Genomic DNA, 41,697 nt, shown 5'->3' with positions numbered 1-41,697 from the left:
CGTACAGCAGGGCCAGCGCCATGATGCGCACCCAGCCTTGCCCGTACGGCGCCACGAACAGCGGCAGGGCCATCAGGGCCACCGCCGCCAGCAGGAAGACGATGATCTTCTGGTTGTTGTTTGTCATAGGTTTCTCCAGATCAAGCTCTATCTGCAACGCGCTCGCCCATCAGGCCCGAGGGGCGCAGGGTCAGCACGAGGATGAGCACGAGGAAGGCGAAGATCTCGACGTAGTGGGAGCCGAAGACGCCCCCGGTGAGCTCGCCCAGGTAGCCCGCCCCCAGGGCTTCGATCAGGCCCAGCAGCACGCCACCGACCATGGCGCCCGTCAGGTTGCCGATGCCACCAAACACAGCCGCCGTGAAGGCCTTCAGGCCCGGCAGGAAGCCCATGGAGTGCTGGATGGTGCCGTAGTTGGCCGCCCACATGATGCCGGCGATGGCCGCCAGGGCCGCCCCGATGACGAAGGTCATGGAGATGATGTGGTCCGGGCGCACGCCCATCAAGCCGGCCACGCGCGGGTTCTCGGCGGTGGCGCGCATGGCGCGGCCGAGCTTGGTTTTATTGACCAGCCACAGCAAGGCAGCCAGCACCACCACGGTGGTCACCAGGATCAGCACCTGGGTCAGGGTGATGACGGGGCCGTCTTCCCAGAGGAAGAAGACTTCCGGGGGCAGCAGTTGGGGAAAGGGCTTGGGATTGGGCTTCCAGATGATCATGGCCAGGGTCTGCAGCAGCAGGCTCATGCCCATGGCGGTGATCAGCGGGGCTAGGCGCGGCGCGTTGCGCAGCGGCCGGTAGGCCACCTTCTCGATGGTGAAGTTCAGCAGCGAGCACACGATGATGGCCGCGACCGCCGAGATCAGCAGCAGCACCCAGCCCGGCCAGCCCGTGCCGGCCAAGGCTGTCACCACCGTCCACGACACCATGGCGCCCACCATCAGCACTTCGCCGTGCGCAAAGTTGATCAGGCTGATGATCCCGTACACCATCGTGTACCCCAACGCCACCAAGGCATACATGCTCCCCAGCACCAGGCCGTTGATGATCTGTTGTACGAATATGTCCATTGAGAACCCTTCAGTCGACGTGTTCGTCGCGATTGAAAACAGCAGGGCTTATGCACATGCCGTGCCATGCCGCTGACTGCACCGGGTTTGCACTAGGCATCGTGCCCGTCGCTGCGCTGCTTTCTACGGGCTTACCCTTGCTTTCGACCGCAAAACAGCCGGAATTTCGCTCAACGTGCCGCTCGCGCCGTGGAGGCTTTGGTGGGTCGACGTCGGCTTGGGCGGAAACTCGCCCACCCCCCAAACCGCTTGGTGCGGAAATCCGCACTCGGGTGCGGCCATGCGCTGGCGGGGCTTTGGGCTGGCCCCGAAATATCTGTGCCGCTTGCGCCCAAGCCTGCTGCGATGTTGGGCAAACTACGCGCCCTGATGGTGCATGCTTTGATTCTTCGCGCTCGTCACCGCCTCTTGCCGTGGGCGGGTGTGCTCACGCGTCCGGGTTGGGTGGTCACCTTTACCGTGGCGCTGGTGATCCTCGGCATGGTCGTGGCACATCGCACCAGCAGCCGAGCCGGCTTGCAGCAATTGGCGGCAGTGGCGGGGGAGCGTTTAGAGCTCTATGCGTCCAACTTGGAAGCCGAGTTGGCCAGGCATGCCTACTTGCCGAGCTTGATGGCGTTGGACGATGATGTTCAAGCCCTGCTGAAACAGCCGCATGACGAGGCCTTGCGCCAGCGCACCAGCTTGCGCTTGGCCAAGGTGAATGTCCGAGCCGGTGCCATCTTGATGTTGGTGACCGACAAGTCTGGACAGGTCATTGCGTCCAGCCAGCCCTCTCGTCATGACGGCCTGCCGCCCGAGCGCCTAGCGTCCGCCCTGCAAGACGGAGCGACCAGCTTCTTCGCGACGCACTCCGTGGGCTTAGGCGCGGCGCCCGGCATGAGTGGGTCGACAGACCATGTCTTTGTGCAGCCCGTCCAGCGCGACGGACAGGTCCAAGGCCTGATGCTGGTGAAGATCAGCCTGGCGCCGCTGGAGGCGACCTGGATGGATTTGGGTGTGCGCTCCCATGGCGAAAAGCTGTTGGTGGTGGATGAGTTAGATGTCGTGATCATGAGTTCGGTGCCCGAATGGAAGTTTCGGGCCTTGGGCGAGGTGAGCGACGCGCGTCGCACCATGCTGATGAATACCGGCCGTTACCCCGCAGAGGCCCCGCTGAGCACCTTGACGCTGAAAGACGAAGAGCGCGTGGCGCCCGATGCGGTTTTGATGCGCGTGCCCGGTGTGGCAGGCAGTCGCAGCGGCCTGCGCCTGGCCCAAGAGCGTGCGGTGGTGCCGCTCGGCGTGAGGCTGATGACCCTGTCAGACCCTGCAGATGTATGGCGCAATGCCAGAACGGCGGCCTGGGGTGGTGGGGCCGTGGGGGCTGCGCTCGGGCTTTTAGCGCTGTATCTCTCCTTCAGGCGCCGGGCCGTGCTGCAGTTGTTTGAGGCGCGCAATCAACTGCAACTGGCTCACGATGAGCTGGAGCGCCAGGTCTACGAGCGCACGCGCGAGTTGCGCCGCACCAACGTCGAGCTGAAGCACCAGATTGCCCAGCGCCTGCAGACCGAGGATGAGTTGATCCAAGCCGGCAAGTTGGCGGTGCTGGGCCAGATGTCAGCAGGCATCTCGCATGAGATCAACCAACCGTTGACGGCTCTGCGGGCTTTGTCTCGCAACACGCAGTTGCTCTTGGGACAAGGGCGCACCAACACGGTGGCCGAGAACCTCAAGCTGATTGATGACATGGTCGAGCGCATGGCGAGCATCACGCGCCAACTCAAAACCTTTGCGCGCAAGGCCGAGAGCGGCCATGCAGCCATCTCATTGCTGGGCGCGGTACGCAATACAACGCTGTTGCTAGAACATCGCTTGCGCAGTGAGGGCGTGAGCTTGAACGTGGCCGTGCCGGAGAGCTTGCGCGTGCACTGCGACGCCAATCGCTTGGAGCAAGTGTTGGTGAACCTGTTCACCAACGCGCTGGACGCCATGAGCGATGCGCCTCGCAAGGTGTTGGATGTATGCACCGTTGCCTTGCCGCAAGCCCGTGGCGCCGATCGCGCATCGCCCCAGAGGGTGTTGGTGCAAGTCAGGGACAGCGGGCCTGGCATGCCTCAAGCCTTGCGTGCACGCTTGTTCGAGCCCTTTTTCACCACCAAGCCGGCAGGCCAAGGCCTGGGCTTGGGCTTGGTGATTTCCTCGAAAATCATCCATGAATTTGGTGGGACGCTGAAGGCCCACGCGCGCGATGACGTGGCTGATGACGGCCAGCCGGGCATGGTGTTTGAATTTGATTTGGAAGTCGCAGCAGATGTTTGAAGGCTATCGCGTCTTGTTCGTGGAAGATGACCCGCCCGTGCGGGCCAGCCTGACCCAAACCCTTGAGTTGGAAGGCTTGACCGTCGAGGCCTTTGCCTCGGCGGAAGCGGCCCTGCCGCACATTCAAGCCGGCATGCAGGCCATTGTGATCACCGATGTCCGCTTGCCGGGTATGGATGGCTTGGCTTTGCTCGACCATGTGCAGCAGGTGGATGCGGGCGTCCCGGTGGTCTTGGTCACCGCGCATGGTGATGTCGCGATGGCGGTGCGTGCCATGCGCGCAGGCGCCTACGATTTCATCGAGAAGCCTTTCGCACCCGAGCGCTTCGTTGACACCGCCAAGCGCGCCTTGGAGAAGCGTGTGCTGCGCGTGGCGGTGGATGAACTGCGCGCCCAACTGAACCAGCGCAGCGGCATTGAGGCCGTGCTGCTCGGGCATTCGCCCGCGATGCAGCAGGTGCGGCGCCAGATTTTGAATTTGGCCGATACCTCGGCGGACGTGATGATCCTGGGTGAAACCGGCACAGGCAAAGAGCTGGTGGCGCGCTGCCTGCATGACCACAGCCACCGCCGCGATCGGCACTTTGTGGCCATCAATTGCGGAGGGCTGCCTGAGTCTCTGTTTGAGAGTGAGCTGTTTGGCCACGAGCCCGGCGCTTTCACCTCAGCGGGCAAGCGCCGCATTGGCAAGATTGAGTTTGCCAATGGCGGCACGTTGCTGCTCGATGAGATCGAGACCATGCCCGTCGCACTGCAGATCAAGCTGCTGCGCATCTTGCAAGAACGCAAGGTTGAGCGGCTGGGCTCCAACGAGGAGGTGTCCGTCAACGTCCGTGTCATTGCGGCCACCAAGGCGGACTTGCGCGAGCTCTCAGAGCAAGGCAAGTTCAGAGGTGACCTCTACTACCGCTTGAATGTGGCCGTGCTTCACCTGCCGCCGCTGCGAGAGCGACGTGAAGATGTGCCGCTCTTGTTCGAGCATTTTGTCGCTCAGGCCAGTGCGCGGTACGGGCGCGAAGCGCCCGAGCTGAGCGCACAGCGCCTGCGCGAGCTGATGGCCCATGACTGGCCGGGCAATGTGCGCGAGGTGCGCAATGCGGCGGATCGCTTTGTGCTGGAGCTCGGTGGCACCGAAGGCTCAACGGCGCATGCTGAGGCTGCGCCCACGCTGGCGCAACAAATGGACTTGGTCGAAAAGACCTTGATCGAGCAAGCCCTGCGCCGCAGTGGCGGCAAGGTGCCGGCGGCGATGGAATTACTGGGAACCCCCAAGAAAACGCTCTACGACAAGCTGCACCGGCACGGCATTGAGCTGGAGCGCTTTCGCTGATCAGCGGTAGTGTGCCGGGTCGGGCGAGTCGGTGGGCTTGGCGATCACGCGCTTGAAGGCTTCACTCATGGGCTGCTGTAGGTTCAAGCCTTTGGGCGGCACGGGCGACTGGAACCAGCGCTGATAGATCGTGAAGATCTCGCCTCTGCGGTAGAGGTCTGTCAATACACCATCGACCAGGGCTTTGAAGGGGGCGTCGTCGCGCGGCAGCCCAATCGCATAGGGCTCGACACTGTAGGCCTCATCAGAGATCACGTACTCTGCCGATTGCGGGCTGCCGGCCAGCAGGCTGCGCAGCAACACATCGTCCATGGCAAAGGCCACCGCCCGGCCGGTTTGGACATGGCGGAAGGCGTCTGTGTCATCCAAGCCCACCAAGATCTTCATGTCCAGTTTGCGGCTCTGGTTGACATGGTGCAGGTACTGAATGCTGGTGGTGGCAATGGTGGACACCACGGGCTTGCCGCGCAGGTCGTCCAGCGTGCGGACGCCTTCTTCGCGACGCGAGAGCAAGCGGCTTTCAGCCAGAAAAGTGGTGATCGAAAACGATTGGTTGCGTTGCCGCTCCGCGGTGTTGGTGGTGACGCCGCATTCCAAGTCGACCGTGCCATTGGCCACCAGTGGCATACGGGTGGCCGAAGTCACCGCGATCAACTTGACTTCAAGGTCAGGCATGTCCAGGCGCTTGCGCACCTGATCCACCACGCGCCAGCACAGGTCCATGGAATAACCCACAGGCTTGAGCTTGGCATCGAGATAGGAAAACGGCACGGAGCTGAGGCGATGCCCCAGCACGATCACCCCGGTGTCGCGCACCTTGCGCAGGGTGGGGGAGTCTGCTGCACCGCCGGGCTGCGTTTGGCCCGACACCGCCGTTGGCAGGCCCAGGCCCCCCACCAGCGCCAAGCCCGCGAGCCACCGCCGCCAAGCGGCAGCGGTCTGGCGGAGGGCACGGGGAAGGTGGTGGGGGTACTTCAGCATGGTCGGGCCGAATTGTGTCAAAAAGCCACCGGCCACTCCCCTGGGCATGTGCGGATGGCTCTTCGGGAATTCGGCGACACTGTTTGCCTATTGCTCAGAGACTGCCATGAACTACCCCGACTACGACGCTCAATCTCCCATCACCCCACTGGACGCCGCAGAGCTGGACGCTCTGGACAACACACTGATGAACTTGCCTCAAGATGGCGTGATGACCTTGGATGGTCTGGACGGCTATCTGACCGCGTTGTTGGTGGGGCCGGCGGAGGTCTTGGGCACGCTGCCCACTGCGCACTGGTTGCCGGTGATTTGGGGCGGCGATGGTGACGCCGCGACAGCAGCGCCATTTGCCAGCAATCGACAGCGCAAGAACACCGTGGTGGCTGTGCTGCGCCACCTTCGCCATTTGTCAGCACAGTTGGCGACCGACGTGGACCAGTGGGAGCCGATCTTCAGCGTGGCCGAGCAGGGTGAGCGCGAGTGGGCCGATGCCAGCGATTGGTGTGCGGGCTTCTTGCAGGCGGTAGACCTGCGCCCCGAGGCCTGGGGCGGGGTGTGGGACTCGTCCGATTTGGGGCCACAACTCGCCCCCTTGCTGCAGTTGGGGGGCGGATTGGGCGATGAGTTGGATGCCGAGGGCTGCGACGAGGACGACTTGAGTGACCCCGAGACCGTGGACACCTTCAGCCGCATGGTGCCCGAGGCTGTGTTGGCTTTGCGCGCCCATTTCCACGCAGCGCCCTGAGTGGCGCGCTGGCGGCTCTTGGGCCGTCGTGATGGCGGCCGAGGCTTGCCGTTCGCTCAGGCCTTGACGCTGACTCGGTGTCCGTCGAACACCACCTTCTGGCCGGCTCGGATCTTGCAGGTCTTGCGGGTCTCAACCTGTCCATCCACCAGTACTTGGCCTTCCGAGATGACCGCGCGTGCACGGCCGCCACTCTCGGCCAAGCCGGTGGCTTTCAGGAGGGCATCTAAGGCGATGAATTCGCCGCGAAGGGTCAGGTCCATTTGATTCATGCCTGCATTGTCGCAGGCCACCCTTCGGGGCGGCAGCTCCGCTGGAGTCTGCCGCCCCGTGTCGACAGTTACTGGGTCAAGTTCAGGGTGTACTTGCCCGAGGTGCTGCCCACGCCACCGCCGTAGTAACGCACACGCACCGTCCACGTTACCGCCGTGGTGCCAGTGTTGGCGCGGGTGATGGTGTCCACCGCTCCGGTGCCCGCCGTCGCACTGGCCAGTTGCGTGCCGCTGCTGTTGTAGAGGTAGAGGTCATAGTCTGACGAGGCATTGGGCGTCAACTTGGCCGTCAGTGTTTTGCCCGCGCCGACCGTCAGCTTGAAATAGTCGGTGTCCGTCGAGGTTGCGATGGTGCCGTTGACCGTCACGGGCGTGGTGCTGATCAACTGCGCCGTGGCCAGCGTGTTGTTCGACTCCACCTCATTGATGGTGTTCACCGGTGGCGGCGTGACGCCCAAGGCGGCGTTGACTGCAGCCAGTGCGTCCACGATACCGGTGCCGCACTGCGTGCACGTGGCTGGGAACGCACGCGCGCTGGACTTGATGAGGCTCTCCACTTGATCCGGTGTCAACGATGGCTTGACGGACAACATCAGCGCGGCCACGCCTGCGACGTGGGGTGCAGCCATCGACGTGCCTTGGTAGTAGGCGGTCGAGTCCGCACCAGGCGTCGAGGTACCGGTATTCAAGGTTGACAAGACGCCGTTGGTGGTCCCCGTGCTCATATTGCCGCCGGGAGCGGCCACATCCACCAAGGCGCCGTAGTTGGAGTAGCTGGCGCGCCCCCCGTTGCGGCCGACCGCCGCCACGGTGATCACACCGCTGCAACTGGCTGGGGAGAAGCCAGAGACATTGGCGTTGGAGTTGCCTGCCGCCACCACAATGACGGTGTTGCGGCTGCGGGCACTGTTGATGGCATTTTGAGTGGTGTTGTCGCACGCTCCGCCACCGCCCAAGGACATATTGATGACGCGGGCAGGATTGGCATTGGCAGGTACGCCACTGACAGTGCCGCCCGAAGCCCAGATGATGGCGTCTGCGATGTCAGAGGTGTAGCCTCCGCATTTGCCCAAGACCCGTGCGGGGGAGACTTTGGCCCCAAAGGCCACGCCCGCTACACCGCTGCCGTTGTTGGTGACAGCGGCGATGGTGCCCGCCACATGGGTGCCGTGCCAACTGGAGTTGGAGGCAGGTTGTCCGACGCCACATTCACCGGCCGAGACCCAATCGCCGGGGTCGCTGGGGTCGCTGTCGCGGCCGTTGCCGTCGTTGGCCACGGCCAAGTCCGAAATGAAATCATGGCCAGGACGCAAATTGGCGGCCAGATCCGCATGGGCGCGGATGCCGGTATCGATGACGGACACCACCACACCGGCGCCCGTGCTCTTGTCCCACGCCTGCGGCAGGTTCAAGCCACCTGCGGCCTCAAAGTAGTGCCACTGGCTGTTGTAGGAGGGGTCGTTCGGTGTGAGCAGGGGCTGCATCAGACGATCAGGCTCTGCATACTCCACGGCAGGGTCCGCCGCTTGGATGCTGGCGGCCAACTGCTTGGCTGTAGCCACATCGACGACTCTGTCGAGCTTCAGCACATGCGCCCCCAACGCGTTGGTACGCAGCCACTTCATCTGCACACCCTGGCGCTGAACGGCTTCGTGAGCCAGTGCCATGGCCTGAGTTGTCGTTTGCTTGGCTGCGGGCGCTGAGTCCTTGTATTTGATGATCAGCCGCTGCGTGTTGCTGACGACAGGCGGGCTGACCAACATGTCTTCAGCTTGTCCAGCAAAACTGCTGGTTGCGCAGGCGAAGGCCGCTGCAACAGCGACAGGCATCAGTGCGAAGGACAGGGGGAACTTTTTCTGCATGCTCACTCCGTGGGTTAGTTTGGAGAACTGATGAGAGTGCCTTGATAAGGCTTGGCGATCATCGTGATGGACTCCACGGAGTGCAAGGCTCAATCTGCGTTAAGGCGCCTCCACTTTGAAAGCAGATGTATGTGCGGGTGTCAAATTTTGAATACCCAACAGGGTTAACCACTAAATGGGCTAGCGCCGCTGCTGGGCGTGCCACTGCTCTACGGCGGCCTGCATGGCCGTGACATGGCCCTCGGGTTTCATGCTGACATGCGCGGCCATGATCTTTCCGTCAGGGGCTATGGCGTAGGAAATGCGGTCGGCCATGCCGAGCATGAGGCTGGCGTCATAGGCTTTCATGATCTTGCCGCCAGCGTCTGCTCCAACCGCGAACTTGTTCCTGCAGGCCTCTATAGAAAAGCGCTTCAGGGTTTCGATGTCGTCATTCGACATGCCGATGACGGTGGCCCCTAAGGCTTGAAACCTGGGAGTCGCCTCGGCAAAGAGATGCGCCTCCACCGTGCAGCCGCTGGTGAAAGCCTTGGGGTAAAAGAACAAAACCACAGGCCCCTTCTTCAGCGCTTCTTGCATCACGAAAGAGGTGGTCTTGCCGCCCAAGGCCGACTCCGCTTGGAACATCGGCGCTTGCGCACCCACGGGCAGTGCGGCCCAGGTGCTTGGGCTCAGCAGTGCAAACGCCAGGCAAGCAATGGATCTGATTCGCATCGAGAGCTCCAGGTGATCAGGGCTTAAGGTGTGTTGAGCCTGAGGGTCATTTTCATGAACTCAAGCATGGCATAGAACTGAAAGTCCGCGTTCTCTTTGCGCTGGAATCCATGCCCCTCGTTTTCCGCCAGCAAGTACCAGACGGGGGTTCCGTTGGCACGCGCCTTGGCCACAATCTGTTCCGCCTCTGTCCACGGCACGCGAGGATCATTGCGGCCTTGGATCACAAACAAAGGCTTGCGAATCTTGTGCGCGTTGGTCAGAGGCGAGATGGCCTCGAGATGAGCCCGCATCGCCGGCTCGCGCTCATCGCCATACTCCACGCGACGCAGGTCACGCCGATAGCTTTCGGTGTTCTGCAAGAACGTCACGAAGTGCGAGATGCCGACCACGTCGATGGCGCCGGCGATGCGATCTGCATAGTGGGTGCTAACGGCCAGGCTCATGTACCCGCCGTAACTGCCGCCCATGACCAATACGCGTGAAGGGTCCAGGTTGGGTTGGGTCGCAATCCAATCCAGCAGCGCGCCGATGTCCTTGACGGAGTCCTCGCGCTTAAAGCCGTTGTCCAAGGTCAAAAAGGTTTTGCCGTAGCCGCTGGAGCCTCGCACATTGGGCTGGATGATGGCCACACCCATCTCTTCTACCAAATAGCTCATCCGCCCCAAGAAGCCAAAAGTGGCCTGTCCTTCGGGGCCGCCGTGAATGTTGATCAGCACCGGGCGCTTGCCGGTGAATTTGGCGGGGGGTTGTGTCAACAGTCCGGAGATGGTGAGGCCGTCGAAGCTGGGCCAACGCACGATGCGCTGACGTGCAAACTGGCTGGCGTCGATGCCGGGTGCGGCCTCGGCTTTGGTCCAGGGCGTGACGCTCTTGCTTTGGGGGTTGAGCACATAAAGCTGACTAGGGCCGCCTGCGCCGTTGACGGAAAACACCAAGTCCTGACTGGCCGGCCTGAAGTGCACACCGCCCACACTGCCATTGGGCAACTCCGGCAGGCTCACTTCTTTCATGGTGGTGGTGTCGAAGAGGCGCAGCGTCCCGAGCCCGTCTTCATTGGCGCGCACGGCCAGCCAACGCCCGTCACGGGAGGTGTCTCCACCATTGACATCCCAAGGGATGTGCCCGGTCAGGCGGCTCAGTGTTTGGGTGTCTAGGCGGAGTTGCTGAAGTTCGCGGAACTCGCCTGCGCGGTCTGTGACCACAAAGAGGGATTTGTCATCGGCCGAGAAACCGGCGGCCAAGTGCACGGCCTTAGCCTGTCCGGCAGCAGGCAGCACTTGACGCTTCTGCCCTGTGCTGATGTCCATCAGCCAGACTTCGGATTCATTCGCTGAACGGTAGTGCGACAGCGCCAACTGACGGTTGTCATGAGACGCACTGCTGACACCCCAGCCGCCGCCAGGCAACTCAGCCAGTAGTTGGCGTTGTTCGGGCAGAAGGGGGTTCAGCAGCCAGACTTGGGTGTTCACGGTGGCACGGCTGCCGCCAGTGGCTGTTTTGTCCAGCGGCACGGAGGTATGGATCAAACGACTGGCTTGGCCGGCTTGCGGGTGCAGCCAGATCTCAAAGTTGTGGCGTTGAGTCGGGTCGCTGAGTTGCACCGTCTGCCCGGTGCCTTCGTCAAAGCGGAAGAGTTGCGTCACCTCGCTGCCGCCCGCCGCCCGCTCGAAGACGATGTACTCACCGGCCCGCGGCTCATAGCTGGCACTGCTGATCGGTTCAGAGGTGCTGATCAATGGCTTGAGTGCACCCATGGGGGCGTCGAGCTTGAAGACCTGGGGCAGGCTTGCCCCCGCCGGCCGGTGAGAGACCAGCATTTCGTTGCGCGCTGGGTGCCAATCCAAGAAGCCATGGCCTCGGAAGTCGGTGTAGCGCGCGACGCGCTCAACGGTGGCCAAAGGGACGGGCGGAATGCCCTCAGCACGCAATTGCGCATTGGGAGCCAACACAGCTTCCTTGGAAGCCGGTGCCCAGTGGGAGCAGCCGGCAACGAGAAGCGCAGAGAAAACAGCGACGCAGCGCCAGACGGGCATAGACGACATATTGGGCTCGAAAAGAGGGGGTTCGCGACTGTAGCGCTAAGCGCCGGCCGGCATCTAGGGGCAGTGGGCCTATGAACCCTACCCGCGTGGCTTGTAGGGCTCACCCTGAGGGCAGGGCGTCCAAGTGTGTTGGCGGGCGTTGCTCACCTTGCCCGGGCACCAGCCCGGGCTGCGGATTGCGCCTACTCCAGCGCCCTCGGACACGCCTGCGCGGGCAGGGTTTAGAGGTGACCAGAACCTAGCCCCTTGGGCACCTGCTTCCGTCGCTTCCCTTCGGCCTGAGGCGCCTGAGCGCCCATTCAGCCCGGTCAATCCTCACCGTGCGGGCGACCCAGTTTCGATGAGTGTCGCCGCTGCACCTTTGGGGGCTCACAAGGCGTCCCACGGCCAAGGAGACATCGAGGCTCTAATTGGCGCTAGCATGTAGGGTTTTGTACGAGGATCATCCCCGCCATGGCCGCTGCCAGTTTGCTTGCATTGATCGACGACATCGCCACGATCTTGGACGATGTTGCGGTGTTGACCAAAGTCGCTGCCAAGAAGACGGCGGGCGTGCTCGGGGACGATCTGGCGCTGAACGCACAGCAGGTGGCCGGTGTCCAGGCGGACCGCGAATTGCCCGTGGTGTGGGCGGTGGCCAAGGGCTCGCTCTTGAATAAAGCCATTTTGGTGCCGGCTGCCTTGGCCATCAGTGCCTTTATGCCTTGGTTGATCACGCCGCTGTTGATGATTGGCGGAGCCTTTCTCTGCTACGAGGGCTTTGAGAAACTGGCGCACCGCTTTTTGCACAAGCCCGAAGAGGACGAAGCGCATCACGCGGAATTGACGCAAGCCTTGAGCAACCCTGAGGTTGACCTTGTGGCCTTTGAGAAGGACAAGATCAAGGGCGCTGTGCGCACCGACTTCATCTTGTCGGCCGAGATCATTGCCATTACTTTGGGCACGGTGGCCACTCAGCCCTTACAGACCCAGTTCACGGTGTTGGCTCTGGTCGCGCTGGTCATGACGGTCGGGGTGTATGGCATCGTGGCGGGCATCGTGAAGCTGGACGATGCCGGGCTCTACCTGAGCCGACAAGCCAGCTCAGCCGCGCAGGCCTTTGGCCGCTTCCTGCTCGTCTTGGCACCGTGGCTGATGAAAGCTTTGGCCGTGGCGGGCACCGCTGCCATGTTCCTGGTGGGCGGCGGCATTTTGATTCACGGCATCGGGCCTTTGCACCATTTGATTGAGCCCTTGGGTGGCGTGGCGGGCCTGCTGGCCGAAGGCTTGGTGGGCATTGTGGCGGGAGCCTTGGTCTTGGGCGGCGTGACCTTGGTCCAGAAGCTGAAGGCCTGATCAGGCCAGCCGCAGCCGCGCCGCGTGAAGTCGCGCGTAGGCCGGCTCACACGCCTTCGCCACGGCCAGACCTTGGCCTGAAAGCTGAGGCTGGCGCGGCCGCCAGGGCTCGAAGCCGGTAGAGCGCCACACCGCGTCATACCAATGCGGCGCCCAGATGCCATCGCTGGGCCTGGGCCCGGCCGGCCAAGACAACATGCTCGGCATAAAGGCGATGCCGAGGTGTTCGCAAAGCGCTTGAAGATAAGCGCTTGGCTGCTGCAGAAAATCATCGACATCAATGACCAAGGGCGCGTGGCCTGTTTGGGCTTCGATGGCCTCGAAGAGGGTCACCTGCTGCAACAGACCGATGTCCTCGGGTGCGACTTCTGCCCGCGACTTCAGGTACGACTCCACCACCTGGTCCGGGGCCCGGATCAGCAACACATTGGTCAAGCCATGAATCCAGTCCACCGCCATGCTAGGCAAGAGGTGGTGGGTCATGTGCTTTTGATACCAGATCGGCTTGGCGTCTGGCGCTGGGCCTTGCAGTGTGGTGACCACCTTGCGCCAGTCGGTTTCACCGTGGGCCAATATCTCTGCGCGGCCAGGGTGATCCAGCCCCGTTTGCGCCAGGTAGGCCGCATACAGCGGCTCATCGCTCACGGCGCAATCGGGCCTGTTTTCCCAGGCCCGCATCATGGCAGTGGAGATGTTACGCGGCCCACTCCACATGGCTAGGCGAAGTGTCATGCGCGCGCTCCTTGTGCGCTGCGCCGGGCGGCTTGTGCTTGCGCTGTTTGGGCGACGTCGCGTTGCACCAGGTCTTTGTAGAGCGATTGCAAGCGTTGCACCATGGGGCCGGGCAGGCTGTCTGTGAGCACTCGGCCATCGACGGTCTTGACAGGCACCACGCCCGCAAAGGTGCCGGTACAAAACGCCTCATCGGCCCCATAGACCTGGGTGAGGCTGAAGTTCTTCTCGAAGACCGGGATGCCGGCTTCCCTGCAAACGCGGATCACATTGGAGCGGGTGATGCCGCCGAGGCAGTAGTCGCCCGTGCTGGTCCAGACTTCGCCTTGGCGAACAATGAAGAAGTGGGTGGAGTTGCAGGTGGCCACGAAGCCGTGTGGGTCCAGCATCAAGGCTTCATCGGCGCCCGCCGTGGTGGCCTGAATACAGGCCGTGATGCAGTTGAGTTTGCTGTGGCTGTTGAGCTTGGGGTCTTGCACATCCGGAAAGCCCCGGCGCACATGCACGGTGAAAAGGTTCAGGCCAGCCGCCAGCGTCTCCGGCTTAGCCAGCTTGAACTCCGGCAGGATCACCACCGTGGCCTGCCCGATGCAGGCGCGAGGGTCTTGGTAGGGCGTGCGCTTCATGCCGCGCGTCACCATCAAACGGATGTGCACACCGTCGTCCATGGCGTTGGCGGCCAAGGTGTCGTAGATCGCGTCGGTGAGGGCTTCCCGGCTCATGCCGATATCCAGCGCGATGGCTTTGGCGCCCTCGTAAAGCCGGTCCAGATGAGCCCCCAAGAATAAGGGGTGTCCACGGACGACTCGCAGGCCCTCCCATACGCCATCGCCCAGCACAAAACCGCTGTCAAAGACGGAAATTTTGGCGTCATCCCGGTGGTGCAGTGCACCGTTGATCCAGATGCGGATCTCAGCGTTACGCGGGTCGTCGTGGAAGTCGTGAATGCTTTGGGCCATGGTTGCCATGCGGGTTGATCTGGACGCGCAGGAGTGTAGTCGGCGCTGGATGAGATGGCATCATGACGTGCTTGGCGTCACGCTGTACGTGGCACGGAACTTGAGCCTATCGGCTTTGTTTCAAACTCTCAAGGGCGCGTTATCGCGCGTCATCTTCAAAGGAATTGCAGAATGAAGAATCGTTCCAAAAGGCTGGCCATCAGTTGTGCTGTGCTGTTCGGGTTGGTCAATGGCGTCTCGACTGCCCAGACCTTGGAGGGCAAAGCACCCGCGAATGGCAAGATGATGACCATTCAAGAGTTGCGCTCCTGCATCAAGCAGCAGGAGGGCCTAAAGGCTCAGCGCGAAGACATCCAGAAACGCCGTGCTGACATGGATGCCGAGCGAGCAGCCATTGCTAAAGATGCAGAAGACATCAAGCCGCTCCGCGAAGAAGTTCAAGCCAAGAACGCACAGGTGAAGGCGTTCAATGAGAAGCACAAAGCTTTCGGCGATAGGGTGAATGCCTTCAATCAAAAGGTTGCTGAAGCCAAAGACAGTGGGCGGACAGGTGTAATGCTCGAAAAGATGATGCGCGACATCAGCAAGGAGGAGCGCGAACTGCAGGCGCAAGATGCGGCCCTCAAGGCAGAAAGCAAGGGCGTCATGGACGGTGTCCAGGAAAGCATTAACAGGTTCAACGCCAGGGCAGACGCGAACCAAAAGCGCGCGTTGGCATGGAACGAAGGCAACAAGAAGCTCGAGTCTGAGGAGGCTGCCTATGAGGACAAGCGCATGGATTGGAGCGCCAATTGCGGCGGCCGTCGCTACCGCGAAGACGATGAAAAAGCCATTCGTGCCGAGATGAAGTGAGTCGCTGACCCATGCGTTGCCTCGTCTTGGGCGGCAGCCGCTTTGTCGGGCGGCACATCGTCGAGGCGCTGCTCGCCCGCGGTGATCAAGTCACAGTGTTTCACCGCGGCCAATCTGTGCTGCCGCCCTGGGCGGGCAGGGTCGAGCGGCGCCTCGGGGATCGGCGAGTCGATCTTCAGGCCCTGGCTCATGGCACCTGGGATGTGGTGGTGGACACCTGCGGCTACATTCCCTCAGAAGTCCGAGCTTCAGCCCGATGCCTCAAGGGGCGCGTCGGCCATTACCTCTACATCTCCAGTGTGTCGGCTTATGCCGATGCCACGCAGCCGAATGACGAGACTGCTGCGCTGGGGCAGCTTGAGGATGAGCACACCGAGGTCGTCGATGGCCGCACCTATGGCCCCTTGAAGGCCCTGTGCGAGCAAGCGCTGTTGCGCGAGTGGGGGCCTGAGCATTGCACCCTCATTCGCCCTGGTTTGGTGGTGGGGCCGCATGACCCCACGCAACGCTTCACGTGGTGGCCGGCGCGGGTGAGCAGGGCACAGCCGCTAGAGCCAATCCCTGTGCCAGGCACTCCAGATGATCCCGTGCAGTTCATTGATGCGCGCGATCTGGCCACCTTTGCGGTCCACCTCATGGCCCGGGCTCAAGCGGGCGTCTTCAACGCGGTCACCCCGGCTGGCGACATCACCTTTGGTGCTTTGCTCGAGGCCTGTGCCGAGGCTGCTGGCGTGAGGCCAACCTGGGTCTGGGCGAGCCCAGAGCAGCTCGCCCACGCGGAGGTCCGGCCTTGGGTGGACATGCCCGTGTGGTTGCCGCCCGAGGGGGAGTACGCCGCTTTCATGCGGGTCAGCGGTGCGCGGGCAGCAGCGGCAGGTTTGCGCATCCGCCCCATGGTGCAGACGGTCGCTGACACGCTGGCGTGGTGGCAGGGGCTGCCGCCAGATCAGCAAGCCTTCACCCTGGCGGGCTTGAGGCCCGAGCGAGAGGCGCAACTGTTGGCAGGCTTGCTCAAGCCCACAGCGGCGGCTTGAACACCATCAAGCCGAAGACCAGCACCATGGCCGTGAACGCGGGGTAGCCCAAGACTTCCCACCGCTTGGCATCTCGCCAATAGCCCTCTGGCAATGGTGCTTGATCATGGGCACAACAGGCGGCAGCGGTTTTGGCCATGCGAACCTGCAGCCACACCACAGGCAGCCAGCATGCTCCCGCCAAGACATAGAGTGCCAGTGCGCTGGCCAGCCACGGTGTGCTCAGGGGCCAGCCTGCGAGCTGCGCTAGCCAGAGACCCGTCAACGGTTGGATGAGCACCGCGGGCGTGGTGAACCACCAGTCTGCTTTGACCACCAAGCGCGCCACCACGGCCTGTGCCGCCACAGAGCCGCTGCGGTTGGCAAAGAACAGATCCGTGCCGCACCACAGCGCAGAGAGGCTGGCCAGGGCCCATTGACGACGTGTCATGATGCGAGCCATCTGTCGTGTGCCTCTGGGAGCGTGCCCCAAAAGGCCGAGGCGCTGCGCGGTGGGTAGCCCAGAAGCTTGGCCAGCGGCCGGCTGTCGGCGGTGTTGTCTTGGCTCATCAAGGAGAGGGTGTCATGGCCCCACGGGGTGAAGGGCAGGCAGTCCCCCAGCGTGGCTCCCCAATAGGCCAGGGCATCTGGCAAGGCCCAATGCCGCGCTGGGCGCAGGCCTCTCTGCTGCCTCAAGGATTGAATGAAGTCAGAGAGGGTCATGGCTTGATCCCCGACCACGGCCAAGCGCCCCGTCACGTCGCAAGTCGGGTTGGCCAGCTTCAGCACGGCCTCGGCCAGGTCGTCCACACACACCGGTTGAATGCGGCACGTGAAGGCTGATTTGGGTAACACCAAGCATGGCCAACGCGCCATCTGCAAGAAGAGTTGGGTGCTGGCGCCCTGCGGCCCCAACACCACGCTCGGTTGCAGCACCACACCATCGAGCAGGCCGCGGTCGTTCAGACGCAGCAAAGCAGCTTCGGCGGCCAACTTGCTGCGGGCATAAAGGCGTGGGTTGGTCTCTAGCCCCAATGCAGAGATGTGCAGCACCCTGCGCACACCGGCGTCAGCAGCCGCTTGAAACAGCGCCACGGGCGCTTGCGTGTGCACCACTTGCATCGGCGTGCGGCGGCTGTCCCGCAGCACGCCCACCGCATTGACCACGGCATCGATCCCTTCCAGCCACGGGCGCCAGCGGCTGGGGCAGGTGGCTTGAGTGAAGCGCAGAGGCTGCACCCCGGGGCTGAGGGGCTCATGCAGGCTTCGCACCGTGTGCCCGGCCCGCACAAAGGCTTGGTGGATGCGGCGGCCGATGAAGCCCGTGGCACCGCACAGCAGGATGTTCATGACGCCTGCTCCGATGAGGTATTGGGGGTGGCGCTGCAGGCTCCCGCCGCACACTGCCGGGCCTGCACCTGGGCGGCCGCCCGCCGGAGGGCTCGCCCAAAGAGCAGCCCCGAAAGCACTTGGGGCATGTGTTGGCGGTTGCGTGCGACCCAAGGGTAGAGTGCATCGGCCATGGGGGCCAACAGCGGCCACGACAGCACCTTCGAGACTTGAGGCAGGCCGGCGGCTTGATAGGCCAGACGGAACACGTCGACGCCACGGACCCACTCGCCATCGGCTTGGCGGGCGTGGATCTCGGTCATCATGGCCTCGCGGCTGACGCCGTCGATGTGGCTGGGCACCTCGGGGGCTGACACATCCACAAAGGCCAGGTGCCCTGCTGTGTTGCGCAGCATCAGGTTGTGCATCTCGGCGGCACACAAGGGGCAAGAAGCGTCATAGAACAGGGTCAGGGGATAGATCGCTGGGTTCATGGACATCTCCGTTTGAAATTTCAGTAAAAACAGAAATAAACTGCCAAAAAAAGGGGACTAATTGTCCCCTCGCACAAACTTCTGGACATTGGCCCCCATGCGCAAGACCTTCTCCAAAGTGCCAGGTGAGAGCCGCAACATCTCGTCCGACCAAGCGCCCAGCGTTTCCATGAAGCGCAGGGTCTCACGGACGCGGTCTTGAGTGTCCGCACGTTCGGCCTCAAAGCCCGGCTGGGACACCAGGTCCTTCAGCACCCGCACCGTGGGGTCGAACTCGCGCTCTTTGCGTTCGCGAACGATGGTGCGGAACAACTCCCAGACATCCAGCGAGGTCTCAAAGTAATCGCGCCGGTCGCCCAGGACTTGAGTCGCGCGGATTAAGTTCCAGCTTTGCAGCTCCTTCAGGCTGGTGCTGACATTGGAGCGGGCGATGGACAGGGTGTCGGCAATCTCTTCCGCATGCAAGGGTTTGCCGTGAAAGTAGAGCAGGGCGTGGACTTGGGCCACGCTGCGGTTCACGCCCCAAGCGGTGCCCATCTCACCCCAATGGACGATGAAGCGGCGGGCGGTCTCAGAAAGTTCCATGCCGCCATGATGCTGGTGTCCGATATTTCTGTCAAGACAGAAATTGATGCGACATCTTGGGCCACTCGGGGCGATCAGCAGTTCGCCCAAGTGCGTGGGGGCTTGCCAGCCCCTATGCTGCGGGGCCATGAATCTCGCACACCATCTCGCTCGCTGGGCCGCAGCCCAGCCCGAGCGTCCCGCGCTGTTTGAAGGGCCCGAGCCCACCGCGACCTACGTCGAGTGGGCGGCCCGCGCCAAGGCGTTGGCCCAGCACTTGCGCGCCGCAGGTTTGAATCCCGGGGACCGAGTCCTCCTGTTCATGCGCAACCACCCGCGCTATTTAGAAATTTTGTTCGGCGTGTGGTGGATGGGCGGCGTGGTGGTGCCGGTCAACGCCAAGCTCCACCCGAAAGAGCTGCAGTGGATCGCCCACAACGCGGGGGCACGCTGGGCCTTTGTCAGCCGAGACGCGCTGCCTGAAGGGGAGGCTGCAGGGGCAGGCTTGGAGCGCGTGGTTGACGTTGACAGCCCAGCGATGCTGGCCATGCTGGAAGCCGTGCCGGAGCCCAGCCTGCCTGTGGCCCAGCGCGCGCCCAACGACACCGCTTGGCTGTTCTACACCAGCGGCACGACGGGCCGGCCCAAGGGCGTGATGATCACCCACCGCAACCTGCAAACCATGGCGCTGGGCTACTTTGTGGATGTGGACACTGTGCAGGCGCAGGACGCCATCGTCTATGCCGCGCCCATGTCCCATGGCGCCGGGCTCTATGCTTTGCCGCATCTCTTGGCAGGGGCCCGGCATGTGGTGCCGTTGTCCGGCGGTTTTGATGCGGCGGAACTGTTCAGCCTGGGCCGCCACATCGGCCCGCTCTCGCTGTTTGCCGCGCCGACCATCGTCAAGCGCTTGGTGGACCATGCCGAGGCCCAGGGCTGGGGGCCTGAGGTCGCTGCACAGAGCTTCAAGACCATTGTCTACGGTGGCGCACCCATGTATGCCGCCGACATTCAACGTGCTTTGAGGGTGATGGGGCCGCGCTTTGTGCAGATCTACGGCCAGGGCGAGAGCCCCATGGTGGGCACGGCCCTGAGCCGGGCTGATTTGGGCGACACCTCGCAGCCGGAATATGTCGCCCGCCTGGCCTCGGTGGGGCGGGCGCAGTCCACCGTCCGGGTGCGGGTGGCCGATGAGCACGGCCAAGAAGTGGCGGTGGGCGAGGTCGGTGAAGTGCTGCTGGCGGGCGACAGCGTGATGGCGAGCTACTGGCAAGCCCCCGAAGCCACTGCCGCCGCCCTGCGTGAGGGCTGGCTGTGGACGGGCGACATGGGCTGCTTGGATGCAGCGGGCTACCTGACCCTGAAGGACCGCAGCAAAGACTTGATCATCAGCGGTGGTTCCAACATTTACCCGCGCGAGATCGAGGAGGTGCTGCTGCAGCACGCCGCTGTGGCCGAGGTTGCGGTGGTGGGCGCGCCCGACGCGGAGTGGGGCGAGTCGGTGGTCGCCTACGTGGTGCCACGCGGGTCCTCTGCACCAACGGCGGCCGCGCTGGACGCCCATGTGGTGGCCCATTTGGCGCGCTTCAAGCGCCCGAAGCGCTATGTGTGGGTGCAGAGCTTGCCCAAGAACAACTACGGCAAAGTGCTGAAGACCGCGCTGCGGGAGAGGTTGCAGGCCGACCCTGTGGGCGCGGATTTGGGACAATCGCCGCCATGAAATCCCCAGAACTGCTGCTGCCCGCCGGCTCACTCGCCAAGATGCGGGCCGCCTATGACTTTGGCGCCGACGCCGTGTACGCGGGCCAACCCCGCTATTCGCTGCGCGCCCGGAACAACGAGTTCCGCCTGGAGCAAATCGGCCAAGGCATTCAAGAGGCCCATGCGCGGGGCAAGAAGTTCTTTGTCACCAGCAACCTCATCGCCCACAACGACAAGGTTCGCACCTACCTGCGCGACATTGAGCCGGTGATTGCGCTGAAGCCCGACGCGCTCATCATGGCCGACCCCGGCCTCATCATGCAGGTGCGCGAGAAGTGGCCTGAAGTGGACATCCACCTCTCGGTGCAGGCCAACACCACCAATTGGGCCACGGTGAAGTTTTGGCAAAAGCTGGGGGTGCGCCGCATCATCCTCTCGCGCGAGTTGAGCCTGGACGAGATCGAAGGCATTCGCAACGAATGCCCCGACATGGAGTTGGAAGTTTTTGTGCACGGCGCGCTGTGCATCGCCTACTCGGGCCGTTGTTTGCTCAGCGGCTACTTCAACCGCCGCGACCCCAACCAAGGCACCTGCACCAACGCCTGCCGCTGGGAATATGGCACGCAAGCCGCCACCGAAAACTCAGCCAGTGGCGAGGCCATTCCTGTGGCCAAGCTGGACAGCGACTTCAACTTTGGCGAGGCCGCAGCCGAGGCCGAGAGCAATTTCTCCACCTGCGGCAGCGGCCAGCGCCACCCAGCGGCCGACCGCATCTATTTGCTGGAAGAAAAAGGCCGCCCCGGCGAGCTGATGCCCATCATGGAAGATGAGCACGGCACCTACATCATGAACAGCAAAGACCTGCGCGCGGTGGAGCATGTCGAGCGCTTGGCCAAGATTGGCGTCGACTCGCTCAAGATCGAAGGCCGCACCAAGAGCCTCTACTACGTGGCCCGCACGGCGCAGGTCTATCGGCGCGCCATTGATGATGCGGTGGCCGGCCGCCCCTTCAACCCCGAGTTGTTGATGGAGTTGGAAGGCTTGGCCAACCGCGGCTACACCGGTGGCTTGCTGGAGCGCCGCCCGGCCAACGACTACCAAAACTACGTCAGCGGCCACTCTGAGCTGCACCGCAGCCACTTTGTGGGCGAGGTACGCAGCGTGCGGGAAGACGGCTGGGTCGAGGTCGAAACAAAGAACAAGTTCTCGGTGGGCGACCGCATTGAAGTCATCCACCCCAGCGGCAACCGTGTGGTGGAGTTGAACGAGATGCGTAACCTCGACAATGAGCCGGTGCAGGTGGCGCAGGGCAGCCCCGTGCGGGTGTGGGTGCCGCTGGGCTTGCCCTCTGAGGGCGCGCTGCTCGCCCGCCTCTTGTAAGTTCAGCAGGGGCAGTGCAGCTGCAAGTGAATGGGCCGCCGCCCGGCCTTCTGCGGCTCACCCCAGCCGCTCACACCAACCGCATACGCCCCGCATAGCCCGTCATCTCCAGATAACCCCAACCCAGGCCCTCGCCGCTGGGCTGGGTCAGGCGGGCGGCGCCTTCCCAGTAGCGCATGCCGGTGCTCAGGCGGGCGTCGATCTCCTGGGCATCCAGCAGGGCGCTCAACTTGAATGTTCCGGCCGGGCAGCGGATCAACCATTCCACCGGGTAGCTGGCGCTGCTGCTGGGGCTGCGCCAATGGCGCAGCGGCTGCATGCTCAGTTCGTTGGGCGCAAAGTTGCGCAGCACACCCTGGGCATTGCGCCAACTGCCGCCGCTCCACAGCACGGAGCCATCGGCCCGCCGCAGGCGAAACACTGTCAGGGCACTGCCGTCCAAGAGGTTGAGGCCCGCCCAGTCCCAACCCACGGCTTCGTCTTGAGGCGCACTGGCTGAGCCCAGCAACTGGTCGCTCCACTCCTGGTCTAGCCAAGACATGCCTTGTAGGGGCTGCGCTTGCCCGCCCCAACGCAGCGTGGCTTGGGTGCGCATTTGTACCTGGCTGGTGTAGTGGCTGAACTGGTATTTACCTGGGCCTTTGCGGGAGAGCCCCCTCTCGCCCTGCAGCAAAACGGGCTGTGTGCACTGCAGCGTGAGGTCTAAGCCGAAGGCTTGACCCGGGCTTTGGCCCTGGAAGCGGGCCCTGTAGCGGCTCAGGCCCGCTGCATCCCCGTCCCCGCCAGCCTCGCGGCGCAGCCACCAGTCCCGCATCTGCACATGGCAGTCTCCCTCTTGGGCCTGCGCCACGCCGGGGTAGGCGCGGGCGAGACGCTGGTCATGCACCAGCCGGCCTTGGCGCAGGTCACTCAGGGCCACATGGCCAATCAAGACTTGGCGCGCGGCCAGGGCGCTCGGGTGGTCTGCGGGGGCCGGGCCCAACACCCTAAAGAAGGTGAGTTGGTAGCCAAAGGCTGGTCGAGCGTCCGGCCGGCCCGCGTCCGACGGGGTGTGCAGGATGCCGGTCAAGTACCACCATTCCAGGCGCGTCTGGGGGTGGGCGCCAAAGTCGCGGGGGAACTGCAAGCCTGGGGCCTTGGAGGCCCACGCCCAGCCGGGGCCGCCGAGCACAGCGGCCGAGGCCAAAACGCTGCGACGCGGGATCACCAGTCCTCCTTCACCGATTGCACGGCCGCTTTGCTGGCGGCTTGGCGGGCGGCCAACAGGGCCGATAGCACGCCGGCGGCAAACACCGTCAGCAGCAAGACCCCCAGACGCGGCCAAGGCAGGCTCATGTCCATGCTCCAGTGAAAGCTCTGGGGGTTCACCACCCAGATCAGCACGGCGCTCAAACCCAGGCCCAGCCCCAGCCCGGCCAGGCAACCCACGCTGCACAGCAAGGCCGACTCCGCTGCCAGCAGGCGCAAGACCCCCGCACGGGTCAAGCCCAAATGCAGCAGCAAGCCAAACTCCCGCCTGCGCGCCAGCACCTGGGCCGACTGGCTGGCGGCGATGCCAAACACGCCAATAGCCAAGGTCACCGCCTGCAGCCAGACGGTCACGGCAAAGCTGCGGTCAAAAATCTTCATCGACACCTCTCGCAGCTCTTGGCTGTCCGCCAGCTCCAGGTCGTCTGGCTGCGCCGCCAGCGCGCGCAAGGCCTGTTGCGCTTGGGCGCTGCTCTGGCCGGGGGCCAGCCAAACTTTCACCTCATTGATGCGCTGGTCTTGGGTCCAGGCTTGATAGTCGGAGAGCGGCATCAAGACGGCACCGCTTTGGCGGGCGTAGTCGCGCCAAACGCCGCGGACAAAGCCCTGGAGCGGCGGCAGCTCAGAGCGCAGGCGCATCGCCACTGAGTCGCCGGTTTGGAGCTGCAGGCTGTCTCGCAAGGCCTCGCTGATGTAGATGGGCGTCTGGCCGGATGGCGTCTCGGCGGTGGCCAGGGCTTGCGCCAGCGGCAATTGCGCTTCGTCCACCTTCTTGGCCAGCAAGGCAAAACGCTGGCCGCCCATTTGCACCTCGTCACTGCGCTGGGGTTCGAACGCCCGCACGACGCTGCTGGATTGCAGCGCCGCGAGGAAGGCCGGTGGCAGGGGCGCCGACAGGCTGGCGCTGCCTTGCTGGACCTGCAGGCTGGAGCGCAGATACAGGTCGGCGGGCAACATCTGGTTCAGCCACTGGGTGAGTGAATCCCTGAAGCTGCCCACCATTACCAGCATGGCCACCGACAAACTCAGGCTCACCAGCACCCCGGCCAGCGCCCGGCTGGCCTCGCCGGCTTGGTCGCGGGCGCGTTGCTCCACCAGCAAGACCAGGGCTTGCTGCTTTGCACCGGGCCAGCCACGCAGCAGGGCCAGGCCGGCCCGCAAGGCGGTGGGCACCGTGGCGATGCCTCCCAGCAGCATGCACAGCATGGCGGCATAGGCCGCCAGGGGGACACCCGCCAGCGGCCAGGTCTTGGGCGGTGGGGGCAGCAGCGCCAAGCCCAAGCCCAAGAGCAGCAGCAGCGGCCCCAGCCAAGGGGGGGTGGACGGGCCGCTGCCACTGCCCAGGCCTTTGAGCACCTGGGCCGCTGGCAGGCGCCTCACCGTCAGCGCGGGCAGGGCGGCACTGAGCAGGCTCAAGGCCAAGCCCAGCCCCCCAAACAGCCCGGCGGCGGCCCAAGGCAGTTGCGTCACGCTCATGCCAGCAGACAGATGGCCCAAGCCCAAATTGGCGCCCAAGGCCTGCAAAGCCCATTGCGCCACCCCCCAGCCCAAGGCCAAACCCAGCACACTGCCCAAGCCGCCCAAGAGTGCGGCCTCTAGCAGCACCAAGCGCGCCCGCTCGGCGCCCGTCATGCCCAGCACGCCCAGCAAGGCCCACTGCGGCAAGCGCTGGGCCACGGACAAAGACATCACCGCGAACACCAAAAAGCTGCCCGTGAACAGGGCCATCAGCGAGAGCAAGCTGAGGTTGACCCGATAGGCCCGAGTCATCTCGCTGAGGCGGGAGCCCTCATCCAGGGGTGGTGCCGCGCTGACGCCAGCAGGCCAACGCTGCGCGGCTGCCCACTGCGCGGCGTCCACACCCGCCGCCAGCCGCACATCGATCCTGTCGAGCCGGCCCAGTTTGCCCAGCACCAGTTGGGCCGCTGCGATGTCCAAGACCGCTAAGGGGGAGCCAGCGGCCCGATGGCTGGGGCCGATCTTGAAGGTGTGGCTTTGCGCTTGGCCAGTGTCGGCCTGAGCGACTCGCAGGCTCAAGGTGTGAGCCTGGCCGCCGAGCCTTTGTTGGGCGGCAGGGTTGAGCGAGATGATCTGCGGGTCCAGCCCTGCCAGGGGGCTGGCGGGCAGGGTGTCTGCGGCACGATCTTGCGGCAGCAAGTCGGGGTGGAGCGAGGCCCCTTGTAGCAGGTCCCAGCCCACCAGGCGCAGGCCAAAGGCCTGGCCTTGCACATCGTGCGCCAAGGCTTGGCCGTCCAGGCGGGGCGAGGCCCACTGCACTTGGGGGTCTGCCGCCAAGTTGGCCAAGAGGGCTTCGGGCAGGCCCAGGGCCGCCTCAGAGCGCAGCACCACATCGGGCTGGCCTTGCAGGCTGGTCGCGGCGCTGGAGAACTCCGCCAAGGCGGTGCTGTTGAGCACATGGACGGCAAAGCCCAGGGCCACGCCCAGGACAATGGCCAACAAGGCCAGCCCTTGGCGCCCGGCCTGGTCACGCAGCGCCGGCCAGCTCAGCTCGGCAAAGAGGCGCAGTGAGCGGCTCAGGCCCACGGGCGGATTCCCTGTTCGTCCAGCCGCAGTGCTCGGTCCGCGCGTGCTGCGGCCTGCTCAGAGTGGGTGACCAGCAAGCAGGCGGCCCCTTCGGCGCGCACCTGAGCCAGCAGCAGGTCCATCACCTCTCGCGCATGGCGGGCGTCCAGGTTGCCGGTGGGCTCATCGGCCAGGATCAAAGCAGGTTGGTGCACCAAGGCCCGCGCGATGGCGACCCTCTGCAACTGACCGCCAGAGAGCTGGCGGGGCAGGCGTGCGCCCAAGCTGCCCAAGCCCACCGCGTCCAGCATGGCTTGCACCCGCGCGGGGTCGGGCCGGTGCAGCAGCAGCAAGGGCAGGGCCACGTTTTGCGCCACGCTTAGGTGGGGCAGCACATGAAAGGCCTGGAACACAAAACCCAGTTTGGCCCGGCGCAGCTCGGCGCGACCCGCTTCATCGAGCTCTGCGAGGCATTGTCCGTCGATGTCTATCGTGCCGGCGTCAGGCTCGTCCAATCCAGCCAGGCAATTGAGCAGCGTCGATTTGCCCGTGCCCGACTCACCCAGCAACGCCACCAACTCACCGCGCTCCAGCGTTAAGTCGACGGCCCGAAACACGGCGCTGTCGCCATAGGCTTTGGCCAGACCTTGGGCGCGCAAGAGAGGACTCATGGGGGAATTCTCTCTGACCAAGCCATGCACAGACGCGTGCCCATCAAGCAGCATCGCCGTTGTTCATGAAGTCTTGCTGTTCGAGCAAGGCCAAGAGCTCGCGGGAAATGCCTTGCATGGCGATGGGCGAGTACTTCAGCTCTGAGGTGTAGAACTGCGCCAAGGAGGTGATGCCATGCTCAGCCCAGCGCTGGCGTGCATCGGCGCTCAGGCTTTGGTAGCGCTGCAGGCCGCGCTCGTCCCGCTGGGCATACAGCGCGTCGATCTGCTCAGGCTGGGCGCGCTGATAACGCTCGCGATGCAGGTAAGCGGCCAGGGGCAGGCGGTCGCGCGGCTGGGGCACTTCAGCGGGCCAGCCCAGCACCAAGCTGGTCACGGGCAGGGTGCCTGGCGGCAGCGCCAAGAAGCGGGCGATCTCTGGCGCAGCGTTCAAGGTGGTGCCCAGGTAGCAAATGCCCAAGCCCTCGGCCTCGCAGGCCAAGGCCATGCTTTGCGCAAGGATCAAGGCGTCAAAGGCGGCCACCAGAAAGCCGTGGAAGTTGTTGAAGTTGTCCCTCGCCTCATGCCGCGCCAGCCAGTCGCGCGTGCGCCGCGCCTCGGCGCAAAAAGTCAGCATCACCGGCGCTTGCAAGATCATGGCTTGCTCGCCGTGCAGGCGGAACAACTCGGCCTTGCGCGCCGCATCTCGCGTCTCGACCACCGCATAGGTGTTGAGATTGCCCGAGCTGGAGCTGCCGAGGATGGCGGCTTCGAGCAGGCCGTCCGTGAGCTCGGTGGGCACATCGTCAGGCTTGAAGGCACGGATGGAGCGGTGGGCGCGCAGCAGGCTTTGGAGGTTGCAGTCAGTCATGGCAGAGGCTTCACGCCAGTGGTAGAGCCAAAGAAAAAGCCCAGGGCTTGCGCGCTGGGCTTTGGGCTGAAGGCCTTGCGGCCTTTCAGGGGTTTCAGGCGGTCACGCTCTTGGCATTGTCCACGTACTCTTCGATCTGGTCGAAGTTCATGTACTTGTAGATCTGATCCGCCTTCGCCGTAATCACGCCGGTGGCCGCCAGGTACTCTTCCTTGGTCGGCAGCTTGCCCAGCTTGGACGCCACAGCGGCCAACTCGGCCGAGCCCAGGAACACATTGGTGTTCTTGCCCAAGCGGTTGGGGAAGTTGCGGGTGGAGGTGGAGATGACCGTCGCGCCTTCGCGCACTTGGGCCTGGTTGCCCATGCACAGGCTGCAGCCCGGCATTTCGGTGCGGGCACCGGCGGCGCCGAAGTTGGCGTAGTGGCCTTCCTTCATCAGCTCGGAGGCGTCCATCTTGGTGGGCGGTGCCACCCAGAGCTTGACGGGGATGTCACGGGCGCCGCCCAAGACCGTGGCGGCCGCGCGGAAGTGGCCGATGTTGGTCATGCACGAGCCAATGAAGGCCTCGTCGATCTTGGTGCCTGCGACTTCAGACAGGAACTTGGCGTCGTCTGGGTCGTTGGGGCAGCAGACGATGGGCTCCTTGATGTCGGCCAGGTCGATCTCGATCACGGCGGCGTACTCGGCGTCCTTGTCGGCTTCCAGCAACTGCGGGTTGGCCAACCAGGCTTCGACCTTCTCGATGCGGCGCTGCAGCGTCTTGGCGTCGGCATAGCCGTCGGCGATCATGTTCTTCATCAACACGATGTTTGAGGTCAGGTACTCCGCCACAGGCTCCTTGTTGAGCTTGATGGTGCAACCTGCGGCCGAGCGCTCAGCCGAAGCGTCGCTCAGTTCAAATGCTTGCTCGACCTTCAGGTCTGGCAGGCCTTCGATCTCCAGGATGCGACCGGAGAAGACATTCTTCTTGCCGGCCTTGGCCACGGTCAACAGACCGGCCTTGATGGCGTACAGCGGGATGGCATGGACCAGGTCACGCAGGGTGACACCGGGTTGCATCTGGCCTTTGAAGCGCACCAGCACGGATTCGGGCATGTCCAAGGGCATCACGCCGGTGGCAGCACCGAAGGCCACGAGGCCGGAGCCCGCGGGGAAGGAGATGCCGATGGGGAAGCGGGTGTGGCTGTCGCCGCCGGTGCCCACGGTATCGGGCAGCAGCAAGCGGTTGAGCCAAGAGTGGATCACGCCGTCGCCGGGGCGCAAGGCCACGCCGCCACGGTTGGAGATGAAGGCCGGCAGCTCGCGGTGCATCTTGGCATCCACGGGCTTGGGGTAGGCGGCGGTGTGGCAGAACGATTGCATCACCAAGTCGGCCGAGAAGCCCAGGCAAGCCAAGTCCTTCAGCTCGTCACGGGTCATCGGGCCGGTGGTGTCTTGCGAGCCCACGGTGGTCATCTTGGGCTCGCAATAGGTGCCGGGGCGCACGCCTTGGCCTTCGGGCATGCCGACGGCACGGCCGACCATCTTTTGTGCCAGCGTGAAGCCAGCCTTGGTGGCGGCCGGCGCGGTGGGCAGGCGGAACTGGGTGGACGCAGGCAGGCCCAGGAACTCACGGGCCTTGGCCGTCAGGCTGCGGCCGATGATCAGGTTGATACGGCCGCCGGCGCGCACTTCGTCGAACAGCACGTCGCTCTTGAGCTTGAAGGCCGTGACTTCAGTGCCAGCCTTCATGATCTTGCCGTCGTAGGGCAGGATGTCGATGACATCGCCCATCTCCAGCTTGCTCACGTCCACTTCGATGGGCAGGGAGCCGGAGTCTTCTTGGGTGTTGAAGAAGATGGGGGCGATCTTGCCGCCCAGGGTCACGCCACCAAAGCGCTTGTTGGGCACGAAGGGGATGTCTTGGCCGGTGGCCCAGACCACCGAGTTGGTGGCCGACTTGCGGCTGGAGCCGGTGCCCACCACGTCGCCTACATAGGCAACCAAGTTGCCCTTTTTCTTCAGGTCTTCGATGAACTGCATGGGGCCGCGCTTGCCGTCTTCTTCGGGCTTGAAGGCCGCATCAGCGCGGGTGTTCTTCAGCATGGCCAGATAGTGCAGCGGGATGTCTGGGCGGCTCCAAGCGTCGGGAGCGGGCGACAGGTCGTCGGTGTTGGTTTCACCAGGCACCTTGAAGACGGTGACGGTGATGGTCTTGGGCACTTCGGGACGGCTGGTGAACCACTCGGCATCGGCCCAGCTTTGCATCACTTCCTTGGCTTTGGCGTTGCCGGCCTTGGCCTTGGCAGCCACGTCGTTGAAGTAATCGAACATCAGCAAGGTCTTCTTCAGACCTTCGGCGGCCACGCCGGCGACTTCGGCGTCGTCCAGCAGCTCAATCAGGGGGTGCACGTTGTAGCCGCCCACCATGGTGCCCAGCAGCTCGGTGGCTTTGGCTTTGCTGATCAAACCGACCTTGAGGTCACCATGGGCCACGGCCGCCAAGAAGCTGGCCTTGACCTTGGCAGCGTCGTCCACGCCCGGGGGCACGCGGTGGGTGAGCAAGTCCAGCAGGAAAGCATCTTCGCCAGCCGGAGGGTTCTTGATCAGCTCGATCAGGGCATCGACCTGCTTGGCGTCAAGGGGCAGCGGCGGGATACCGAGCGCGGCGCGTTCGGCGGCATGTTGGCGATAGGCTTGCAGCATGTCTAGGCTCCTGAGGGGCGGTGAGTGAAGATCAGGGTATCTACCGTATTTTATATCTTATATAAGACTTGCCAAGCCCTGTCTCTGTATCTTGGCGGGGGAGATTGTGGTCTGAGCATCCTGACACCAGAGCCTGTGTCCGAGTGAGTGGCAGGGGCAAGGCCCAAGAAAAAGGCGCCTCCAGGGAGGCGCCTTCAACAGATGTGCAGCAATGGGCGGGGTCAGTTGCCCATCATGGAGGGGGCGGCAGGTTGGGCTTGAGCCTCGGCCTTGGCTTGGGCTTGCTTTTCGTGCATACATTCGTCCACGATTCGCCGGCCAACTTTGACGTCCATGAGCATGGACTTGTGAGCAATCTGCAGCATCATGGTTTGGCCCTTGACATCTTCTAGGCGCAGCGCCCCGGTCGAGGACAGCACCGGCTTCATGGTCCAGCGCTGTTTACCAAAGAGCACATCCACATAGCCGTCGAACTTGGGGTTCATGGCTACCTGGACCGACTTGCTTTGCTCGCATTGGTAATCGCCGAAATGGGTCATGGCTGCAGCAGCCAATTGCTCATCTTCGGCAGCAGGTAAGGGCGGCTCAGCTTTGGTGGCCTTCACGGCCTTGGCTTTGGCCGCAGCCTTTTTGACGGGCTCTGTGGCCCCCGCAGATGCGGCACTCAACATACAAGCCAGGGCAGTCGCCGCAGCGATAAAAGGACGAATCATCCGGTGTCTCCAAATCAAAACTCAGGGGCCATTGTCACCACCCCGAGGGCAGCGACTGTGACGGAACGTGAACAGTCTTCCTGTGGACCTTAGCCCAAGTGCTGAAAGAAAGGCTGCACTTCAGGGGGAAGCTGCGGGCCTTGCGCAAATGATGTGCGATGTGCGCGTTGCAGCACTTGCCAGAAGTAACGGTAACTGGCGCGGTCGTGCAGTTGTTCTCGCCCCTGATGTTGGTGGCGAATGGGGCCCCAGTGCGCAGCCTGGGCCGCCAAAAGAATCTGCGCCGCTTGCTCCACCTCGCTGGCGCTGGGGGTGAAGGCTTGGACGATGGTGCGGATCTGGTCGGGGTGGATGCTCCACATGCGGGTATAGCCCAGACGCTGCGAGGCTTGCAGCGCGGCGGCCTTCAAGGCGGTTTGGTCCTTGAATTCGGTGACGACGCAGTGCGAAGGCACTTTGGCATGCGCATGGCAGGCAGCAGCGATCTCTAGCTTGGCCCGCAGCACCAAGGGGTGTTCAAACTGTCCGACGGCGCCCATGGCACTTTGAGGAATGGCGCCGCGGTGGGCGGATACAAAGTCCATCAAGCCGAAAGACAAAGACTCCAGACGGGGGTGGGCCGCCAGGCTGTGGACGGCCTGCAGGGCGCCGTGAGTCTCCACCAAGGCATGCAAGGGAATGCGGCGTGCAAGACCATCTGACTTGCTCAAGGCGTCGACCGCGTCGGCGGCGCGCTGAATGTCCGCCAGGCTTTCTGGCTTGGGGATCATCAGATAGGCCATGCGGTGGCCGGCCTTGGGAATCAAGACTTCCAGCATGGCCTCGAATGCGGCATGCGAAGCGGGCACTACGCGTGCGCCGACGCGCCCATGCGCATTCAGCGGGGAGGTCAGCAATTCGGCCATCAGGTGAGCATGTTCGACCTCGCCACCCACTGGCGCACCGTCCTCGCCGTCCAGCGTCACGTCAAACACAGGGCCCCACTCAGCCTGCAGCTCCAGGCTCTTGCGCATGCGGGCCTCGACGCCACAGTAATGGTCGCAGACGGGCAGATCGGGGGCGGCGGGGCCATCTTCGACCAGTGCCAGGTGAGGAGGGGTCAGTGCAGACATGATGAATGCCAGGGTTTGTGCATCGAAGAATGAGAAAAGGCTGCCCAGGGGCAGCCTTTCAATCTAACAGCTTGAATGCTGAAAGTGCGGATCAGAGCAGATGCTTGACGCCGTCTTTTTCGCCTTCGAGCTCAGCCAGCGTCTTGTTGATGCACTCTTGCGAGAAGGCGTCGATGGGCAGGCCTTCAACAATCTTGTACTCGCCGCCTTCGCAGGTGACGGGGTAGCCGAACATGACTTCCTTGGGGATGCCGTATTCGCCATTGGACGGAATGCCCATGGTGACCCACTTGCCATTGGTGCCCAGGGCCCAGTCGCGCATGTGGTCGATGGCAGCGTTAGCCGCCGATGCGGCAGAAGACAGGCCGCGAGCGGCGATGATGGCGGCACCGCGCTTGCCCACGGTGGGCAAGAAGGTGTTGGCATTCCAGTCGTGGTCGTTGATGGTGTCCTTGACCGACTTGCCGTTGACCGTGGCGAAGCGGTAGTCCGCGTACATGGTGGGCGAGTGGTTGCCCCAAACGGCCAACTTTTCGATGTCGCCCACAGCGCAGCCGATCTTGGCGGCGATTTGGCTGGCAGCACGGTTGTGGTCCAGGCGCAGCATGGCGGTGAAGTTCTTGGCCGGCAGATTCGGGGCCGACTTCATGGCGATGTAGGCGTTGGTGTTGGCAGGGTTGCCGACCACCAGCACGCGCACATTGCGCGAGGCGACGGCGTTCAGGGCCTTGCCCTGGGCGGTGAAGATCTGGGCGTTGGCAGCCAGCAGGTCGGCACGCTCCATGCCGGGGCCACGAGGACGTGCGCCGACGAGCAGGGCGTAGTCCGTGTCCTTGAAGGCGGTCATCGGGTCAGCGTGGGCCTCAATGCCAGCCAGCAGCGGGAAGGCGCAGTCTTCCAGTTCCATGATCACGCCCTTGAGCGCGTTCTGGGCCTTTTCGTCCGGGATCTCCAGCAGTTGCAGGATGACGGGCTGGTCCTTGCCCAGCATTTCGCCGGAGGCAATGCGGAACAACAGGGCATAGCCGATTTGACCAGCGGCGCCAGTGACGGCCACGCGAACGGGTTTCTTGCTCATGGTGATAACTCCGGGAAGTGGGGGAAAGTGTGAGACGCACACCGCGCAGGTGTTCGGTGGGCGTCGGCGCTGCGGAGTATCGCTAAGCAGGCTGACACCGGCATGAACCCGGCTGGGAGACGAACACGTGAGTGTAGCGGCGAGTCTAAGGGTCAACCCGAGGAGTGTCAATATTCTTATGTCTTATATAAGACATCAATCGGATAAGTCTGGACGACCCTATTGGGGATGTGCTGCAATCCCGCCCCATGCCTGCTGCTTTACCCCAAGACTCGCCTGATGCTGAACCGGCCTTGCCTGCTGGTCCGGCCTTCAGCCCTTTGTATCAGCAGATCAAGGCTTTGTTGGTGCGCAGCCTGCAGGGCGGTGAGTGGAAGCCCGGAGAGGCCATTCCCAGCGAGGTGGAATTGGCAGCGCGCTATCGTGTCAGCCAAGGGACGGTGCGCAAAGCCATTGATGAGCTTGCGACCGAGAATTTGCTGGTCCGTCGGCAAGGCAAGGGTACATTCGTTGCGACGCATGCCGAAGAGAATACCCAGTACCGCTTCTTGCGCCTGACGCCCGACGCTGGGCCTGCAAGCGGCATGGCGCGTCGTTTTTTGGATTGCAAGCGCATGCGTGCGCCTCAAGACGTTGCCAAAGCCTTGGGTTTGAAGGCGGGTGAGAGTGCGCTGTTGGTGCGCCGAACTTTGGCGCGCAATGGGCAGCCTGTTGTGCTGGACGAGATTTGGCTGCCCTCAGGCCTGTTCAAGGGCCTGACCGCAGAGCGATTGAGTCAATATGCTGGACCGATGTATGGTCTTTTTGAAACGGATTTTGGGGTGCGCATGATCCGGGCCGAAGAGAAGATCAGGGCCGTGGCGGCGGATGCTGCGACGGCTGAATTGATGCAGGTGGCGGCGGGCTCCCCGTTGTTGAGCGTGGAGCGTCTCTCACACACCTATGGTGACAAGCCCGTCGAATTGCGGCGCGGGCTCTATAACACGTTGGCTCACTACTACAGAAATGAGTTGCAGTGAGCTTGCGCAAATAGCTGCAACGTCAGATGTGGCAAGGCCCCTGAAAGCTTGCTGCGATGCAATAAAATCCTCAGGTTTCATCGCGATTACTTCCCGAGCGACCACAACAAGGACCGACCCATGGCAAACACGCTCAAGACGCGTCCGGAATTCCGCAATATCAATGCGCTTTCGGATCTGCCCAACTACCGGCTTCCCCCGGCGGGCATCGTCTCTATCCTCCACCGCATCAGCGGGGCAATTCTGTTCCTCCTGTTGCCTTTCATCATTTGGCTGTTCGACAAGAGCGTGACCTCCGAGATCTCGTTCGAAGTCTTCCGTAATGCCTACACGGCTGGTATCGGTGTTGCGCCGGCATGGTTCGTGAAGCTGGTGACCTTGGCCATTCTGTGGGGCTACTTGCACCACTTCATTGCCGGTGTTCGTCACCTCTGGATGGACGCCACACACAGCGTCTCCAAAGAGCAAGGCAAGTCTTCCGCCATCGTCACCTTGGCGCTGGGCACTCTGCTGACGCTGGCGCTGGGCGCCAAGCTGTTCGGCCTCTACTGAGGAACACACCCATGGCAATTAACTATGGATCCAAGCGCCTGGTGGTTGGCGCTGGTTATGGCTTCCGCGATTGGCTGGCCCAGCGCGTGACGGCTGTTTTGATGGCCTTGTTCACCGTTGTGGTGTTGGCCCAGGTGCTGATGCCCGGCGAGATCGGCTACGACAAATGGGCCGGCATTTTCTCGGCCCAGTGGATGAAGGTCTTGACCTTTGTGGTCATCCTGTCCTTGGCCTACCACGCCTGGGTGGGTGTGCGCGACATCTGGATGGACTACGTCAAGCCGGTGGGCCTGCGCCTGGTGCTGCAGGTGTTCTCCATCGTCTGGCTGGTCGGCTGTGCCGGCTGGGCCATCCAAGTTCTGTGGCGTCTGTGACGCGCTTGAGAGAAAGAATATGACTAGCAATATCACCAAGCGCAAGTTTGACGTTGTCATCGTCGGGGCCGGTGGCTCTGGCATGCGCGCCTCGCTGCAACTCTCCTTGGCCGGCCTCAATGTGGCCGTGCTGTCCAAAGTCTTCCCCACTCGCTCGCACACGGTGGCGGCTCAGGGTGGTATCGGTGCCTCCTTGGGCAATATGTCGGAAGACAACTGGCACTATCACTTCTTCGACACCGTCAAGGGCTCCGACTGGCTCGGCGACCAAGACGCGATCGAGTTCATGTGCCGCGAAGCGCCCAAGGTCGTTTACGAGCTTGAGCACTTCGGCATGCCGTTCGACCGCAACCCCGACGGCACCATTTACCAACGTCCCTTTGGTGGCCACACCGCCAACTACGGTGAAAAGCCCGTGCAGCGTGCTTGCGCTGCGGCGGACCGCACCGGCCATGCGCTGCTGCATACCCTCTACCAGCAAAACGTCAAGGCGCGCACCAACTTCTTCGTGGAGTGGATGGCGCTGGACCTGATCCGTGATCAAGAAGGTGATGTGGTCGGGGTCACTGCCCTGGAGATGGAAACTGGCGATCTGCACATCTTGGAAGCCAAGACCGTGCTGATGGCCACAGGCGGCGCGGGCCGTATCTTCGCTGCGTCGACCAATGCCTTCATCAACACCGGTGACGGTTTGGGCATGGCCGCTCGTGCCGGCATCCCGCTGGAAGACATGGAGTTTTGGCAGTTCCACCCCACCGGCGTGGCCGGAGCGGGCGTGTTGCTGACCGAAGGCTGCCGCGGCGAAGGCGCGATCTTGCGCAATGCCAATGGCGAGCGCTTCATGGAGCGTTATGCGCCGACCCTGAAAGACTTGGCGCCGCGTGACTTCGTCTCCCGCTCCATGGACCAGGAGATCAAGGAAGGTCGCGGCTGCGGTCCTAACAAGGACTATGTGTTGCTGGACATGACCCACCTGGGTGCCGACACCATCATGAAGCGTCTGCCTTCGGTGTTCGAGATTGGCCACAACTTCGCCAATGTCGACATCACCAAGGAGCCGATCCCCGTGGTGCCTACCATTCACTACCAGATGGGTGGTATCCCCACCAACGTCAACGGTCAGGTGGTGATCCCGCGCAACGGCAAGCACAACGATGTGGTCAATGGCTTGTACGCGGTGGGCGAGTGCTCTTGCGTGTCGGTGCACGGCGCCAACCGCTTGGGTACCAACTCCTTGTTGGACTTGATCGTCTTCGGTCGGGCGGCAGGCAACCACATTGTGGCCAGCGCCCTGAAGCAGAAGAACCACAAGCCGCTGCCGGCCGATGCCGCAGACCAAACCCTGGCACGTTTGGCACGCTTGGATTCGGCCAAGAATGGCGAGTACGCCCAGGATGTGGCCAACGACATCCGCGCCACCATGCAAAAGCATGCCGGCGTGTTCCGCACCCAAAAGCTGATGGACGATGGCGTTACCGCCATCAAGCAGGTGGCCGAGCGCGTCAAGGCCATTGGCCTGAAGGACACCTCCAAGGTGTTCAACACCGCCCGCATCGAAGCCCTCGAAGTCGACAACCTGATCGAAGCCGCCAAGGCCACCATGATCTCTGCGGCGGCCCGCCCCGAGAGCCGTGGTGCGCACGCGCACGACGATTTCCCGAACCGCGACGACGCGAACTGGATGAAGCACACGCTGTGGTATTCCGAAGGCAATCGCCTGGAGTACAAGCCCGTCAACCTGCAGCCGCTGACCGTTGAGTCGGTGCCGCCCAAGGTTCGTACTTTCTGATCGCAGCGAGAGGATAAGCAACATGGCTGATAAGCGCACTTTCCAAATCTATCGCTACGATCCTGATAAGGACGCCAAGCCTTACATGCAGACCATCGAGATCGAACTCGAAGGCAATGAACGCATGCTGCTGGACGCCCTGGTCAAGCTCAAGGCCGTGGACCCCACCTTGTCCTTCCGTCGCTCCTGCCGTGAAGGCGTGTGCGGCTCGGACGCAATGAACATCAATGGCAAGAACGGTCTGGCCTGCCTGACCAATATGCGCACACTGCCCCAAACCGTGGTGCTGCGCCCCTTGCCTGGCCTGCCTGTGGTCCGCGACCTGATCGTGGACATGACCCAGTTCTTCAAGCAGTACAACTCGATCAAGCCTTACCTGGTGAACGACGAGCGCCCGCCGGAGAAGGAGCGCCTGCAGTCCCCCGAAGAGCGCGAAGAGTTGGATGGCCTGTACGAGTGCATCTTGTGCGCGAGCTGCTCGACCAGCTGCCCCAGCTTCTGGTGGAACCCCGACAAGTTTGTGGGCCCAGCCGGCCTGCTGCAGGCCTATCGCTTCATTGCGGACAGCCGTGACCAAGACACCAATGCGCGTCTCGACAACCTCGAAGACCCGTACCGTCTGTTCCGCTGCCACACCATCATGAACTGCGTCGATGTCTGCCCCAAGGGTCTGAACCCCACCAAGGCCATCGGCAAGATCAAGGAATTGATGGTTCGTCGTGCCGTGTAAAGCGACAACGGTCAATTTCAAGCAAGCCTAGGCATGGAAACTGCACCCTTGAACCCCACCGATGTCAGCCGTCTGAAATGGCGCTGCCGTCGGGGGCTGCTTGAAAACGATCTGTTTGTGGAACGGTTTTTTCGCCGATATGAGCACAGCCTCACGCTGTCTCAGGTGGAAGGCCTTCAGCACTTGATGGACCTGGCCGATAACGACCTCTTGGACCTGCTGCTTGCGCGGAAGGATCCTGAGGGCGACCTCGACCGGGCCGAGGTGCGGGATGTACTTGTGCTCCTGCGCCAGCCTGGTTGAACAACGCATTCTTAGAAAGGACTCGACGATGACCCCGTCTGACGTGAAAGCCACCCTGTCGTTCTCCGACGGCAGCCCCGCCATGGATCTGCCGATCTACAAGGGCACCATCGGCCCTGACGTGATCGACATCCGTAAGCTCTACGGCCAAACCGGTAAGTTCACCTACGACCCCGGCTTCCTGTCCACTGCGTCTTGCAACTCGACCATCACTTACATCGATGGCGACAAGGGCGAGCTGCTGTACCGCGGCTACCCCATCGAGCAGTTGGCCGTGAACTGCGACTACCTCGAAACCTGCTACCTGCTGCTGTACGGAGAGCTGCCCAACGCCAGCCAGAAGGAAGAGTTCGTGGCCCGTGTGACCAATCACACCATGGTCAACGAGCAAATGCAGTTCTTCCTGCGCGGCTTCCGCCGCGACGCGCACCCGATGGCCGTGATGACGGGCTTGGTGGGCGCACTGTCGGCCTTCTATCACGACAGCACCGACATCAATAACCCCGAGCACCGTGAAATCGCCGCGATCCGCCTGATCGCCAAGATGCCCACACTCGTGGCCATGGCCTACAAGTACACCGTCGGCCAGCCCTACATCTACCCGAAGAATGACCTGTCTTACGCAGGCAACTTCATGCGCATGATGTTCGCCACGCCGTGCGAAGAGTACAAGCCCAATGACGTGCTGGTGCGCGCCATGGACCGCATTTTCACCCTGCACGCCGACCACGAGCAAAACGCCTCGACCTCGACCGTGCGTCTGTGCGGCTCGTCGGGCACCAACCCCTTTGCCGCCATTGCCGCAGGTGTGGCCTGCTTGTGGGGCCCGGCTCACGGTGGCGCCAACGAAGCGTGCCTGAACATGCTGGCCGACATCCAGAACCAGGGTGGCGTGGCCAAGATTGGCGAGTTCATCAAGCAGGTCAAGGACAAGAACTCTGGCGTCAAGCTGATGGGTTTTGGCCACCGCGTCTATAAGAACTACGACCCGCGCGCCAAGCTGATGCGCGAAACCTGCCACGAAGTGTTGAACGAACTGGGCTTGCACAACGACCCCATGTTCAAGCTGGCCATGGAGCTGGAGAAGATTGCGCTGGAAGACGAATACTTCGTCGCTCGCAAGCTCTACCCGAACGTGGACTTCTACTCGGGCATCGTGCAGCGCGCCATTGGCATCCCCGTGCCCCTGTTCACGGCCATCTTCGCCCTGGCACGTACCGTGGGCTGGATTGCCCAGCTGAACGAAATGATTGGCGACCCCGAGTACAAGATCGGTCGTCCGCGTCAGTTGTTCGTGGGTGCTGCATCCCGCGACGTCAAGCCCATCGCTCAGCGCTGAGCTGCCGATCGCTGACAAAAGGCCACCTTCGGGTGGCTTTTTTCATGCCCACTTCAGGCTTGACGCGTGAAGAAGCGGGTCGCAATGGGCTTGATTTATCGCAATTCAGGGTGACGGGCCTGCAGACAATTCCCCAGTGAAGCGCCTGATGGTTTTCTTCAGGTGACGGTGACGTCGTGCGCAGCACACTGAAAGTCGGTAGCCTTGGGAGACATTTGCATGCGCGATAACCAGCCTGTCAGCCAACGTGAATATGCTTTGGCGCCTGGCCAGACACTGATGTCCACCACCGATGTGGACAGTCGCATCACGTATGCGAACGCCGCCTTTATCCAGGTCAGCGGCTACGAGCGTGACGAACTGCTGGGCCAACCCCACAATATGGTGCGGCATCCGGACATGCCGGCCGAGGCATTTGCGGACATGTGGGCGACGCTCAAAGCAGGGCGCTCTTGGACAGCCTTGGTGAAGAATCGTCGCAAGGATGGTGACCACTACTGGGTGCGTGCCAATGCGGCGCCAGTGCGGCGTCAGGGGCAGCTCAAGGGCTATATGTCCGTGCGCACGACGCCGACCCGCGAGGAGGTTCAGCAGGCGGAGGCCCTGTATGCGCGCATGCGTCAGGGGGCCATGAGTGCGTGGAAGTTTCACCAAGGTGTCTTGGTGCGACGCGGAAGCCTGGCCTTTCTGACCCTCTTGAAGACGGCTTCTTTGGCCACACGAATTCGTCTGGCCACGCTCGGTGCGACCGTGCTTATCTCAGCGGGGCTGTTTGCGCTGTGCCCTATGCCGTTGGCCTTGCAGGCCAGTGTGCTGGCCGCGCTGGTCATGTTGCTCACCACCCTTTGGTTGCAGCAGCAAATCTCCACGCCCATGCAACTGGTTCAGCGGGAGGCTCAAGAGGTGGCCTCGGGCCAAGGTGGCACGGGCGTCGCCTTGGACCGTGTGGATGAGGTAGGCATGGTGTTGAGGTCCATCAATCAAGCTGCACTGAACCTTCGCTCCTTGATTGACGATGTGGGCGAACAGGCCTCGGGCATGCAGATTGCCAGCCAGGAGATCGCCACGGGCAATGCAGACCTCAGTGCGCGCACCGAACAGGCCGCGTCCAATCTGCAGCAAACCGCCTCGGCCATGGAGCAGATCAGCGCCACCGTCAAGCACAACGCCGACTCTGCCGTGCAAGCCACGACACTGGCGGGCACAGCGCGCCAGGTTGCGGCAGAAGGCGGGGACTTGGTCGGACAAGTGGTGTCGGTGATGAGTGACATCACAGCAAGTTCTCGGCGCATCTCCGACATCATTGGGGTGATTGACGGCATTGCGTTTCAGACCAATATCCTGGCGCTGAACGCCGCCGTGGAAGCTGCCCGAGCAGGGGAGCAAGGGCGTGGCTTTGCGGTGGTCGCCGCAGAGGTCAGAACGCTGGCCCAGCGCAGTGCCGCCGCCGCCAAGGAAATCAAACAACTCATCACCAACAGCGCGGAAAAAGTGGAGGGTGGTGCTCAGCTCGTGGACCAAGCGGGGCGCACCATGGAAGACATCGTCCAGCATGTGCGGCATGTCTCGGAGTTGATTGCGGAGATATCCGTGGCCTCCAAGGAACAAAACTCCGGCATCGGACAGGTCGGCCAGGCGGTGTCAGAGTTGGACCGCATGACCCAACAAAATGCCGCGCTGGTCGAGCAGTCTGCGGCTGCCGCCGAAAGCCTCAAGCAGCAAAGCGTTCGACTGAACGACGCGATCAGTGTCTACAGTCAATGAGGGCATGCAGCCCTCAAGGGCCGCGCATTGCTTATACTCACGGGTGTTTCAGCGCCGATTTGTTCCGGATTGCGGGCGCTTCAATAAATGCCGCTAAAGAGGGACATCCGATCAACCCGGTGTCCGCCATCTTTGCGGCGCCGGGTTTTTTTGTCAGGTTCAGGATGTCCTTCATGGCCTCAGTTGGCACGGTCTTGCCTCAGCAAATGTCCTTCGACACGCCACTTGCGCTTCGCAGTGGGGCGACGCTGGGCCACTACACACTTCACTACGAAACCTACGGCACGCTGAACGCTGATGCCAGCAACGCGGTGCTGGTCTGCCATGCGCTGAATGCCTCGCACCATGTGGCGGGCGAATACGCGGGCCAAGAGCGCAGCGAAGGCTGGTGGGATAACTTGGTGGGCCCCGGCAAGCCGCTGGACACCAATCACTTCTTTGTGATTGGCATCAACAACCTTGGGTCTTGCTTCGGTTCAACCGGCCCCATGCACCTGAACCCGCAAACCGGTAAGCCCTATGGGGCTGACTTTCCGGTCGTGACGGTCGAGGACTGGGTCGATGCGCAAGCGCGCTTGATTGAGCGCTTGGGCATTCGGCAATTGGCCGCTGTATTGGGCGGCAGCTTGGGCGGTATGCAGGCGCTGGCGTGGACGCTGCGCTACCCCGAGCGCCTGCGCTACTGCGTGGCGGTGGCCACCGCGCCCAACCTGTCCGCACAAAACATTGCCTTTAACGAGGTGGCCCGTCGCGCCATCATCACCGATCCTGATTTTCATGGCGGACACTTTTACGAGCATGGCGTTGTGCCAAAGCGCGGTTTGCGGGTGGCCCGGATGATCGGCCACATCACCTACTTGAGTGATGACTCGATGGAGGCCAAGTTTGGCCGCGATATGCGGGCGGGCGGCCCGGCCTATTCCACCCAGGACATTGAGTTTCAGATCGAGAGCTACTTGCGTCATCAGGGCGATAAGTTCAGCGAGTACTTCGACGCCAACACCTATTTGCTGATCACCCGTGCGCTGGACTACTTTGACCCTGCCCGTGAACATGGCGGAGACCTCTCCCGTGCCTTCGCCATCGCGCGCCAACACAAGTTTCTGGTGGTGAGCTTCACCACCGACTGGCGGTTCTCCCCGGCCCGCTCGCGCGAGATCGTCAAGGCGCTGGTAGATAACCGTATCGACGTGAGCTACGCCGAGATCGATGCCCCCCATGGCCACGACGCCTTTCTGCTGGAGGACCCGCGCTACCACGGTGTGAT

General features: G+C 62.9%; 37 protein-coding genes and 1 riboswitch (1 of these 38 cut by a window edge). Of the genes, 17 read left to right on the top strand and 20 right to left on the bottom strand.

The features are described from left to right. Window positions 1-140 precede the first annotated feature (140 nt). Window positions 141-1,070 carry a branched-chain amino acid ABC transporter permease gene (locus KAK11_RS07775; protein WP_210807897.1) on the bottom strand — a complete coding sequence of 310 codons (930 nt, stop codon included), beginning with the start codon at window positions 1,068-1,070 and terminating at the stop codon, window positions 141-143. A gap of 345 nt (window positions 1,071-1,415) precedes the next feature. Here KAK11_RS07775 and KAK11_RS07770 point away from each other — a divergent pair, with 345 nt between their 5' ends. Continuing rightward, window positions 1,416-3,371, top strand: a complete 1,956-nt coding sequence (locus KAK11_RS07770; RefSeq protein ID WP_210807895.1) for a sensor histidine kinase — start codon at window positions 1,416-1,418, stop codon at window positions 3,369-3,371. Continuing rightward, window positions 3,337-4,701: a sigma-54-dependent transcriptional regulator gene (locus KAK11_RS07765; RefSeq protein ID WP_375140669.1), complete on the top strand. Its 1,365-nt coding sequence runs from the start codon at window positions 3,337-3,339 to the stop codon at window positions 4,699-4,701. Before KAK11_RS07770 ends, KAK11_RS07765 begins: the two co-directional genes overlap by 35 nt. Here the strand turns inward: KAK11_RS07765 and KAK11_RS07760 are convergent, their stop codons facing one another. After that, on the bottom strand, window positions 4,702-5,682 hold the full coding sequence (locus KAK11_RS07760; protein ID WP_210807893.1) for an amino acid ABC transporter substrate-binding protein: 981 nt from the start codon (window positions 5,680-5,682) through the stop codon (window positions 4,702-4,704). Between the two features lie 106 nt (window positions 5,683-5,788). Here KAK11_RS07760 and KAK11_RS07755 point away from each other — a divergent pair, with 106 nt between their 5' ends. After that, window positions 5,789-6,427: a UPF0149 family protein gene (locus tag KAK11_RS07755; protein WP_210807891.1), complete on the top strand. Its 639-nt coding sequence runs from the start codon at window positions 5,789-5,791 to the stop codon at window positions 6,425-6,427. A gap of 56 nt (window positions 6,428-6,483) precedes the next feature. Here KAK11_RS07755 and KAK11_RS07750 read toward each other — a convergent pair whose 3' ends face one another. The 4 genes from KAK11_RS07750 to KAK11_RS07735 form a co-directional block, all read right to left on the bottom strand. Next, on the bottom strand, window positions 6,484-6,699 hold the full coding sequence (locus KAK11_RS07750) for an RNA-binding S4 domain-containing protein (RefSeq protein WP_210807889.1): 216 nt from the start codon (window positions 6,697-6,699) through the stop codon (window positions 6,484-6,486). Between the two features lie 68 nt (window positions 6,700-6,767). Further along, window positions 6,768-8,561, bottom strand: coding sequence for a S8 family peptidase (locus KAK11_RS07745; protein WP_246498556.1), 1,794 nt, complete (start codon window positions 8,559-8,561; stop codon window positions 6,768-6,770). Window positions 8,562-8,741: 180 nt separating this feature from the next. Next, complete coding sequence (locus tag KAK11_RS07740; protein WP_210807887.1) at window positions 8,742-9,275, bottom strand: peroxiredoxin; 534 nt, start codon at window positions 9,273-9,275, stop codon at window positions 8,742-8,744. Between the two features lie 23 nt (window positions 9,276-9,298). Further along, window positions 9,299-11,227 carry a S9 family peptidase gene (locus tag KAK11_RS07735; protein WP_310737764.1) on the bottom strand — a complete coding sequence of 643 codons (1,929 nt, stop codon included), beginning with the start codon at window positions 11,225-11,227 and terminating at the stop codon, window positions 9,299-9,301. Between the two features lie 546 nt (window positions 11,228-11,773). Here KAK11_RS07735 and KAK11_RS07730 point away from each other — a divergent pair. Beyond that, window positions 11,774-12,655 (top strand): DUF808 domain-containing protein, encoded by an 882-nt coding sequence (locus KAK11_RS07730; protein WP_210807885.1) that lies wholly within the window; start codon window positions 11,774-11,776, stop codon window positions 12,653-12,655. Here KAK11_RS07730 and KAK11_RS07725 read toward each other — a convergent pair whose 3' ends face one another. Beyond that, window positions 12,656-13,387 carry a sulfotransferase-like domain-containing protein gene (locus tag KAK11_RS07725; RefSeq protein ID WP_210807883.1) on the bottom strand — a complete coding sequence of 244 codons (732 nt, stop codon included), beginning with the start codon at window positions 13,385-13,387 and terminating at the stop codon, window positions 12,656-12,658. Then, the gene (locus KAK11_RS07720) at window positions 13,384-14,346 is read right to left on the bottom strand and encodes an aminotransferase class IV (protein WP_210807881.1); all 963 of its coding nucleotides are present in this window, start codon (window positions 14,344-14,346) and stop codon (window positions 13,384-13,386) included. Before KAK11_RS07720 ends, KAK11_RS07725 begins: the two co-directional genes overlap by 4 nt. 171 nt (window positions 14,347-14,517) lie before the next feature. Here KAK11_RS07720 and KAK11_RS07715 point away from each other — a divergent pair, with 171 nt between their 5' ends. Together KAK11_RS07715 and KAK11_RS07710 are read left to right on the top strand one after the other, a co-directional pair. Then, window positions 14,518-15,198, top strand: a complete 681-nt coding sequence (locus KAK11_RS07715) for a hypothetical protein (RefSeq protein WP_210807879.1) — start codon at window positions 14,518-14,520, stop codon at window positions 15,196-15,198. An 11-nt stretch (window positions 15,199-15,209) separates the two neighbouring features. Continuing rightward, window positions 15,210-16,232, top strand: coding sequence for an NAD-dependent epimerase/dehydratase family protein (locus KAK11_RS07710; RefSeq protein ID WP_210807877.1), 1,023 nt, complete (start codon window positions 15,210-15,212; stop codon window positions 16,230-16,232). Here the strand turns inward: KAK11_RS07710 and KAK11_RS07705 are convergent. Genes KAK11_RS07705 through KAK11_RS07690 form a run of 4 tightly spaced genes read right to left on the bottom strand, consistent with a single transcriptional unit; the run spans window position 16,210 to window position 18,619 of the window. Then, the gene (locus tag KAK11_RS07705; RefSeq protein WP_246498548.1) at window positions 16,210-16,662 is read right to left on the bottom strand and encodes a DUF2269 family protein; all 453 of its coding nucleotides are present in this window, start codon (window positions 16,660-16,662) and stop codon (window positions 16,210-16,212) included. The two genes, KAK11_RS07710 and KAK11_RS07705, sit on opposite strands and share 23 nt — an antisense overlap. Then, the gene (locus tag KAK11_RS07700) at window positions 16,659-17,561 is read right to left on the bottom strand and encodes an NAD-dependent epimerase/dehydratase family protein (protein ID WP_210807873.1); all 903 of its coding nucleotides are present in this window, start codon (window positions 17,559-17,561) and stop codon (window positions 16,659-16,661) included. Before KAK11_RS07700 ends, KAK11_RS07705 begins: the two co-directional genes overlap by 4 nt. Further along, complete coding sequence (locus KAK11_RS07695) at window positions 17,558-18,034, bottom strand: thiol-disulfide oxidoreductase DCC family protein (RefSeq protein WP_246498546.1); 477 nt, start codon at window positions 18,032-18,034, stop codon at window positions 17,558-17,560. The genes KAK11_RS07700 and KAK11_RS07695 overlap by 4 nt, the downstream gene beginning before the upstream one ends. 57 nt (window positions 18,035-18,091) lie before the next feature. Continuing rightward, window positions 18,092-18,619: a GbsR/MarR family transcriptional regulator gene (locus tag KAK11_RS07690; RefSeq protein ID WP_210807869.1), complete on the bottom strand. Its 528-nt coding sequence runs from the start codon at window positions 18,617-18,619 to the stop codon at window positions 18,092-18,094. 127 nt (window positions 18,620-18,746) lie between these two features. On the opposite strand from KAK11_RS07690, the gene KAK11_RS07685 reads away from it, so the two are divergent. Both KAK11_RS07685 and trhP read left to right on the top strand, forming a co-directional pair. After that, window positions 18,747-20,318: a class I adenylate-forming enzyme family protein gene (locus KAK11_RS07685; protein WP_210807867.1), complete on the top strand. Its 1,572-nt coding sequence runs from the start codon at window positions 18,747-18,749 to the stop codon at window positions 20,316-20,318. Continuing rightward, window positions 20,315-21,679, top strand: coding sequence for a prephenate-dependent tRNA uridine(34) hydroxylase TrhP (gene trhP, locus KAK11_RS07680; RefSeq protein WP_210807865.1), 1,365 nt, complete (start codon window positions 20,315-20,317; stop codon window positions 21,677-21,679). The genes KAK11_RS07685 and trhP overlap by 4 nt, the downstream gene beginning before the upstream one ends. Before the next feature lie 70 nt (window positions 21,680-21,749). Here trhP and KAK11_RS07675 read toward each other — a convergent pair whose 3' ends face one another. The 8 genes from KAK11_RS07675 to KAK11_RS07640 form a co-directional block, all read right to left on the bottom strand. Next, window positions 21,750-22,886, bottom strand: a complete 1,137-nt coding sequence (locus tag KAK11_RS07675; RefSeq protein WP_210807863.1) for a lipocalin-like domain-containing protein — start codon at window positions 22,884-22,886, stop codon at window positions 21,750-21,752. Next, window positions 22,883-25,471 carry an ABC transporter permease gene (locus KAK11_RS07670; RefSeq protein ID WP_210807861.1) on the bottom strand — a complete coding sequence of 863 codons (2,589 nt, stop codon included), beginning with the start codon at window positions 25,469-25,471 and terminating at the stop codon, window positions 22,883-22,885. The genes KAK11_RS07675 and KAK11_RS07670 overlap by 4 nt, the downstream gene beginning before the upstream one ends. Further along, a complete protein-coding gene (locus KAK11_RS07665) occupies window positions 25,462-26,121 on the bottom strand; it encodes an ABC transporter ATP-binding protein (RefSeq protein ID WP_210807859.1) in 660 nt (219 codons plus the stop codon). Before KAK11_RS07665 ends, KAK11_RS07670 begins: the two co-directional genes overlap by 10 nt. Window positions 26,122-26,164: 43 nt before the next feature. Next, window positions 26,165-26,971 carry a nitroreductase family protein gene (locus KAK11_RS07660; RefSeq protein ID WP_210807857.1) on the bottom strand — a complete coding sequence of 269 codons (807 nt, stop codon included), beginning with the start codon at window positions 26,969-26,971 and terminating at the stop codon, window positions 26,165-26,167. 94 nt (window positions 26,972-27,065) lie between these two features. Continuing rightward, window positions 27,066-29,657, bottom strand: coding sequence for a bifunctional aconitate hydratase 2/2-methylisocitrate dehydratase (gene acnB, locus KAK11_RS07655; protein ID WP_210807855.1), 2,592 nt, complete (start codon window positions 29,655-29,657; stop codon window positions 27,066-27,068). A gap of 221 nt (window positions 29,658-29,878) precedes the next feature. Beyond that, a complete protein-coding gene (locus KAK11_RS07650; protein ID WP_210807853.1) occupies window positions 29,879-30,370 on the bottom strand; it encodes a hypothetical protein in 492 nt (163 codons plus the stop codon). 89 nt (window positions 30,371-30,459) lie between these two features. Beyond that, window positions 30,460-31,482, bottom strand: coding sequence for an HpcH/HpaI aldolase/citrate lyase family protein (locus KAK11_RS07645; RefSeq protein WP_210807851.1), 1,023 nt, complete (start codon window positions 31,480-31,482; stop codon window positions 30,460-30,462). 91 nt (window positions 31,483-31,573) lie between these two features. Further along, window positions 31,574-32,560 (bottom strand): malate dehydrogenase, encoded by a 987-nt coding sequence (locus KAK11_RS07640; protein ID WP_210807849.1) that lies wholly within the window; start codon window positions 32,558-32,560, stop codon window positions 31,574-31,576. A 248-nt stretch (window positions 32,561-32,808) separates the two neighbouring features. On the opposite strand from KAK11_RS07640, the gene KAK11_RS07635 reads away from it, so the two are divergent. From KAK11_RS07635 to metX, 9 genes are all read left to right on the top strand, one after another. Continuing rightward, window positions 32,809-33,579 carry a GntR family transcriptional regulator gene (locus KAK11_RS07635; protein ID WP_210807847.1) on the top strand — a complete coding sequence of 257 codons (771 nt, stop codon included), beginning with the start codon at window positions 32,809-32,811 and terminating at the stop codon, window positions 33,577-33,579. A 120-nt stretch (window positions 33,580-33,699) separates the two neighbouring features. Then, on the top strand, window positions 33,700-34,131 hold the full coding sequence (gene sdhC, locus KAK11_RS07630; RefSeq protein WP_210807845.1) for a succinate dehydrogenase, cytochrome b556 subunit: 432 nt from the start codon (window positions 33,700-33,702) through the stop codon (window positions 34,129-34,131). A gap of 11 nt (window positions 34,132-34,142) precedes the next feature. Then, a complete protein-coding gene (sdhD, locus tag KAK11_RS07625) occupies window positions 34,143-34,505 on the top strand; it encodes a succinate dehydrogenase, hydrophobic membrane anchor protein (protein ID WP_210807843.1) in 363 nt (120 codons plus the stop codon). 19 nt (window positions 34,506-34,524) lie between these two features. Next, window positions 34,525-36,294, top strand: a complete 1,770-nt coding sequence (gene sdhA / locus KAK11_RS07620) for a succinate dehydrogenase flavoprotein subunit (RefSeq protein WP_210807841.1) — start codon at window positions 34,525-34,527, stop codon at window positions 36,292-36,294. A 22-nt stretch (window positions 36,295-36,316) separates the two neighbouring features. Further along, window positions 36,317-37,024 carry a succinate dehydrogenase iron-sulfur subunit gene (locus tag KAK11_RS07615; RefSeq protein ID WP_210807839.1) on the top strand — a complete coding sequence of 236 codons (708 nt, stop codon included), beginning with the start codon at window positions 36,317-36,319 and terminating at the stop codon, window positions 37,022-37,024. Window positions 37,025-37,057: 33 nt separating this feature from the next. Further along, window positions 37,058-37,327, top strand: a complete 270-nt coding sequence (locus KAK11_RS07610) for an FAD assembly factor SdhE (RefSeq protein ID WP_210807837.1) — start codon at window positions 37,058-37,060, stop codon at window positions 37,325-37,327. Window positions 37,328-37,355: 28 nt separating this feature from the next. Further along, window positions 37,356-38,666, top strand: coding sequence for a citrate synthase (gene gltA / locus KAK11_RS07605; RefSeq protein WP_210807835.1), 1,311 nt, complete (start codon window positions 37,356-37,358; stop codon window positions 38,664-38,666). Window positions 38,667-38,885: 219 nt separating this feature from the next. Then, window positions 38,886-40,430: a methyl-accepting chemotaxis protein gene (locus KAK11_RS07600; RefSeq protein WP_210807833.1), complete on the top strand. Its 1,545-nt coding sequence runs from the start codon at window positions 38,886-38,888 to the stop codon at window positions 40,428-40,430. 41 nt (window positions 40,431-40,471) lie between these two features. Beyond that, window positions 40,472-40,548: riboswitch (SAM riboswitch) on the top strand. Window positions 40,549-40,603: 55 nt separating this feature from the next. Next, window positions 40,604-41,697: the 5' portion of a homoserine O-succinyltransferase MetX gene (gene metX, locus KAK11_RS07595; RefSeq protein WP_210807831.1), read on the top strand. The gene runs 58 nt beyond the window's last position; 1,094 of the gene's 1,152 nt are visible here — the first part of the coding sequence; its start codon is at window positions 40,604-40,606; its stop codon lies off the right edge, out of view.

The organism is Ideonella paludis, from assembly GCF_018069865.1.
Classification (GTDB): domain Bacteria; phylum Pseudomonadota; class Gammaproteobacteria; order Burkholderiales; family Burkholderiaceae_C; genus Ideonella; species Ideonella paludis.
Note: the sequence above shows the minus strand (reverse complement) of the source record. Positions and strands in the feature narration are given on the sequence as shown.

Excerpts from the sequence above, each read along its gene's own strand:
- KAK11_RS07775 (WP_210807897.1), bottom strand. The coding sequence starts at position 1,070 with ATGGACATATTCGTACAACAGATCATCAACGGCCTGGTGCTGGGGAGC.
- KAK11_RS07770 (WP_210807895.1), top strand. The coding sequence starts at position 1,416 with ATGTTGGGCAAACTACGCGCCCTGATGGTGCATGCTTTGATTCTTCGC.
- KAK11_RS07760 (WP_210807893.1), bottom strand. The coding sequence starts at position 5,682 with ATGCTGAAGTACCCCCACCACCTTCCCCGTGCCCTCCGCCAGACCGCT.
- KAK11_RS07755 (WP_210807891.1), top strand. The coding sequence starts at position 5,789 with ATGAACTACCCCGACTACGACGCTCAATCTCCCATCACCCCACTGGAC.
- KAK11_RS07750 (WP_210807889.1), bottom strand. The coding sequence starts at position 6,699 with ATGAATCAAATGGACCTGACCCTTCGCGGCGAATTCATCGCCTTAGAT.
- KAK11_RS07745 (WP_246498556.1), bottom strand. The coding sequence starts at position 8,561 with ATGCAGAAAAAGTTCCCCCTGTCCTTCGCACTGATGCCTGTCGCTGTT.
- KAK11_RS07740 (WP_210807887.1), bottom strand. The coding sequence starts at position 9,275 with ATGCGAATCAGATCCATTGCTTGCCTGGCGTTTGCACTGCTGAGCCCA.
- KAK11_RS07730 (WP_210807885.1), top strand. The coding sequence starts at position 11,774 with ATGGCCGCTGCCAGTTTGCTTGCATTGATCGACGACATCGCCACGATC.
- KAK11_RS07725 (WP_210807883.1), bottom strand. The coding sequence starts at position 13,387 with ATGACACTTCGCCTAGCCATGTGGAGTGGGCCGCGTAACATCTCCACT.
- KAK11_RS07720 (WP_210807881.1), bottom strand. The coding sequence starts at position 14,346 with ATGGCCCAAAGCATTCACGACTTCCACGACGACCCGCGTAACGCTGAG.
- KAK11_RS07715 (WP_210807879.1), top strand. The coding sequence starts at position 14,518 with ATGAAGAATCGTTCCAAAAGGCTGGCCATCAGTTGTGCTGTGCTGTTC.
- KAK11_RS07710 (WP_210807877.1), top strand. The coding sequence starts at position 15,210 with ATGCGTTGCCTCGTCTTGGGCGGCAGCCGCTTTGTCGGGCGGCACATC.
- KAK11_RS07705 (WP_246498548.1), bottom strand. The coding sequence starts at position 16,662 with ATGACACGTCGTCAATGGGCCCTGGCCAGCCTCTCTGCGCTGTGGTGC.
- KAK11_RS07700 (WP_210807873.1), bottom strand. The coding sequence starts at position 17,561 with ATGAACATCCTGCTGTGCGGTGCCACGGGCTTCATCGGCCGCCGCATC.
- KAK11_RS07695 (WP_246498546.1), bottom strand. The coding sequence starts at position 18,034 with ATGAACCCAGCGATCTATCCCCTGACCCTGTTCTATGACGCTTCTTGC.
- KAK11_RS07690 (WP_210807869.1), bottom strand. The coding sequence starts at position 18,619 with ATGGAACTTTCTGAGACCGCCCGCCGCTTCATCGTCCATTGGGGTGAG.
- KAK11_RS07685 (WP_210807867.1), top strand. The coding sequence starts at position 18,747 with ATGAATCTCGCACACCATCTCGCTCGCTGGGCCGCAGCCCAGCCCGAG.
- trhP (WP_210807865.1), top strand. The coding sequence starts at position 20,315 with ATGAAATCCCCAGAACTGCTGCTGCCCGCCGGCTCACTCGCCAAGATG.
- KAK11_RS07665 (WP_210807859.1), bottom strand. The coding sequence starts at position 26,121 with ATGAGTCCTCTCTTGCGCGCCCAAGGTCTGGCCAAAGCCTATGGCGAC.
- KAK11_RS07660 (WP_210807857.1), bottom strand. The coding sequence starts at position 26,971 with ATGACTGACTGCAACCTCCAAAGCCTGCTGCGCGCCCACCGCTCCATC.
- acnB (WP_210807855.1), bottom strand. The coding sequence starts at position 29,657 with ATGCTGCAAGCCTATCGCCAACATGCCGCCGAACGCGCCGCGCTCGGT.
- KAK11_RS07650 (WP_210807853.1), bottom strand. The coding sequence starts at position 30,370 with ATGATTCGTCCTTTTATCGCTGCGGCGACTGCCCTGGCTTGTATGTTG.
- KAK11_RS07645 (WP_210807851.1), bottom strand. The coding sequence starts at position 31,482 with ATGTCTGCACTGACCCCTCCTCACCTGGCACTGGTCGAAGATGGCCCC.
- KAK11_RS07640 (WP_210807849.1), bottom strand. The coding sequence starts at position 32,560 with ATGAGCAAGAAACCCGTTCGCGTGGCCGTCACTGGCGCCGCTGGTCAA.
- KAK11_RS07635 (WP_210807847.1), top strand. The coding sequence starts at position 32,809 with ATGCCTGCTGCTTTACCCCAAGACTCGCCTGATGCTGAACCGGCCTTG.
- sdhC (WP_210807845.1), top strand. The coding sequence starts at position 33,700 with ATGGCAAACACGCTCAAGACGCGTCCGGAATTCCGCAATATCAATGCG.
- sdhD (WP_210807843.1), top strand. The coding sequence starts at position 34,143 with ATGGCAATTAACTATGGATCCAAGCGCCTGGTGGTTGGCGCTGGTTAT.
- sdhA (WP_210807841.1), top strand. The coding sequence starts at position 34,525 with ATGACTAGCAATATCACCAAGCGCAAGTTTGACGTTGTCATCGTCGGG.
- KAK11_RS07615 (WP_210807839.1), top strand. The coding sequence starts at position 36,317 with ATGGCTGATAAGCGCACTTTCCAAATCTATCGCTACGATCCTGATAAG.
- KAK11_RS07610 (WP_210807837.1), top strand. The coding sequence starts at position 37,058 with ATGGAAACTGCACCCTTGAACCCCACCGATGTCAGCCGTCTGAAATGG.
- gltA (WP_210807835.1), top strand. The coding sequence starts at position 37,356 with ATGACCCCGTCTGACGTGAAAGCCACCCTGTCGTTCTCCGACGGCAGC.
- KAK11_RS07600 (WP_210807833.1), top strand. The coding sequence starts at position 38,886 with ATGCGCGATAACCAGCCTGTCAGCCAACGTGAATATGCTTTGGCGCCT.